The following is a 57,671-nucleotide window of genomic DNA, read 5'->3' as shown; positions in this document are numbered from 1 at the left end:
GGACGAGCAGGCGCGGGTCGGGCAGCAGGGCCATCGCGAACCGCAGCCGCTGCTGCTCACCCCCGGAGCACCTGCCGACGCGCCGGTCGGCGATGTCGGAGATCCCGGCCCGCTGCAGGACGACGTCGACGGGTTGGGTGCGGGCGAACAACGACGCGGTGACCTCGACGGTCTCGCGCACCGATAGGTCCTTGAGCAGCCCACCGCTCTGCATGACGGCGGACACCCAGCCGCGGGCGACGGCTTCCCGCGGGGGGACGCCGTAGACGCTGGCGGTCCCGGTGCTGGGCTGGGACAGGCCGAGCAGGACGTCGATCGTCGAGGTCTTGCCAGCCCCGTTCGGGCCGAGGAAAGCCACGACCTCACCGGGGCGCACGACGAGGTCGAGACCGTCGACGGCGGTGACCGCGCCGAAGCGCTTGGTGAGGCCGGTGACGGCGATGGCGGCCGGGCTCGTGCTCAGCGTGAGCGTCGCGTCAGGTGCTGTGCTCTCCATGAGGAGGAGCCTCACGGGTCGGGGACCTCGGCGCCTCGGCCTCGCGTCACCCCGGACCCATGACGGATGTCACCTCGTGACGACGCGCTCCCGCGACCACCAGAAGACGAGGAGTCCGGCCGCGAGTCCCCAGAACGCCGACCCCACTCCGGCGAAGGTGACTCCCGAGGCGACGACGGCGAACGTGAGGCCCGCCGTCACCCGGTGCCTCGGGTCGCTCAACGCGGAGGTCAGTCCCCCGGCGAAGGAGGAGAGCAGGGCGAGCCCGGCGACGGCCTCGACGAGGACCGGGTCACCGTTGCCGACGAACTCGGCGATCGGGGTCGCGAGCAGCCCGAGCACCAGGTACCCGCCTCCCCCGGCCACGGCGGCGACCCAGCGCCGGCGCGGATCCGCGGACGCGCCCGGCCCCGCGATGATCCCGGCGGCGAGCGCCGAGAGGTTCACCGCGTGCCCGCCGAAGAACGCCGCGACGGCACTGCCCACCCCGGACCCGACGAGCACGCGGGCGACGGGGACGTCGCGGTAGCCCAAGGTGTCGAGGATCGCGAAACCCGGGACGTTCTGCCCGGCCATCGTCACGACGTAGAGCGGGACCCCGAGCGAGACGATGACGAAGGGGTCGAAGGCGGGGACCACCGCCAGCAGCCGCGGCGCCCACTCGAGCGCGATCCCACCCTCCAGCAGCCACGCCGTGCCGAGGAGTCCGACGACCATCGCGGCGGGCACCGCCCACGCCGTGGCGTAGCGACGCAGCACCAGCCACACGACCACGACGGCCAGCGCGGCCACGGGTTCGCGGCGCACCGCGGTGACCGGGGCCAGGCACAACGGCAGCAGCACCCCGGCCAGCAGCGCCCCCGAGACCGGGGTGGGAACCCGCCGGACGAGGTTCGCCAGCCACGGCCAGGCGCCGGTGACCACGAGCAGCAGCGCGCAGAGGAGGAACGCCCCGACGGCCGCGGCGAAGGAACCGGTGCGTCCCTGCGCGGCGACGATCAACGCGGCCCCGGGCGTCGACCAGACGAACGACAGCGGCTGCCCGGTGCGCCAGGACAGGAGGCAGGCGAGGAGCCCCTGGGCGAGGCAGAGGGCGAGCAGACCGGACGCCGCCTGCGCGGGCGAGGCTCCGGCGGCGGTCAGCCCCGCGAGCACCAGGACGAAGGAGCTCGCGAACCCGGTCAGCGCGGCGACGACGCCCGCGACGACCGGACGGGCGAGTTCGGGACGGGGCAGCTCGTGACGGGGTTCGCCGGACGGAGAGCGGATCAGGCCACCTCGTCGACCCGCGCGGGGACCGCGGCGACGCACGGGGAGGGGCCGGCGACCCACGACTCCCCCGCGGTCCCGGCGGCGAGGCGCGCCGCGTAGAGGTCGACCTTCGCGGCGATGACGTCGCGGGCGGAGGCGAGTTCCGCCAGCTGCTCCTCGACGCGGTGCTGGTGGGCGGCGAGCAGGCCGAGACGTTCGGCCTCGTTGCCCTCGCCGGCCCGGACGAGTTCCGCGTAGCGGCGGACGTCGGGCACGGGCATCCCCGTGCCCCGCAGCCGCGCGCACATCCGCAGCCACTCGACCTCGAGCGCCGAGTAGCGGCGTCGACCACCGGGGTCGCGCCGGACGGGTCCGACGAGGAGCCCTTCGCGTTCGTAGAAGCGCAGCGCGTCGACGCCGATCCCCGTCAGCTCACTGACCTCACCGATCCCGAAGCTGGAGTCCACGCGGCAAGCCTAGACGGACGGCCGGAACCCCCAGGGGTTCCGGCCGTCCGCCCGTGGTTCAGGCGCCGATGAGGCGCGCCCCCAGCCACTGGGTGACCTGGGTCAGCCCGACGCGTTCCTGCGCCATCGTGTCGCGTTCGCGGATGGTCACCGCCTCGTCCTCGAGGGTGTCGAAGTCGACGGTGATGCAGTACGGCGTGCCGACCTCGTCGTGACGGCGGTAACGACGGCCGATGGCGCCGGCGTCGTCGAACTCGACGTTCCAGTTCCGGCGCAGCTCGGCCGCGAGGTCACGCGCCTTCGGCGAGAGGGACTCGTTGCGCGACAACGGGAACACCGCGGCCTTGACCGGGGCGAGGCGGTGGTCCAGGCGCAGCACGGTGCGCTTGTCGACGCCGCCCTTGGTGTTCGGGGCCTCGTCCTCGGTGTAGGCGTCGACGAGGAACGCCATGAGCGAACGGGTCAGGCCCGCTGCGGGCTCGATGACGTAGGGGACCCAGCGTTCGCCCTTGGTCTGGTCGAAGTAGGACAGGTCGACGCCGGACTCCCGGGCGTGCGTCGTCAGGTCGTAGTCGGTGCGGTTGGCGACGCCCTCGAGCTCGCCCCACTCCGACCCCTGGAACCCGAACCGGTACTCGATGTCGACCGTCCGCTTGGAGTAGTGCGACAGCTTCTCCTGCGGGTGCTCGAAGAACCGGAGGTTGCCGGCGTCGATGCCCAGGCCCGTGTACCAGGACATGCGCTCGTCGAGCCAGTACTGGTGCCACTGCTCGTCGGTGCCGGGTTCGACGAAGAACTCCATCTCCATCTGCTCGAACTCACGCGTCCGGAAGATGAAGTTGCCGGGGGTGATCTCGTTGCGGAAACTCTTGCCGATCTGGCCGATGCCGAACGGCGGCTTCTTGCGCGCGGAGCCCATGACGTTGGCGAAGTTCACGAAGATGCCCTGGGCGGTCTCGGGGCGCAGGTAGTGCATCCCCTCCTCGTTGTCGACCGCACCGAGGTAGGTCTTCATGAGGCCGGAGAAGTCGCGGGGTTCGGTCCACTGCCCGCGCACGCCCGTCTCCGGGTCCGGCACGTCGGCGAGGCCGTTGACCGGGGGGTGACCGTGCTTGGCCTCGTAGGCCTCGAGCAGGTGGTCGGCCCGGTAGCGCTTGTGGGTCTGCAGCGACTCCACCAGCGGGTCGCTGAAGACCTCGACGTGACCGGAGGCCTCCCACACGCGCCGCGGCAGGATCACGGAGGAGTCCAGGCCGACGACGTCGTCGCGGGAGGAGACCATCTGACGCCACCACTGGCGCTTGATGTTCTCCTTCAGCTCGACCCCGAGGGGGCCGTAGTCCCAGGCCGAGCGGGTACCGCCGTAGATCTCACCCGAGGGGAAGACGAAACCTCGGCGCTTGGCGAGGTTGATGACGGCGTCGAGGCGAGGGGTGGGCGAGGCCACGCGGGATCTCCTGTCCGGCTGGGTGTCGGCGGTCGAGCGCCACCCCGCGGGCGGGGCAGGCGTCCTCGCAGAGGTTACGCGCTGAGCGATCCCGCCTGCTCGCTGCCCGACGCCGCTCGGCCCAGTGCACGCGAGCACGTAGGGTGACCTGACCCGCCTGTCGAGAACGGCTCGCAGGACGAACGGAAGGAGACGAGCCAGTCGTGTCGATCCCGGCCCGCCGGTCCACGAAGCAGCGTTCGGCCGTCTCCGCGGTCCTCGACGAGGCCGACGCCTTCCTCTCCGCCCAGGACCTGCACGCCAAGCTGCGGGCCCGGGGCGAGAACGTCGGCCTGGCCACGGTCTACCGCGCGCTGCAGGTCCTCGCCGAGGACGGTGACGTGGACGTGCTGCGCACCGACGACGGCGCCGAGGCCGTCTACCGCCGCTGCTCCACCGGGCACCACCACCACCTGGTCTGCCGTCGCTGCGGGGCCACCGTCGAGGTCGAGGGGCCGGCCGTCGAGGCCTGGGCCAAGCGGGTCGGCGCCGACCACGGCTTCACCGCCGTCCAGCACGTCGTCGAGGTCTTCGGCGTGTGCGCGGGGTGCAGCGAGCTCGTCCGAGCACCGCAGGACGCTCTTCGCGGAACCTCCACGGACCCCTCCGACGCGGCCCACGGGGAGCCGCGTGCTGAGCACGAGCAGTGACGACCGGTAACGTCACAGGCCGACCACCGTCTTCGAGACAAACGGGAGAGACCGTGAACCGCTCCGAACTCGTCACCGCCGTCGCCCAGCGCGCAGGCCTGACGCAGTCCGACACCGACACCATGCTCAACGCCCTGGGCGACGTCCTCGTCGAGGCCGTCGGCAAGGGCGAGGTCGTCAAGCTCCCGGGCCTGATGACCGTCGAGCGCGTGGAACGCGCCGCCCGCACGGGCCGCAACCCGCGCACCGGCGAGACCATGGAGATCGCCGCCTCCTTCGGCGCCAAGCTCACCGCCGGCTCCAAGCTCAAGGCCGCCGCCAACGGCAGCTGAGGTCGCGTCCGCACCGAGGACGCACCTGCGCCTCGCCTCCCCCGGTTTCGTCCCTGGCGACGGACACGCAAGACTGCCCCCGCCGCCCCCTCCGGGCGGTGGACGGCAAGTCAGGACGTGCACCCGGAGTCAGCGTCGACCCGAGCACCGGCAGGGAGGCGAGGCGAGGCGATGAGCACCACGCACGACGAGACCAGTGGAGTGGACGACCAGGTACGGAGCACGTCCCAGGACGGGCTGACCGTCGACGGCGTCTCCTCCCACGAAGGTCACGCGGCCCTGCGGGCCTCCGTCCGACGGCTCGGGGAACTCCTGGGCGCCTCGCTCACCCGGCACGAGGGTCAGGACCTCCTCGACCTGGTCGAGCAGGTGCGCGCCCTGGCCCGCGAGGCCGACGACGGCGCGGAGCTGGCCCGGCTGCTCTCCGGGGTGGACGACGCGACCGCCATCGTGCTGGCCCGTGCCTTCACCGCCTACTTCCAGCTCGCGAACGCCTCCGAGCAGCTGCACCGCGGCCTGGAGCTGTCCAAGCAGTCCGGTGGCGGCCTCGACGCCACCCTCGCCCGGCTCGGCGAGGCCCTGGCCGCCGGTGACCTCGACCCGGCCACCGCCCAGCAGATCCTCGGTCGCCTCCAGCTGCGCCCGGTCTTCACCGCGCACCCCACCGAGTCCAGCCGTCGCTCGGTGCTCGACCTGCTGCTGCGGATCACCACCATCGTCGAGGCCTCCGAGGACCCGACGCAGCGCCCCGTCGACGCCCAGCGCGGCCAGCGCCGCCTCGCCGAACTCGTCGACGAGCTGTGGCAGACGGACGAGCTGCGCGTCCTGCGCCCCCGACCGGCCGACGAGGCCCGCTCGGCGCTGCACTACCTGCGCAACCTGACCTCCACGGTCCTGCCGGACCTGCTCGAGGACCTCTCGGTCGGGCTCGCCGAGCTCGGCCTGGACCTGCCGCTGGACGCCCAGCCGCTGCGCTTCGGCAACTGGGTCGGCGGGGACCGCGACGGCAACCCGAACGTGACCCCCGAGGTCACCGCCGAGGTCCTGGGGATGCAGCACGACGCGGCCCTGGACGTCCTCAGCGCCGCCACCCGCGACCTCATGACCCAGCTCGCGGCCTCGACCCAGATCGTCGGGTTCTCCGAGGAACTGCTCGCCTCCCTCGAGGCCGACGCCGCCGCGCTGCCCGACGTGCACGCCTCCCGCATCCACCTCAACGGCGAGGAGCCCTACCGCTTCAAGCTGTCCTACGTCCTGGCCCGCCTCGAGGGGACCCGGGCGCGGCTGCACACCGGCAACGACCACGTCCCCGGCCGCGACTACGCGTCGGTGGCCGAGTTCACCGCCGACATCGTGATGATCTCGGAGTCGTTGCGCGCCAACGAAGGTCACCTCGTCGCCGACGGCGCCGTGGCCCGGCTGCTGCGCGTCACCCGCGCGGTGGGCTTCGGCCTGGCGACCCTGGACGTGCGCGAGGACGCGGGCAAGCACCACGAGGCGCTCGGCGCGATCTACGACCGCCTCGGTGAACTCATCACGCCCTACGCCGACCTCGACCGCACCGCCCGCACCAAGCTCCTCTCCAAGGAGATGACGGGCCACCGCCCGCTCATCGGCGCCGCGGTCCGCACCCTCACGGGGACCCCCGAGAAGGTCGTACGGCTGTTCTCGACCATCCGCGACTCCCTCGACCGCTACGGCGACGAGACGATCGAGACCTACATCGTCTCGATGACCAAGGGCATCGACGACCTCTTCGCCGTCGTCGTCCTGGCCCGTGAGGTCGGCCTCGTCGACCTGGCCGAGACGCCGGGTGCCAACGACGTGGCGCGCATCGGGTTCGCCCCGCTCTTCGAGACCGTCACCGAGCTCGAGAACGCCGAGGAACTCCTCGAGGGTCTGCTCTCCGACGCCTCCTACCGTCGTGTCGTGGCGGCCCGGGGGAACGTGCAGGAGATCATGCTCGGCTACTCCGACTCCTCCAAGGACGCCGGGATCGCGGCCTCGCGCTGGCAGATCCACCGCGCCCAGCGCGCGCTGCGCGACGTCGCCGCCCGCTACGGGGTGACCCTGCGCCTCTTCCACGGCCGCGGCGGGTCGGTCGGGCGCGGCGGCGGTCCCACCGGCGAGGCGATCCTGGCCCAGCCCTACGGCACCCTCGACGGTCCGATCAAGGTCACCGAGCAGGGCGAGGTGATCTCCGACAAGTACGTCCAGCCGCGCCTGGCCCGCCACAACCTCGAGGTCGCGCTGTCCGCCGCGCTCGAGGCGTCCACGTTGCACCGCACGCCGTTGCAGCCGGACACCGTCCTGGACGACTGGGACGTGACGATGGGCATCGTCGCCGCAAAGGGCCAGGAGGCCTACCGCCGCCTCATCGGCGACCCCGGTCTCGTGCCGTTCTTCCTCACCGCCACCCCGGTCGAGGAGCTCGGGAACCTCAACATGGGTTCGCGTCCCTCCCGTCGCCCCGGTGGGACGGGGGGGCTCGAGGACCTGCGCGCGATCCCGTGGGTGTTCGGCTGGACCCAGACCCGCATCAACGTGCCCGGCTGGTTCGGGGTGGGTTCGGGTCTCAAGGCGGCCCGCGAGGCCGGGCGCAGCGACGACCTCAAGGCCATGGCGGCCGACTGGAGCTTCTTCCGCAGCTTCATCTCCAACGTGCAGATGACCCTGGCGAAGACCGACCTGGGCATCGCCCGGCACTACGTCGACGAGCTCGTCTCGCCCGACCAGCGCGCGACGTTCGACGTGATCCGCGCCGAGCACGCGACGACGCTGGAGGAGATCCTGCTGCTGACCGAGCAGGACGAACTCCTGCAGTCCGCGCCCGTGCTCAAGCGGACCCTGGAACTGCGCGACGCCTACCTCGCGCCGCTGCACGCCCTGCAGGTGTCCCTGCTCGCCCGCTCGCGGGCCAGCGGTGACGACGTCGACCCCGCCCTGCGCCGCGCCCTGCTGCTGACCATCAACGGCATCGCCGCGGGGATGCGCAACACCGGCTGACCCGTTGGGGATCGTTGCCTCCCCGGTGTCGTCCAGTGACACCGGGGAGGCAACGATCCCTCAGGCGGTGGGCGTGTCCCGGGCCGCGCCGTAGCGCCGGTCCCGTTCGGCGTAGGTCTCGATGGCCGCCCACAACGACCGCCGGTCCACGTCGGGCCAGAGCACGTCGGAGAACACCATCTCGGCGTAGGTGGACTGCCACGGCAGGAACCCCGAGGTCCGCTGCTCCCCCGAGGAACGCCAGAACAGGTCCACGTCGGGCATGTCCGGTTCGTCGAGGTAGCGGGCGATCGTCTTCTCGTCGATCCGGTCCGGGTTCAGCCTCCCGGCCGCGACCTCCTGGGCGATGGCCCGGGTCGCGTCGACGATCTCCGCGCGGCCGCCGTAGTTCACGCACATCGTCAACGTGCAGACGGTGTTGTCCCGGGTCATCTCCTGGGCCGTCTCGAGCTCGGTGATCACGCTGCGCCACAGGCGGGGACGACGCCCCGCCCAGCGCACCCGCACCCCCCAGGAGTTCATGACGTCGCGCCGGCGACGGATGACGTCGCGGTTGAACCCCATGAGGAACTTCACCTCGTCGGGACTGCGCTTCCAGTTCTCGGTCGAGAACGCGTAGGCCGACACGTGGGTCACCCCCACCTCGATGGCCCCGGCGACGACGTCGAGCAGGGACGCCTCGCCCATCTTGTGGCCCTCGACGCGGGACAGACCCCGGGCGTTCGCCCAGCGGCCGTTGCCGTCCATGACGATCGCGACGTGCTTCGGGACGAGGTCGGCGGGCAACGTCGGCGGCCGCGCGCCGGAGGGGTGGGGCGGGGGCGCGACCACCACGCGGTTCACGGGAGGCGGGGCTGAGCGTCGACGTCCTGGCACGGTCCCCAGGGTGCCAGGTGAGACCATGGGACGTGCCCTCCCCCACAGTTCCTCCCCGCACCGCGCTCGTCCGGCACGGGGAGACCGACTGGAACCGGGACGGCCGGCTGCAGGGACGCACCGACATCCCGCTGAACGACACCGGCCGCGCCCAGGCGCTGGCGCTCGCCGACCAGCTGGCCGGTCAGGGATGGACGGCCATCACGTCCTCGCCGCTCTCCCGGGCCCGCGAGACCGCCCAGATCATCGCCGACCACCTCGGCCTGGAGCTGCTGCCCGCCCACGACGACCTCGTGGAGCGCAACTTCGGCGAGGCCGAGGGCGGCGACCTCGAGGAGCTCACCGCCCGCTTCCCGAACGGTGAGCGCCCCGGTCAGGAGACCTGGGACGACGTCTGCGCCCGGGGCGCGGCGGCCCTGCGCCGCCTGCGCGCCGAGCACGGCGACGCGCCGCTCGTCGTGGTCGCGCACGGGACGTTCCTGCGCGCCACCGTGAACGGCCTGATGGGCCTCGCACTGCCGCGGATGGCCAACGCGACGTCGGTGGTCGTCGAGGGTTTCGACGACGACTGGCGCCTGACCCGGGAACCTCAGAAGGCGTAGTCCCAGAACTCCCGCAGGAACGTCGGGGGGACGGGCGAGTCCATCGCGGTCTGGGTCAGCAGGATCCCGGTCGTCCCGCGAGCGGGGACGACGTGGGCGCTCGTCCCCGACCCGCCGACCCACCCGTAGCGGCCGGTGACCGGGTGCACGGACCCGCCGAAACCCCACCCCTCACCCTCGAGGAACACCTCCCCCTCGAGGCGTTGGGCGTCGATCAGGTGGTCGGTGGTCATGGCCCGCACCGCGTCCGGCGACAGCAGCCGGGGGGCCAGCAGTTCGTGGGCGAACCGCGACCAGTCGTCCAGCGTCCCGACCAACCCGCCGGCGCCGGAGAGGAAGCGCGGCGGGCTGCTCCACCTCCCGTCGGAGGCGTCGAAGAGGTCCAGGCCGTCCGCGCCCAGCCGGTAGGCCGCGGGAAGTCGGTCGGGTGCGGCCGAGAACGCGGTGTCGCGCATCCCCAGGGGTCCGAACAGGCGCGTCCGCAGCACCTCGCCGAGATCGGCTCCCCCGACCCGCGCGAGCAGGATCCCGAGCAGGTCGAAGCTGGTGTTGTAGAGCCAGCCCTCGCCGGGTTGGTGGCGCAACGGCAGCGCGGCGAGCGCGGTGAGCCACTCCTGCGGAGCCGGCGGGAGGGAGATCTCCAGCCCCGGCTGCAGCGGGAACAGCGACTGCACCCACTCCCCCTCGAACGAGGAGGGAAAACCCCAACCGCAGCGCGACGTCAGCAGGTCCTCCACGCTCTGGGGGCGTTGCAGTGCAACGGTGTCGTCGAGGTCCGCATCAGGGGTCCGGAGCACCCGGACGCCGCGCAGTTCCGGTAGCCACCGCTCGATCGGGTCGTCGAGGCGCAGGGCGCCGTCGTCGACGAAGGTCATCGTGGCCGCCGCGACGAGGGGTTTGGTGATCGAGGCGTAGCGGAACGGGGTGTCGCGGGTGAGGAGGCGCCCGGTCGCGAGATCGGCGACCCCGGCCACGGCGACCTCGCGACGACCGTCACGTTCGACGAGGGCGACCGCGCCGGCGACGGTTCCCGAGCGGACGAAGGACTCCAGCAGTTCCTGCAGCACGACGGGGTGACCTGCGCCGAGCCCGGAACTCATCGCGGGACCAGCGGTTCCCGTTCCACGTGCCGCAACGAGCGGATCCCGCGCTCCAGGTGCCACTGCAGGAAGGCCGCGACGAGACCGCTGCCCTCGCGGCGGCAGCGCTCCTCCACGGCGTCGGCGATCTCCCACTCCCCGCTGAGCAGCGCCGCGAGGAGCGTGAGGGTCCGCGGGTCGGGCGCGGCGGAACCCGGCGGGCGGCAGGAGGAGCAGACGGCCCCGCCGGCGGAGATGTTGAACGCCGCGTGCGGGCCGGGTGCTCCGCACCTCGCGCAGTCGGTGAAGCTCGCGGCGTAGCCGGCGATGGCCAGCGAGCGCAGCAGGAACGCGTCGAGGACGAGCGAGGAGTCGTGCTCGCGGCGGGAGAGCGAACGCAGCGCCCCGACGAGCAGCAGGTACTGCTGGGTCGCGACCTCCCGTTCCACCTCGGTGAACCGCTCGGCGGTCTCCAGCATCGCCGAGCCGACGGTGTAGAGGCCGTAGTCGGTGGCGAGGTTCTGCCCGTAGGGGGCCAGGACGTCGACCTGGGTGACGGTGTCGAGGGTGCGGCCGTGGTGGAGCTGGACGTCGATGCAGGTGAAGGGTTCCAGGCGCGCGCCGAACTTCGACGACGTGCGCCGCACCCCCTTGGCGACGGCCCGCACCCGGCCGTGGTGGCGGGTCAGCAGCGAGAGGATCCTGTCGGCCTCACCGAGCTTGGTGGCGCGCAGGACGACGGCCTCGTCGCGGTAGGTCTTCGCCCCGCCGATGCTCGATCCCCGCGCCCCCGCCACACCCCCACTCTAGGCGCCCCCACCCGGAGGGGTCAGGCGGTGACGAGGCGGTCGCGCCCGGCGCGCTTGGCGACGTCGCAGGCGGCGTCCGCGCCGGCGAGGGCCTCGGCGGCCGAGGCCGGCCCGGCCAACCCCACCGACGCGGTGACCCGCAGCCCGAGGGAGATCTCCAGCCAGGGTTCCTTGCGCACGACCTCGAGGAGGCGCTCGGCGGTCGGTTCGGCGTTCCGGTTCCCCGGGACCAGGACGACGAACTCGTCACCCCCGAACCGGACGACGATGTCGTCGTCGGAGACGTTGCGCTGCAGGAGGTCGGCGATGCGCTGCAGGACGGCGTCGCCGGCGTCGTGGCCGTGCTCGTCGTTGACGGCGCGGAAACGGTCGACGTCGAGCAGGACGGCGCTGAAGCGCTGGTCGGGGCGCTCCAGGACCTGCTGCAGCCGGCGGCGGTTGCCGAGACCCGTCATCGGGTCGACGAGGGCGGCACGACCGATGCGCTCGTGCTGCTCGGCCATCTCGCGCTGCTGGATGCGGTCCTGCAGGGCCTCGAACCGGCTCTCCCGGTCCTCCCACAGCCGCGACAGCGAGATCTGCGCGAGGAGCTCGAGGGCGTCCGCGGCCTCGCTGCGTCCGTCGCGCAGGACGGCGTTGCGCGCCCGGACGGCGAGCGCCGTGAGGCCCCAGACGTCGAGCTGGGTGGAGGAGGAGACGCGCTGGACGGCGGCGAGGAGTTCGGCGGCCTCGGTCTGGTCGCCGGCGTCGGCGCGCGCCTGGGCCATGGCGATGCGGGCGATCTGGGTCTCGGCGAGTTCCTCGCGCAGCCGGAACGCGGCCATCGCGGGCCGCAGCCGACCCTGGGCCAGGTCGGTCTGCCCGGTGCGCTGCAGGACGAAGGCCTCGATGGCCTCGGCGCGGGCGAGCATCTCGGGGTAGCCGACGTCGTGGGCGAGCGCGCGCATGCGGGCGGCGCGGGCGAGGGCGACGGTGTAGTGCGGCCAGGCTTCCGGGGCGCGGCCGGCGACCTCGAGCATGGCGCCCCACGCGACCTGGAGGACGGCGGCTTCCTGGGCGACGTTGAGCTGGACCCGGGCGGGCGGGAAGGTGAGGGCGAGCATCTGGACCATGAGCTCGTCGGCGGGTTCGAAGAGCGCGAGGGCGTTGAGCGCGAGCGCGACCGACATCGTGGCCGAGAGGTGGTCGTAGGTGCGGATCGGCTGGGCGGAGACGATCAGCTGGCCCTCGGCGAGGTGGTCCATCGCGAGGGCGGTCATGCCGAGGTCGACGCGGGACTCGGCGAGCAGGGCGAGGGCCTTGGCGCGCCAGACGGGTTCGGCGTCGGTGCCGAGGCGGCGCAGCAGGTGGCCGGCCTCTTCGCTGGCCTCGGCGGCGCGGCCGAGCTGGTGCAGCGCGACCCCGCAGATGAACTGCAGGTAGCGGGCGGTGCGCTCGTCGCCGGCGAGTTCGGTGAAGAGGAGGCCTTCGCGGCTGGCGGCGATGGCGGCTTCGCCGTAGCCGTCGAGGTAGAGGCGGTGCGCGGACTCCGCGAGGGCGTCGAAGGGTCCGAACGGACTGACGACCTCGAGCTCGTTGCCCACCGCGCCCCCTTCGATCACACCGCCACGATCACACGTGGTGACAGATCTTACCGGGTGCGATCGCGGAGCGTGGCCGAATCTTCTAGATGCACGTTCAACCACCTCGCCCCGTGATCTTGCGCGGGACACCGCACGAGATCACGGGGCGAGAGGGGCTGGGCGTCAGCGCAGAGCGCGGTTCACCGCGGAGACGACGGCCTTCAGCGACGCGGTCGTGATGTTGTGGTCCACGCCCACACCCCACAGGACGCGCCCGTCGACGGCGCACTCGACGTAGGCCGCGGCCTGTGCGTCGCCACCGGCCGAGAGCGCGTGCTCCGCGTAGTCGAGGACGCGGACGTCGACGCCCTGCTCCCCCAGCGCCGCGCAGAACGCCGCGATGGGGCCGTTGCCGGTGCCCTGGACGGTGGTGACCACCCCGCCGTCGTAGAGGTCGACCTCCAGGGTGTCCGCCCCGTCGACCACGCTCACGGAGCGGGTGCCGCGCAACGCGAACCGACCCCAGTCGGGGGTGCCGGTCTTCGAGGGCAGGTACTCGTCGGAGAACACGTCGAAGATCTGCTTCGAGGAGACCTCGCCGCCCTGGGCGTCGGTGTGCTCCTGGATGACGCGGCTGAACTCGATCTGCAGCCGGCGCGGCAGGTCGAGCTGGTGCTCGGCCTTCAGCAGGTAGGCCACGCCCCCCTTGCCCGACTGGGAGTTGACCCGGATGACGGCCTCGTAGGAACGCCCGACGTCCTTGGGGTCGATCGGCAGGTAGGGAACGGCCCAGGGGATCTCGTCGACGGTCTTCCCGACGGCCGCCGCGTCGCGCTCCATCGCCTCCAGCCCCTTCTTGATGGCGTCCTGGTGGGAGCCGGAGAAGGCCGTGAAGACGAGGTCGCCGCCGTAGGGCACGCGCTCGCCGACGGGGAGCTGGTTGCAGTGCTCGACGGTGCGGCGGACGTGGTCGATGTCGGAGAAGTCGATCTGCGGGTCGATCCCCTGGCTGAAGAGGTTCAGGCCCAGGGTCACCAGGTCGACGTTGCCGGTGCGTTCGCCGTTGCCGAACAGGCAGCCCTCGATGCGGTCCGCACCGGCCAGGTAGCCCAGTTCGGCTGCGGCGACACCGGTTCCGCGGTCGTTGTGCGGGTGCAGCGACAGCAGGACGTTCTCGCGGTGGGCGAGGTGGCGCGACATCCACTCGATGGAGTCGGCGTAGACGTTCGGCGTCGTCATCTCGACGGTGGCGGGCAGGTTGACGATCACCTGGCGCTCGGGGGTCGGTTCGAAGACCTCGATGACGGCGTTGCAGATGCGGGCGGCGAACTCGAGTTCGGTGCCCGTGTAGGACTCCGGGGAGTACTCGTAGTAGACCGTCGTGTCCGGGATCGTCTCCTCGAACTTCCGGCACAGTCGCGCACCCTGCAGGGCCAGGTCGACGATGCCGTCCTCGTCGCTGCCGAAGACGACGCGGCGCTGCAGCACCGAGGTGGAGTTGTACAGGTGGACGATCGCCTGCTTCGCCCCGCGCAGGGACTCGTAGGTGCGTTCGATGAGGTGCTCGCGGGCCTGGGTCAGGACCTGGATGCGCACGTCGTCAGGGATGAGGTCGTTCTCGATCAGCGTGCGGACGAAGTCGAAGTCCGTCTGGCTCGCCGACGGGAAGCCCACCTCGATGTCCTTGTAGCCCATCTCGACGAGCAGCGTGAACATCCGCAGCTTGCGCTCGGCGTTCATGGGGTCGATCAGGGCCTGGTTGCCGTCGCGCAGGTCCACCGCGCACCAGCGCGGAGCCTTCTCGATGCGCCTGGTCGGCCAGGTGCGGTCCGGCAGTTCCACGGTGATCTGCTCGTGGAAGGGAACGTACTTGCCGAACGGCATCGGGCTGGGGTTCTGGGTGTTCTGCACTTCTGCTCCTCATGGGCGGCTCTGGTGGGGCGGCCGGCACGCACGACGAGGTCCCGCGACGGGGAGACCGGCCTAGCTGGCCCCGGCGCGGCGACGAAGGAGGAGGTTCTCCAGACGAGCCACACCGACACCGTACCCCCACGGACCCCGTAGCGCTCAAGGCCCTGACCCACCTGACGACGGGAGTCCGTGAGGACGCGCTCCACCCGCTGGCTCACCGCACCTCCCACGCGTCGATCGAGTTCGCGTTCCAGGACCTGCGTCGTGAGCGCGAAGACGGCCGAGCCGGTCGAACCTCCGAAGGAGCGGACTGCTCGAGGTCGTCGAGGAGTCGGACCGCCTCGTCGCGGCCCCAGCGGTAGGGACGTCGGTGGACAGGGACGCTGAACGCGCAACCGCTGAAGAAGATCTTCTGCAGCGACCGCTCGTGGGCGGCCGGTTCCTGCGCCACCTCTCGTCCTCACGCTCCCTCTGCGAGTTGTTCCTGAGCGACCTCCGCTGGTGGTTCGGCCCTCGACGGGTCCCCAGCGACGGGTGGCGAACAGCTGGGCTCTCAGTCCCAGCCGAGCGCCGCCCGGATCTGGGCGAGCGTGACACCCAGGACGTCGCTCAGCCCGACGTCGTGGCCCTCTGATGTCAGCACCCGCACGCCTCGGTCGTGGGGCGCGATGACCCACACCTCGCGCACCCCCCGCGCGAAGTAGAACGGCACCTTCTGCCACGTCTCGTCGCCCGGGGACTCCAACTCCACGACGATCTCCACGGAGGGCACGTAGAGGTCCGCGTCGTCGACGGGCGATGCGGTCCAGCCCATGTCGGGAATGCGGTAGTCGTTGGCGTCGCCGAGGTTGAACTCGCCCGTCGGGTTGACTCCCCTCGCTCGCGCCACCTCGTGCAGCTCGGCACTGAGCTTGTGCGCGAGCTTGCCGTGATTGCTCCGTGCGTGCGGAACCACGTGGTAGACCCCGTCCCAGACCTCGTCGCGCCCGTCCTGGCCGAGTCGTCGACGCTCGTCCAGCCACTCGTCGAGACCACCGTCGTTCACGACGTGGCGCACCCGCGTCTCAGTGGTCATCCCGCCCCCCGGGTCGTGCTCGCCCTGCCCATTGACTCGTACTCGACAGGATGCCACGACCACAGATCCCTGCATCGAACACGTGCTAGGTCATTGTCCGCAGATGTGGACGTGTGGCACGATGGCGTCACCTCCTGCCGATGACGAAGGACGGACATGCCCAGCCGCAGCACCACGAGCCGGATCACCCGGGTCGAGATCACCCCGGTCGCCTTCCGCGACCTCCCCCTGCTCAACAACGTCGGCGTGCACGAACCCTTCGCCCTGCGCAGCGTCATCGAGGTCGAGACCGAGGACGGGTTCCACGGTCTCGGCGAGAGCTACGGCGACGCGGCCCACCTCGACCGCCTCCGCGCGGCCGCGGTCCGGCTCCGGGGTCTCGACGTCTTCGACCTGAACGCGCTGCAACGCGCGGTCGTGGACTCCCTCAGCGAGGACACCACCACCGGTGGGCACGGCACGGGTCTGCAGATCACCACCTCCAACACCGCCGACCGCGTCGTCGCCGCGTTCGAGGTCGCCGCCCTCGACGTGCAGGGCAAGCTCACCGGCCGCCCCGTCAGCGACCTCCTCGGCGGGAGGGTCCGCGACGAGGTCGCCTACAGCGCCTACGCGTTCTACAAGTGGGCCGCCCACCCCGGCCAGGAGGACGACGACTGGGGCGCGGCGCTGGACCCCGCCGGTGTCGTCGCCCAGGTCCGCCGCATGGTCGACGAGTTCGGGTTCACCGCGATCAAGCTGAAGGGCGGGGTCTTCCCGCCGGACGAGGAGGTCGAGGCGATCCGGGCGCTGCGCGCGGAGTTCCCCGACCTGCCGCTGCGCCTGGACCCCAACGGCGCCTGGACCCCCGAGACCTCGGTCCGGGTCGCCGAGCAGCTCGACGGGGTTCTCGAGTACCTCGAGGATCCGACCCCCGGACTCGAGGGCATGGCGAGCGTCGCGGCGAAGCTGCAGGGGCGGATGCCGTTGGCCACCAACATGTGCGTCGTCGCCTTCGGACACCTGCCCCCGGCGGTCGCGCAGGACGCCGTCCAGGTCGTCCTCTCCGACCACCACTTCTGGGGCGGACTGCGCCGCTCGCAGGACCTGGCCCGGATCTGCGAGGTGTTCGGGATGGGGTTGTCGATGCACTCCAACTCCCACCTCGGGATCAGCCTCGCCGCGATGACCCACCTCGCCGCCGCGACCCCGAACCTCGACTACGCGTGCGACACGCACTGGCCGTGGAAACGGCCCGAGGACGACGTCGTCCTCCCCGGGGTGCTCACCTTCGCGGGCGGCGCGGTGAAGGTGCCGACCACCCCGGGCCTCGGGGTGGAACTCGACCGGGACGCGCTCGCCCGGCTGCACGAGCAGTACCTGGCGTGCGGCATCCGCAACCGCGACGACACGACGTACATGCGCACCGTCGACCCGGGTTTCAGCCCGAACACCGCCCGTTGGTGAACCCCACCCCCCGAACCGGAGATCCCGTGACCCAGCCCAGCGACCTCGCCCCCACCGACCTCCGCACCGCCCTCGGCTCCGGTCTCCTCTCGTTCCCGGTCACCCACACCCACGCCGACCTCAGCTTCGACGAAGCCGGCTACCGCGACCACGTCGCCCACCTCAGCGGGTTCGGCGCGTCCGGGCTGTTCGCGGCGGGCGGCACGGGCGAGTTCCCGGCGCTGACGATCGCCGAGGTCCTGCAGGTCGTCTCCGCCACGGTCGAGGCCAACGAGCACCGCAGCCCCGTCGTCGGCCCGGTCGGGTACGGCACGTCCACCGCGGTCGAGATGACCCGGGCCGTCGAGGCGGCCGGTGCGGACGGCGTGTTCGTCCTGCCGCCCTACCTCAACGAACTCACCCAGCAGGGGCTGTACCAGCACGTCGCCGCGATCTGCCGCGCGACGTCCCTGGGCGTCGTCGTGTACCACCGGGCCAACGCGAGGTTCACGGCGGCGACGGTGAACCGGCTGGTCGAGGAGTTCCCGAACTTCATCGGGTTCAAGGACGGCATCTGCGACATCGACCTGATGGCGACGTTGTACGCCACCCACGGCGACCGCCTCGTCTACGTCGGCGGGCTGCCCACGGCCGAGACCTACGCCCTGCCCTACCTGGAACTCGGGGCCACCACGTACTCGTCGGCCATCTTCAACTTCGCCCCGCAGTGGGCGCTGGACTTCCACGGTCGGGTCACCGCCCGGGACCGCGACGGTGTCTACGACCGCCTGCGGGAGTTCGTCATCCCCTACCTCGACATCCGCAACCGGACCAACGGGTACGCGGTCTCGATCGTGAAGGCCGGGATGACCGCCGTCGGCCGGCCGGCCGGTCCCGTGCGCCCGCCGCTGGTCGACCTCACCGCGGGCGAACTGGCCGAGCTGAGCGACCTGGTCAAGAGGGTGGTCTGACGTGGTGGAGCTGACCGGCGACCTCGTCCTGCCGGCGACGGAACCGGACTCGTGAGCGACGTCCCCGTCGTCGTCGACGTCCGGGTCGTCCCGGTCGCCGGCCACGACGACATGCTGCTCAACCTCTCCGGTGCCCACGCCCCGTTCTTCACCCGCAACGTCGTCGTCCTCACCGACTCCGACGGCCGGACCGGCGTCGGTGAGGTTCCCGGCGGGGAGGCGATCCGCACCACGCTCGTCGAGGCCGGCCGTCTCGTCGTGGGGCGACCGATCGCACGGCACCGCCAGACGCTGGCCGAGGTGCAGCGCACCTTCGCCGGCCGCGACGCCGCCGGACGCGGCCTGCAGACGTTCGACCTGCGCACCACCGTGCACGTCGTCACGGCGTTCGAGGCGGCGCTGCTGGACCTGCTCGGGAGGTTCCTGGAGGTCCCCGTCGCCGACCTCCTCGGCGAGGGTCGCCAGCGCGACCGGGTCCAGGCCCTGGGGTACCTGTTCTTCGTCGGCGACCGCACCACGACCGACCTCGCCTACCGGGAGGAACCGGACGCACCCGACGACTGGTCGCGACTGCGGCACGAACCCGCGCTGGACGCCGCGGCCGTCGTGCGCCTCGCCGAGGCGGCGCAGGCGAGGTACGGGTTCGCGGACTTCAAGCTCAAGGGCGGCGTCCTGCCCGGCGAGCAGGAGGTCGAGGTCGTCACCGCGCTCGCGAAGCGCTTCCCCGACGCCCGGATCACCCTGGACCCCAACGGCGGGTGGTCGCTGGCCGACGCGATCCGCCACGGCCGCGACCTGCGCGACGTCCTCGCCTACGCCGAGGACCCGTGCGGGGCCGAGGGCGGGTACTCCGGCCGGGAGGTGCTGGCCGAGTTCAAGCGGGCGACAGGGATGCGGACGGCGACGAACATGGTCGCCACCGACTGGCGTCAGCTCGGGCACGCGGTCCGCGCCGGCGCCGTCGACATCCCGCTCGCCGACCCGCACTTCTGGACGATGGCGGGTTCCGTCCGGGTCGCCCAGCTGTGCGAGGCCTGGGGTCTGACCTGGGGTTCGCACTCCAACAACCACTTCGACGTCTCGCTGGCGATGTTCACCCACGTCGCGGCCGCCGCGCCGGGTGACGTCACGGCCATCGACACGCACTGGATCTGGCAGGACGGCCAGCGCCTCACGAAGGAACCGTTCCCGATCCGCGACGGTTTCCTGAACGTCCCCACCACCCCCGGGCTCGGAGTCGAACTCGACGAGGAACGACTGGCGGCGGCGCACGAGCTGTACCAGCGCGAGGGTCTCGGAGCCCGCGACGACGCGATCGCCATGCAGTTCCTGCACCCCGGCTGGACGTTCGACCCGAAGCGTCCCGCGCTCGAGCGCTGACCACCCGAGGGGTGCAGGCGTAGGGTCGGGACCGTGAAGTGGGATCCCAGTCAGTACGCCCGGTTCGCCACCCCGCGCTCCCGGGCGTTCGTCGACCTGGTCGCGCAGATCCAGGCGAAGGCGCCGCGTGAGGTCGTCGACGTCGGCTGCGGGGCGGGGAACCTCACGGCCACCCTGGCCAAGCGGTGGCCGGGGGCCCGGGTGCGGGGTTTCGACTCCTCCCCGGACATGATCGCGAAGGCCCCGACCCACGCGGGCGTGGAGTTCGGCGTCGCGAGCGCCCAGGACTTCGACGCCACCGGCGTCGACGTCGTGGTCTCCAACGCGGTCCTGCAGTGGGTTCCCGAGCACCGAGAGCTGCTGCGGTCGTGGGCGTCCCAGCTGGCCCCCGGCGGGTGGCTCGCCTTCCAGGTCCCGTCGAACTTCGACGCTCCCTCGCACCGCCTCATGCGTGAACTCGCCGAGTCCCCGCCGTGGCGCCACCGGCTGGCGGGGGTGCTGCGCGGCACCGAGTCCGTGGCGACGCCCCAGGAGTACCTCGACCTGCTCGCGGGGGCCGGGCTCCTCGCCGAGGTGTGGCAGACGGAGTACCAGCACGTCCTCCCCGGCCCGGACCCGGTGCTGGAGTGGGTGCGCGGCACGGGGTTGCGCCCGGTCCTGCAGGCCCTCGACGCCGAGAGCGCCGTGGAGTTCGAGCGCGAGTACGCGGCGCTGCTGCGCGAGGCGTACCCGGCCCGCGACTACGGGACGCCGTTCCCGTTCCTGCGCACGTTCGCGGTCTCCACCGTCCCGGCCTGATCCACCTCCAGCAGTTCCAGCAGTTGCGGGGCCGGCGACGACCCCGGGGACGTGACGACGGAGACGATCCACTCCGGGGTGTCTGCGGGCATCGCCGCCACCGAGAGCCGGGTCGCCTCGGGTTTCGCGGCCACGTGGCGCGGCACGATCGCGACGCCGAGGCCCCGGCCCACGAGGTCGAGCAGCGCGTGCACGTCGCCGACGCTGAACCCCACCCGCCGGTGCACCCCGTGGGTGGCGCAGGCGGCGTCGGTGATCGGCCGCACCCCCCAGGAGGGGACGAAGTCGATGAACGGCGACGCCTCCAGCTCGTTCCAGTCCACGCTCGTCCTCCCGGCCAGCGGGTGCTCCGGCGGGGTGAGGAGCACCAGGGGTTCGCGGCCGAGCTCGGTGGCCGGCAGGGCACCGAGGTGCTCGGTGGTCGCGACGAAGACCAGGTCCAGCTCACCCTCGCGCAGCCGGGCGAGGAGGTCGTGGGACCCGGCCTGCTCGAAGTGGATCTCCACCTGGGGGAAGCGGCGGTGGAAGCGCTCGAGCAGGGTGGAGACGTCGACGACGCCGAGGCACTGCTCGGCCCCGACCCGCAGCGTGCCCGACAGCGCCCGGGTCGCCTGCACGACCGCGTCACGGGCCGCCACGGCCTGGGCCAGCATCGTGCGGGCGAAGGGCAGGAGGGCGAGGCCCGCGTCGGTGGGTTCCACGACGCGGGGCGTGCGGTCGAACAGCGTGGTGCCGAGCTCGTCCTCCAACGTGCGGATCGCGGCGGAGAGCCCCGACTGCGAGACGCCGCTGAGCGCCGCGGCGCGGGTGAACTGCCGCTCGTCGGCGAGGGCGACGACGTACTGCATCTGCCGGAGGTCCATGCCATGAATCCTACTTCTGCGAACGAGAAGGAGCAGATGTTGGACTTCTGACCGATCGGTTCCTAGGGTCGCAGACGTGAAGCAGCGCAGCCTCGGACGCCCCGGATCCCCCACCACCCGTCACGTCTCCGCCATCGGACTCGGCGGGATGCCCCTCTCCATCGAAGGTCGTCCCGACGACGACCGTGCGATCGCCACCGTCCACGCCGCCCTCGAGGCGGGCGTGACGCTCATCGACACCGCCGACGCGTACCACCGCGACGCCGACGAGGTCGGTCACAACGAGTCGCTCATCGCCCGCGCCCTGCGTGCCTACGGCTCCCCCACCGACGACGTCGTCGTGGCCACCAAGGGCGGGCACCTGCGCCCCGGCGACGGGTCCTGGACCAAGAACGGTGACCCCGCCTACCTCAAGGAGGCCGCCAAGGCCTCCGCGAAGCGCCTCGGCGTGGAGGCCATCGGCCTCTACCAGTTCCACCGTCCCGACCCCGACGTCCCCTTCGCCGACTCCATCGGCGCGCTCGTGGAACTCCTCGACGAGGGCGTCATCGTCCGCGCGGGCATCTCCAACGCCGACGTCGCCCAGATCGACGAGGCCGACCGACTCCTCGGTGGGCGCCTCACCTCGGTGCAGAACCAGTTCTCCCCCGCGTTCCGCTCCAGCCAGGGCGAGCTCGAGCACTGCGCCTCGCTCGGCGTCTCGTTCCTGCCGTGGTCGCCGCTGGGCGGCATCTCCAGCGCCGCCGACCTCGGGTCCAACCACGCGGTGTTCGCCGAGGTCGCGCAGGCCCACGGGGTCAGCCCCCAGCAGGTCACGCTGGCCTGGGAACTGGCGCTGGCCGACGTGGTCCTGCCGATCCCGGGCTCCTCCCGCCCGGCCAGCATCCAGGACTCCCTGGCCGCGGCCGACCTCGAGCTGAGCGCCGACGAGATCACCCGCCTCTCCGAAGGAGCCCGTTCGTGAAGACCCTCCCCCTGGGTGGAACCGACCTGCAGGTGCCCAACGTCGTCCTCGGCCTGATGCGCATCGCCGAGATGGACGACGAGGCGATCCGCACCCTCATCGCGACCGGTCGTGAGGTCGGCATCACGATGCTCGACCACGCCGACGTCTACGGCGGCTCGATGCACAAGTGCGAGGAGCGGTTCGCCGAGGCGGTGACCCTCAGCTCCTCCGAGCGCGAGAACACCATCATCCAGACCAAGGCCGGGATCGTCCCCGACGGCCCGTACTTCGACTTCTCCTACGAGCACATCATCGCGTCGGTGACGGGTTCGCTGAAGGCGCTGAACACGGACTACATCGACGTCCTGCTGCTGCACCGGCCCGACGCCCTCGTCGAACCCGAGCAGGTCGCCAAGGCGTTCGACGAACTGCACGCCGCAGGCAAGGTCCGCGCGTTCGGGGTCTCCAACCAGAACCCCGGCCAGATGGACCTGCTGCGCAAGCATGTCACGCAGCCCCTGGTCGCGAACCAGTTGCAGCTCTCGATCACGCACGCCCCGCTCATCGCCCAGGGCGTCGCCTCGAACATGCAGGGCCTCGACCAGTCGATCTCGCGCGACAGCGGAACGCTCGACTACTGCCGCCTGCACGACATCACCGTGCAGGCCTGGTCGCCGTTCCAGGCCGGGTTCTTCGACGGGGTCTTCCTCGACAACCCGAAGTACCCGGAACTGAACGCCGTCCTGGACCGCCTGGCCAAGCAGTACGACGTTCCCACCATCGCGATCGCCACCGCCTGGATCACCCGGCACCCGGCGAACATGCAGGTCGTCCTCGGCACGACCAACCCCGAACGGGTGCGGGCCGCGGCCCAGGGTTCGGACCTCGCGCTGACCCGGGCGGAGTGGTACGAACTGTTCCGCGCCGCGGGCTACCGGGTCCCCTGAGGTCCCTGAGCACCCTCCCCCCAACTCGGCACCGCCGCCCCCGCCCCCCGGGCGGCGGTGCCGTCGCACGCCCCGCGAACGACCCGAGGAGACACCGTGGAACACACCCACCTGGGCCCGACCGGCCTCACCGTGAGCCGGATCGTCCTCGGCTGCATGAGCTTCGGCGACGGCAACGAGCAGCAGACCTGGACCCTGGACGCCGAGGGCGCCGAGCCGATCTTCCGCGAGGCCGTCGAACTCGGCATCACGTTCTGGGACACCGCCAACGTCTACGGCCGCGGCAGTTCCGAACGCGTCACCGGTGAGGCGATCCGGAGGTACACCCGCCGCGAGGACGTCGTCCTGGCGACCAAGCTGTTCGGGGAGATGGGTCCCGGCCCCGGGCAGTCCGGCCTCTCGCGCCGGGCCGTCCTGGAACAGGTCGACGCGTCCCTGCAGCGCCTCGGAACCGACTGGATCGACCTCTACCAGATCCACCGCTTCGACCCCGCCACCCCGGTGGAGGAGACGATGGAGGCCCTGCACGACGTCGTGAAGGCCGGCAAGGTCCGCTACCTCGGCGCCTCGAGCATGTGGGCCTGGCAGTTCGCGAAGCTGCAGAGCGCCGCCGACCTCGGCGGGTGGACGCGCTTCGTCTCCATGCAGAACCAGTACAGCCTCGCCCAGCGCGAGGAGGAGCGGGAGATGTTCCCCCTCCTGGCCGACCAGGGGGTCGGTTCCATCCCCTGGGGACCGCTGCAGGCGGGGAAGATGGCCCGGCCGTGGAGCGAGCAGAGCACCGCACGCGCCGGGGACGAACCGCAGACCGACCCCAAGGGCAACCCCGTCCGCCTCGAGACCGACAAGGGCATCGTCGACGCGATCGAGCGGATCGCCGGCGAGCGGGGCGTGTCGATGGCGCAGGTCGCGCTGGCCTGGGTGCTGCGCAACCCGGTCGTGGACGCGCCGATCGTCGGGGCGACCAAGGTGCACCACCTCCGCGATGCGGTCGCCGCCCTCGACGTCGACCTCACCGACGACGAGGTAACCGCGCTCGAGGAGCACTACGTCCCGCGCCAGCCCACGTTCTTCTGAGCGGTCCCCGGACGACGAACGGCCCGCCACCCCCTCGGGGTGGCGGGCCGTTCGTGTCTCAGCGCTGGACCTGGCGGGCCTCGCGGACCAGGCGCTCGGCGTCGGAGGCGGTCAGGAAACCCGCACGCTGGAGGTCGCGGACGTCGTCCCGCACCTGCCGCACGTCGCGGAACCCCGCTGCTCAGAGGGTCAGCGAACCCCCGACGGGCAACTGCACCGCGCCGGTGACGCCCCGGCGTGCGGCCTCGGCGACGAAGCGGCGACCGGGTTCCACGAACCGGTCGCCCATGGTCGCGCCCAGCGCGACGGGGTGCAGCGTCCCCCAGTGCACGGGGATCGAGGTTCCCGGCCGGACCCGCGCGACGAGGTCCGCGGCCTGCTGCGGGTCGAGGTGGTGCGGGCCGAGGGTGTGACCCCAGCCCCCCACCGGGACGAAGGCGACGTCGGGGGAACGTCCTCCCGCGGCGAGCACCGCGTCGGACTCCTCGAACTCGCCGGTGTCGCCGACGGCCCACAGCAGCAGGTCGTCCGGGTCGCGCTCCGGGAAGGTCCCCGGGATCCGCACGAGGTGCTCCACGGCCACGGCCTCCGGGGCCCGGCTGAACCGGGCTCCCGTCCGGTGGCCGGTGTGGTGGGCGGGCAACGCGCTCACCTCCACGGCACCGGAGGCGAACGGGAGTGCCACCGTGGCCCCGACGGCGACCTCGAGCACCCGGGTCGCGGGGACCCGGAGCTTCCAGCGCACCCAGTCCGAGGAACCCGGCGGGGTCACGAGCACCGCCGGCCGCAGCCGTCGCAGCGAGGGCAGGTCCAGGTGGTCGTGGTGGAGGTGGGAGACCAGGGCCAGGTCGCACCCGGCCGACGCCCACGGCGCGGGCGTCGGGGGACGCCGCCGCAGGTGCCCCAACCCCGGACGCAGCACGGGGTCGGTGACGATGCGCAGGTTCCCGGCGGAACGGGTGACGTCCACCGTCACCGTCGAGTGCCCCAGCCACCGCAACGACGCGCTCACAGGTCGACCTCCTTCATCCAGCGGACCAGTTGTTCGTGGATCGTCGCCGCCCCGACGATCGGTGCCTCCCCCGGCACGGACCGGTCGCGCAGGTCCTCGGCGACCTTCCACTCCGCGGGGTGCACCAGCACCGCCTCCGTCTGCCACCCACCGAGTCCGCCGTGCGAGCCGACCTGTTCCTCGAAGGCGTGGACCTCACCGGAGACGGGGTCCACCGTGGAGTGCACGAAGAGCGCGGGAGCGGTGGCGAAGCGCATCATCCGCAGCAGTTCCCCGGCGGCGCGCGGGCCGAACGGGAGCAGCGGGTCGACCCCCTCCACCCGCCCGGAGCCGAGGTGGTGCTCACCCTCGGGCCCGACGACGACGACCTCCTCGTAGCGACGGCCGACGACGAAACCCACCCCGCGGGTCTCCACCAGACCCGGCACGAGCGCGGGCCAGCGACGGCCCACCTCGTCCAGGTCCAGGCGCCCCTGCGGTGCGTCGGGCATCGAGAGCAGGGCGGTGCAACCGGCGGTCGCGACGACGACGGAGTCGCGTCCCGAGGCGACGACCTCCTCGTGCCGGTTGCTGACCAGTTCGGCCCGGGTCGACGTCGCGAAGTCGCGGACCAGGACGTCGACACGGCCCCGCATCTCCTCCCCGGCGGCCGTGGTGACGACGGGGTGGGTGGGGCCCTCGCGGTCCATCAGGTCGTAGACGAGGTCGCGCAGGTGCCGCCCGGAGACCTGCTCGAACGTCGGCCCCTGCGCCTGACCGTGGTCGGAGACGATGACGACGCGGTAGTCGCGGGGCGCGGCCGCGGCCACGTCCGCCAGCGTCTGCAGCACCCGGTCGATCCCGGCGAGGGCGTCCAGCGATTCCGCCCGGGCCACGCCGGCGTGGTGGGCGACCTCGTCGTAGTCGAGGAAGTCGACGAACACCACCGAGCGCCCGGCGGAGAGTTCCTGCGCCACCAGGACGACGTTGAGGTCACGCAGCAGGGTGTTCGTCACCGCGCGCAGCAGGACGTACCAGCCGCGCCGCGGGATGCGCGGTTCGACGCGGCGGACCCGCTGCTGCCAGCCCTGGTAGAGCTCCTTGACGATCTCCCCGACCGTCAGCAGCAGGCTGCGCAGCACCACGAACGGACGGGCGACGTAGCGCAGGTAGGGGCGCCCCGATCCCCCCGCCCGCGAGGTGGAGACGACGAGGTGCGCGTGGCCGGCCTCGCCGGAGAACACGTTGCCGATGCTGGCCCCGTCGCGGGCCAGCAGCCCGGTGCGCCCGGCGGCGTGCGCCGCGGCCCGGACCCGTCCCTCGATGATCGCGGCGTCCGCCGGGCGGTTCGAGACCAGCACCCGGCGCAGTTCCGGGTCCCACCAGCGGAAGGCCGGGACGTCCTCGGTGCTGCCGTGCAGGAACCCCGCCTGGCTGGCCGGGGTCGTGGACGGCAGCGCCGCGCGCCAGCCCTCCGCCAGGTGACTGCCCTCGCGCAGCCAGCGCGCGATCGTGGTCAGCGTTCCCGAGTGCAACCCGAACTGCAGCAACGGCATCGAGAGACCGTCGACCTGCACGACGAGCAACCCCGGCGGGCACGCCTCCCCCGGCGGACGCGGCCGGTGGCGCAGCAGTTCCCGCACCACCCACCGGCTGTCGTTGGCCCCGATGACCCAGCGGGCGACGACGGCCACCAGTCCGGTCCAGAAGTAGACCAGCCACAGCGCGTTCAGGTCGCGCAGGTCGAGACCCGGTACCGCCGTCAGCGCCGTGTGCAGCAGCAGCAGCTGCACGGAGACCCCGATGAGGACGGTCGGCATCGGCCCGAGGAAGGCGACCAGCGGGCCGAGCAACGGGCGGACGACCAGGTCACCGACCGCGAGGACCGCGGCGGAGGCGAGCAGCCAGAACGGCGAGGACACCTCCACCCCGGCGACCAGGTGCGCACTGATCCACAGCGCGAACGCCGTGGGCAGCAACGACAGCAGCAGGTCCCGGGTGTCGCGGGCGGTGAAGGCGAACCAGGTGCGCACCGAAGGCGCTCAGAACCCGAGGCGCTGCAACTGCTTGGGGTCGCGCTGCCAGTCCTTCGCGATCTTCACGCGCAGGTCGAGGTGGACGCGGGTCCCGAGCAGGGCCTCGATCGAGCGACGAGCCCTCGTCCCGACGTCCTTCAACCGCGCGCCGCCCTTGCCGATGATGATCCCCTTCTGGGAATCGCGTTCGACGTAGAGCCACACGAAGATCTGCAGCACGCCGTTCTCGCCCTCGGTCATCTCCTCGACGACGACCGCGAGGGAGTGCGGGAGTTCGTCGCGGACCCCCTCCAGGGCGGCCTCGCGGACGAGTTCGGCGACCATGACTGACTCGGGTTCGTCGGTGAGTTCCCCGTCCGGGTACAACCGCGGCCCGACGGGCAGGTGCCCGAGCAGGACGTCGGCGACGGTGTCGACCTGCTCGCCGGTCTTGGCCGACCCGGGAACGACGTCGGCGAAACCCCCGAGCACCTGCTCGCCCAGCGAGACCAGCGCCAGCAGCTGTTCGGCCACCTGCTGCTTGGAGGCCTTGTCCGTCTTGGTGACCAGGCCGATCTTCGTGGAGCGCGGGATCCTGCCCAGGGCCTCGGCGATGAACTTGTCCCCGGGGCCGATCTTCTCGTCGGCGGGGATGCAGATCGCGACGATGTCGACCTCGGCGAGGGTCTCGTGGACCCGGTCGTTCAGCCGCTGCCCGAGCAGGGTGCGGGGCCGGTGCAGACCCGGGGTGTCGACGAGGACGAGCTGGGCGTTCGGGCGGTGCACGATGCCCCGCACGGTGTGGCGGGTGGTCTGCGGTCGCGACGACGTGATCGCGACCTTCTGCCCGACGAGGGCGTTGGTCAGGGTCGACTTGCCGGCGTTGGGTCGCCCGACGAGGCAGGCGAACCCGGACCGGTGGGGGGTGGTCTCTTCAGTCATTCTGGTGCCCTCCGGCGTGGTCGTCGACGAGTTCGGACTCTGCGTCCTCGGGGTGTTCGGGCAGGCGGTGCACGAGCACCGTCCGCACCTGGTTGCGGCGGCCGACGCGCCCGTCGGCCTCCAGCCGCAACCCGTGGACCTCGCCCACGGCGCCGGGGACGAGGACCTCCCCGAGGGTCTTGGCGAGGAGCCCGCCGACGGTGTCGACGTCCTCGTCCTCGATCTCCTTCTCGAACAGGTCGCCCAGTTCCTCCACGTGCAACCGGCTGGAGACCCGGAAACCCCCGTCGGGCAACGGTTCGACCTCGGGGGCCTCGCGGTCGTACTCGTCGGCGATGTCGCCGACGATCTCCTCGATCACGTCCTCGATCGTCACGAGACCGGCCGTCCCGCCGTACTCGTCGACGACGATCGCGACGTGCGTGGTGTCGCGCTGCATCTGCTTGAGCAGGTCGTCGACCGGCAGGCTGTCGGGGACGAACACCGTCTGGCGGACGACGCTCTCGACCCGCTCGGCGCGGGCGGCGTCGGGGTCGGCGTGGAAGCGGCGGGCGACGTCCTTGAGGTAGACGACGCCCAGGACGTCGTCGGAGTCGTCGCCCACGACGGGCATCCGGGAGAAGCCCGAGCGCAGGAACAGGGCCTCGACCTCGTAGAGCCCGGTGCCGCGACGGGCCGACACGATGTCGGTGCGCGGCACCATGACCTCGCGGACGAGGGTGTCGCCGAACTCGAAGACGGAGTGGATCATCCGGTGCTCACCGGCCTCGATGACCGAGGTCTCCCCGGCCAGCTCGACGATCTCGCGCAGCTCGGCCTCGGAACCGAACGGCCCGTGCCGCAGTCCGCGCCCGGGCGTGACGGCGTTGCCGACGGCGACCAGCGCCCGGGCCACCGGCCCCAGGACGGTGTTCAGGCGGACCAGCACGGGCGCGGCGCGCAGGGCCACGGACTCGGAGTGGAGCCGCCCGAGGGTTCGCGGGCCGACGCCGACGAGAACGAAGTCCAGCGCCGACATCCCGAGACCGGCCAGCAGCAGGACGAGCCACCAGGAACCGGTCCAGCTCGCCACCGCGACGGTCACGCAGACCGCGGCAAGGGTCTCGCAGACGACGCGCAGCAGCGTGGCGACGGTGAGCACCGAGGCCGCGGACTCCAGGACCCGGCCCAGTTCCGGGGCGCCCCGGCGCCCGTCGGCCTCGAGGTCGCGGGCCCGGCGTCGCGACGTGCCGGCGATCGCCGACTCGGCCGCGGCGACGAGTCCGCCGGCGAAGAGGAGCGCGAGCGCCAGGAGCAGGAGCGGGACGGCCGGCGCACCCACCGCTCAGCCCCCCGACGGCAGCGCGCGGTGGCCGACGGTGGGGGTCGGGTCGCCGGGGCGACCGATGCGGGCCAGGAACCCCAGCACCAGGCGCCGCTGGAGCGTGAACATCTCGCGCTCCTCGTCGGCTTCGGCGTGGTCGTAGCCGAGCAGGTGCAGGATGCCGTGGGTCACGAGCAGCAGGACCTCGTCGGCCGTGGCGTGACCGGAGGCCTTCGCCTGCGCGGCAGCCACTTCCGGGCACACGACGACGTCGCCGAGCAGACCCGGCTCGGAGGTGCGGCCCTCGCGGCCGGGACGGAGCTGGTCCATGGGGAACGACATCACGTCGGTGGGGCCGGGTTCGTCCATCCACTGCACGTGCAGCCGGGACATGGCCTCGGTGTCGATCATCAGGACCGACAGTTCCGCCAGCGGGTGGACCCGCATCTCTTCCAGCACGTAGCGCGCCAGGTGGGAGACCTCGACGGTGTCGACGCCGCGGCCCTCCGCGAACGAGCTCTCGTCGACGACCTCGATGCTCATCGGCTGCGGCCCCCGTGGCCGCGGGCAGGACGGGTGTCGTCGTAGCGCTCGTAGGCGTCGACGATCTCCGAGACCAGGCGGTGGCGGACGACGTCGGTGGAGGTCAGCCGCGAGAAGTGCACGTCGTCGATGTCCTCGAGGATGTCCTGGACGACGCGCAGCCCCGAGTCCGTCCCGCTGGGCAGGTCGACCTGGGTCACGTCGCCGGTGACGACGATCTTCGAGCCGAACCCGAGACGGGTCAGGAACATCTTCATCTGCTCGGCGGAGGTGTTCTGCGCCTCGTCGAGGATGATGAACGCGTCGTTGAGGGTGCGCCCGCGCATGTACGCCAGCGGCGCGACCTCGATCGTCCCCGCCGCCATCAGCCGCGGGATCGAGTCGGGGTCGAGCATGTCGTGCAGCGCGTCGTAGAGCGGACGCAGGTAGGGGTCGATCTTGTCGGTCAGGGTGCCGGGCAGGAACCCGAGCCGCTCCCCCGCCTCGACGGCCGGGCGGGTCAGCACGATCCGGTTGACCTGCTTCGCTTGCAGCGCCTGCACGGCCTTCGCCATCGCGAGGTACGTCTTGCCGGTACCGGCCGGGCCGATGCCGAAGACGATGGTGTTCTCGTCGATGGCGTCGACGTAGCGCTTCTGGCCGACCGTCTTCGGCCGGATCGTGCGACCCCGGCTGGAGAGGATGTTGAGGGTCAGGACGTCGGCGGGACGGTCGTTGCCGGTGCCGTTGGCCTGGGCCCGCAGCATGGAAACGGAGCGTTCGACGGCGTCCGGGGACAGCGGCTGACCCGCGCGCAGGACGGCGGTCATCTGGTCCACGAGGCGCTCGACGAGGGCGACCTCACCGGCGGCGCCGGAGACGGTGATCTCGTTGCCGCGGACCAGGACGTCGGCCTTCGGGAAGGCCCGTTCGAGGACCCGCAACAGCTCGTCGCGGGCGCCGAGCAGGGAGACCATCGCGACCTCGGGCGGCACGACGATGACGTGACGGGTCACGGCCGAGGTCTGGGCCGAGGGTTCGGGGGTGCGGTCGGTGCTGGCCATGATCGCCCTGTGGGGCAGTTCGCCTCCGTGCTGAGGGGTGCGCTGTCGTCCCCGATCCTAACGAGCCCTCGCCCGGAGGGCCTCCGCGTTCCCCGTGTCCGCCTCCGGCGGGGTGGACACGCGTCCCGGCGCCACTACCGTCGGCGGGGTGAGCCTCCCCACCCGACCCGCGCGCATCGCCCTCACGGGGGGAGGTTTCCGCGCCGGTCTGCACCTGGACCTGGTGGCGCGGCTGCCGGAGCACTTCGAGGTGGTGGGAGTCCTCGTCCGCAGCGACGCCGCCGCGGCGAGGGCCACCGCACGGGGGCTCCCCGTCCACCGCGACCTCGACGGGCTGCTGGGCGCCGCCCCGGACCTCGTCGTCGTCTCGGTGGCCGCCGCGGCCGCCCCGGGGCTGGTGGTGGAGCTGCTGGAGCGGGGCGCCGCGGTGCTGACGGAGACCCCGCCGGCCGCCGACCTCGGCGGGTTGCGGTCGTTCTGGGACGCGACCGGGCCGGACGCCCGGGTGCAGGTGGCGGAGCAGTACCTGCTGTCCCCGCACAACGCGGCCCGCCTCGAGCTGGTCCGGCAGGGCTCGCTGGGGATCCCGACCTCGGTCCAGGTGTCCTCCACCCAGCTGCACCACGCCACCTCGGTGGTCCGCGGGTTCCTGGGTCTCGGCGCGGAGCCCGTCCGGGTCGTGGCGAGCGCCACGACGGCCCCCCTGGCCGACCCGATCACCCGCGCCGGCTGGACCGGGGACGCCGCACCGCGCCCCCAGGTCACCACGATCGCCACGTTCGACTTCGGGGACGGCCGCAGCGCGCTCTACGACTTCACCGAGACCCAGACCCGCAACCCGCTGCGCCACCGGCGGCTCGTGGTGCGGGGCAGCCTCGGGGAGCTGGTCGACGACCGCCTCGTCCGCCTCGCGGACGCGACCACGGTGCTGACGTCCTCGATCGAACGCCGCCAGACCGGGCACCACCAGGACGTCCAGGGCTTCGACCTCGACGTCCTCTCCGCGGACGGAGAGGTCCTGTTCCGCAACCCCTACGTCGGGGCGCGCCTCTCCGACGAGGAGATCGCGGTCGCCACGCTGCTGGAGCGCGCGGGCACCTGGGCCCGCGGCGAGGGGCCCGGACCCTACCCGCTGGCCGAGGCCGCCCAGGACCAGCTGCTGTCGCTGGCCATCGCCGAGGCGCTGGCCACGGGTGGGCCCGTGCGGACGGCGGGCGAGGCGTGGGCCGGCGCGCTCGGTCGCTGATGCCCGACGGTGATCAGGCGGGCGAGCGGCGGGTGCTCCCCCGGACCATGTCGTCGGCGATCCGGGCGGCTCCGGCGAGGACCGTCAGGACCGGGTTCACCCCGCCGTTGGTGACGTGCAGGGACGCGTCGACGACGCGGAGGTTCCGGTAGCCCCAGACCCGCCCGAACGGGTCGGTCACCGAACGCGCGGGGTCCGTTCCCGTCCGGGCGGTCCCCGCCTGGTGCTGACCGCCGCTCGGCCCGGGACCCGGCGGCGGACGGCGCGCCACCCGCGACGCGCCGGAGGCCGACAGCCAGTCCGCGGCCCGGGCCGAGAGGAACTCCTGGGCCCGCCGGTCCTCGTCGTGGATCCCGCCCGAGAAGCGCGACCCCCGCGACGCGACCGGCGGTCCCGGGCAGGACGCGGTCCACCCGCGCGCCGAGCACGACGTCGCAGTTCCCGCTCGCCACCGCCCACGGCACGGCCGTGTTGTGCGTCCCCGTCTTGGCGTCGACGGGGCAGGCGAAACCCACGCACTGCGCGCACCGGGCACAGGCCGCCCGGCCGCCGAACTCCTGGGTGTTCACCAGCAGCGGGACGGCCGTCGTGCTCAGGCCGAGGGTCGCGGCCCCCGCCGCGAGCAGCCGTTCCTGGACCCCGCCCGGCAGCGGCGGCATGGGGTACGGCCGGCGTCGGGGCCCCGCCGCGGTGTCCCCCTCGGCCCGCCCGCTGACGCCGAGGGTCCACTCGATCTCGTCGTAGTAGGGCTCGAGGTCGGCGTAGCCGATGGGCCAGTCCGCCAGTGCGCTGCCGTCGGGAACCCCGTACCGGGTGGCCATCCGGAAGTCGTCGGGGGCGAACCGCCAGGCCTGCGCCCCGTAGACCCGGGTGCCGCCGCCCACGAGCATCGCGTTGGCGTTCCACCCGCCGTCCCCCGGCCGCAGCACCCGACCGGCCAGCGTGCGCGGGTCCTCAGCACCGCGCGGTCCGGTCAACGGGTCCAGACCGGTCGCCGCCCGCGGGTTGCGCAGGTGGTCCCGCGAGAGTTCCACGGTGCCCGGCCAGTCGCCTCGTTCGACGAGCAGCACCCGACGCCCGGACTCCGCGAGCTTCCACGCCGCGACCCCACCGCCGGCGCCCGAACCGACGACCACCACGTCGTAGCGGTCCCCGACCTCGCCCGGGGTGCGGAAACCCGCGGCGACGTCGTCGACCCCGGCGGTCGGCGTGGTCCGGCCGGGGTGCCACCGCAGGTCCGGCCAGGTCGAGGGGTTCGCGAGGTGGACGTCGGCGACGAGGTCGACGAACCGGCGGAACTCCGCGTCCTCGACCTCGGGGAACCCCGCACCGACCCGGGCGAGCACGTCCCCGACCCGGCCCGCCCAGTCCGGGCGGTCGACGGTCAGGACGGTCGAGAGGTCGTCGGCGACCCGCGCCGCCACCTCCTCCTCGACCGCGAGGACGTCGCGCAGGACGGCCCGCAGGACCGCCCCGTCCGCGGGGGACCCGGGTCCGGCCACGTCGCTGCCCACCACACCGGGAACCCTAGGGTGCGACGATGCCCCGGTGAACCCCGTCCGCCCCCGCACCGCGGTCCTGGGCTCCGGGGAGGTCGCGTGGGACGCCGCGGTCGTCCCGGCCGACGACGCGGGACTGCGGGGTGAGGGGTGCTTCGAGACGATCCTGGTCCACGGTGGCCGGCCCGCGCACGTGGTGCGGCTCGAGGAGCACCTGGACCGCTTCGAACGGTCGGCCGCCGCCCTCGACACCCCCTTCGACCGGGCCGGGTGGGCCGCCCTGAGCGCGGCCCTCGTGGAGGAGGTACCGGACGGCGCCGAGGCGGTGCTGCGTCTCTCCCTGTCCCGCAGCGGGTCGGGGTTGGCGACGGTCCGGCCCCTGCCCGCGTCCGTGCTGGCGGGACGCGACGGGGTGCACGTCGTCACCCTGGCCCGGGCGACGGTGACGGTGGCCGACGCGCCGTGGTTGCTCGGCGCGGCGAAGACCTCCTCCTACGCGGTGAACGGGGCCGCGCTGCGCGAGGCGGCCCGCCGCGGCGCCGACGACGCGCTGTTCGTGGACGCGCAGGGATTCCTGCTGGAGGGGCCGACGGCGAACCTCCTCTGGCACGTCGACGGGGCGTGGCACACCCCGGTGCCGGCCGGGCGCGGGGTTCTCCCGGGAACCACCCTGGCCGCGGTCGGACCCGCCCGCGAGGTGCTGCGCCGCCCGGAGGAACTCCTCCGCGCCGACGGGGTGTGGCTGCTCTCGAGCCTGCGGGGCGCGGCGGCGGTCCTCAGCGTCGACGGGACCCCGTTGCCGGGCGACGCCGACCTCACCCGGCGCCTGCAGCAGGTCGCGCTGGAACGCCCACCCCTTCACTGAGAGTTCTCCCGCCCTGCACAGCGATGTCACCTGGACCCGACAGCCTTCGCCGGGTGTCGATCCCTTCCTCCCCCTTCTCACGCCGTTCGCTCCTCGCCGCCGGTGGTACCGGCCTGCTCGTCCCCGGGCTGATGCGTTCCGGGATGCCGAGCATCACCCACGGCGTCCAGTCCGGTGACGTCACCTCGAACACCGCGACGATCTGGACCCGCGCCGACCGCACCGCCCGGATGTTCGTCCAGGTCTCCCCCACGGGTTCCTTCGGCGCGGACTGCCGCACCTACCGCGGACCGCTGCTCACCGCGACGAGCGACTTCACCGGGCGCCTCGACGTCACCGGGCTGCCGTCCGCCGCCGACGTCCCCTACCGGGTGGTCCTCGGCGAACCCGACGCCCACCGCCCGGACGGGGACTCGCTCGAGGGTTTCCTGCGCACCGCCCCCACGACGGGTGACCACCGGCGCATCCGCTTCCTCTGGAGCGGTGACCAGGCCGGTCAGGGCTGGGGCCGCAACCCCGACCTCGGGGGATTCCCCATCTACCGGTCGATGGCCGAACGCGACGCCGACTTCTTCCTGCACTCCGGGGACACCATCTACGCCGACGGCGTCATCTCCGGCGACGTGACCCTCCCGGACGGCCGGGTCTACCGCAACGTCGTCACCGAGGCGAAGTCGCACGTGGCGCAGACCCTCGACGACTTCCGCGGGGCGTTCCGGTACAACCTGGAGGACCAGGCGTACCGGGACTTCTTCGCCAAGGTCCCGCAGGTGAACCAGTGGGACGACCACGAGGTGCACAACAACTGGTTCCCGCACGAGATCCTCGACGACCCCGCATACACCGAGAAGCGCGTGGACGTGCTGTGGGCGCGCGGCGAGCAGGCCTGGCGCGAGTACGTCCCGATCTCGCAGCGCCGGGACGGGAAGGTCTACTCCCAGTTCTCCTTCGGCCCGCTGCTGGACGTGTTCGTCCTCGACATGCGGACCTACCGCGATGCGAACCCGTGGGGTTGGGCCGGGGGCGGGGTCCGTCCCGACGGCGGGATCCTGGGGACGGAGCAGGCGCAGTGGCTGGTGGAGGCGATGGCCGCCTCGACCGCGCGGTGGAAGGTCGTCCAGGCCGACATGCCGATCGGGCTCGTCGTCCCCGACGCCGCGTCGAACGGGATCGAGGCGATCGCGCAGGGCGACCCGGGGGTCCCGCGCGGGCGGGAACAGCAGATCGCCTGGATCCTGCGCGAGCTGAAGAACCGCGGGGTCCGCAACCACGTCTGGCTCACCGCGGACGTGCACTACACCGCCGCCCACCACTACGACCCCTCGCGCGCGGCGTTCACGGAGTTCGACGACTTCTGGGAGTTCGTGTCCGGGCCGCTGCACGCGGGTTCCTTCGGCCCCAGCGAGCTGGACGCGACGTTCGGGCCGGAGGTCGTGTTCCAGTCGGTGCCGCCGCACGCGAACACCTCACCGATGGAGGGTTCGCAGTTCTTCGGTGAGGTCGAGATCGACCCGGACACCGAGGGGCTCACGGTGACCCTGCGGGACATCGCGGGGGCGGCGCTCTGGAGCCGGACGTTGCCGCCCCGGGGTTGAGCGAGTGGAGCGTTCCGCGGCTCGCGCAGGCCTCAGAGCCGCGGAACGCTCCAGTCCGTGTCGGTCGTGAGCGCGCTCAGCGGGGCCCGCAGCTTCAGCAGCACCTCGGCGACCTCGGCGTCCGGGTCGGAGTCGAGCACGATCGCGCCGCCCGCCCCGACCCGCCACTCCCCGCCGACGAGGACGGCGGTGCGGATGACCACGGCGAGGTCGGCCGCCCCGGTGGTGGAGAACCAACCGATCGTCCCGGAGTAGATCCCGCGGGCCCGTTGTTCCAGGGCGTCGATGATCTCCGTCGTCCGGAGCTTCGGGGCACCCGTCATCGAGCCGGGCGGGAAGCAGCTGCGCAGGCAGTCCACCGCCGAGACCTCCGGGCGCAACCGCCCCCGCACGGTGGTGACGAGCTGGTGCACGGTGGGCAGCGTCTCGACGCTCATGAGGTCGGGCACCGTGACGCTGCCAGGGGTGCAGACCCGGCCGAGGTCGTTGCGGAGCAGGTCGACGACCATGAGGTTCTCCGCCCGGGTCTTCGGGTCGGCCTGCAGTGCAGCGGGATCGGTGTCGAGGGCCGCGGTGCCCTTGATGGGCCGGGTCTCGACCGCTCCGGAACTGCCGATGCGCAGGAACCGTTCCGGCGAACTCCCCGCCACCACGACGTCACCGCGGCGCAGGTACGCGGCGTAGGGCGCCGGGTTGGCGCGCCGCAACCGGCGGTAGGCCTCGAACGGGCGACCCTGCGCGGGGACGCGGGCCTGCGTGGTCAGGCAGATCTCGTAGCTCTCCCCCGCCCGCAACTGCCGCTGAGCGGCGAGCACGTTCTGCCGGTACTCCGCGGGCGCGGTGTCCAGGGTCACCGGGAGGTTCTGCGCCGCAACCGGTTCCGGTAGCAGTGGGAGGTCGGCGAGCGTCGCGGCGGTCTCCTCGATCCACCGTGGTTGCGCACCGTCCAGCGACAACGCGACCACCCAGGTCGCGTCCTCGTCGTGGTCGACGGCGACGAAGCGGTCGCAGAAGGTCCAGGAGCAGGCCGGGGTCGCGTCCCGTCGCGCGGTCGGGAACCCGCACTCGTCACGCGCCTCGTACCCCGCCCACCCGACGAAACCCCCGGCGAACTCGAACGGCACCGCCTCCGCGCCGGCCACGGTGCGTTCGCGCAGCGTCGCCGCCAGGGCGTCGAGGGAGTCCACGACGGTCCCGTCCCCGGTCCCCAGGAAGGAGAACCGCCCGGACCCCGCGCCGCGCGCCGCGGAGTCCAGCCAGAACGCGGCGTCGGACCCGGCGAAGAGGTGGGCGAAGGCCCGTTCCGCGTCGACGGCGGGCCCGGTCCGCCGGGCGTGCAGCCGGTAGCGCGGACGCGGCGTCCAGCGTTCGCACCACCGCACGAAGTTCTCGACGATCCGCGCCCCCGTGGTGCTCGCGACCGACTCGGGGTGGAACTGCACCCCGACCAGCGGGCGGGTCCGGTGCCGCAACGCCATGAGGACCCCGTCGGACCCCCAGGCCAGGGCCTCCAGGGTCTCCGGCAGCGGTTCCGCGACCCGGAAGGAGTGGTACCGGGTCGCGGCGAAGCCGTCGGGCAGCCCGGCGAGCACCCCCGTCCCGTCGTGCCGGACCCGGTCGACGAAACCGTGCCGCGGCTGCGGAGCGAGGTCGACCACGGCCCCCTCGGCGAGGGCGATCCCCTGCATCCCCAGGCACACCCCCAGGACGGGGACCTGCGCGCGGGCGAGCACGTCGGCCGCGAGCCCGAAGTCCCGCGCGTTGCCCGGGTGCCCCGGACCGGGCGAGACGACGATCCCCGCGAACCCCTCGAGGTCCAGCTCGCCGGGCGCGACGTCGTCGTCGCTCACCACGACCGGGTCGGTCCCGGTGGCGACCGCCAGCAGCTGGACCAGGTTGTGGGTGTAGGAGTCGTGGTTGTCCACGACGAGCCAGCGCACCGGCGAAGGGTGTCACACCACCCCCGCCCGCGGGGACCCGCGGCGACGCGCCCGGGAACCCGGTCGTCCGGTCCGGGGCGACCGTGCGGCCGACCCCGGCGCACCAGGAACTGCGCGGTCCCCGCGAGCGGGAGCCGGTCAGGTCCGTCGCGCCGCTGGGCGTCTCGTCCGCTCGCGCACTCGTCCCGGCGATGCCCTCAGGTGACCGGTCGCAGGTGCGCGGCGAGGAAGCCGACCGCACTGCGTGTCAGCGTCCGCCGCGACTCCGCGCGGCGGTAGTCGTGCCCCTCGCCGGCGAGCTCGAGGTAGTCCACCTGCCGGTCCAGTCCGCGCAGGGCGGCCACGATCTGGCGCGCCTCGCCGATCGGGACGTTGGTGTCCAGTTCCCCGTGCACGACGAGCAGGGGCACGTCGATGGCGTCGGCGCGACGCAGCGGGGAGAGCTCCTCCAGCAGGACCCGGTCGTGTTCGGGGTGGCCGTACTTGCTGACCGCCGCCGCCCCGATCCAGGGTTCGGTGTCGCGGTAGAACGTCGTCAGGTCGCTCATCCCGCAGATGTCGATGCCGGCGGCGAACACCCCCGGCGAGAAGGCCAACGAGGCGAGGGTGAGGTACCCGCCGTAGGAACGACCCGTGACGGCGATCCGGTCCGCGTCGGCGAACCCCCTGGCCACCAGGTGCTCGGCCGTCGCGAGGACGTCGGCGAAGGCGTCGTGGCGCTTCTCGACGTCGTCGGCGTGCACGAACTCTCGACCGAAACCCGAGGAACCCCGCACGTTGGGAGCGAACACCGTGATGCCGGCGGCGACGAGGGTCTGGACCATCGCGTTGAAGGTGGGACGTTCCTGCGCCTCCGGACCACCGTGCAGGCTCAGGGCCGCCGCCCCGGACGGGTTCGGGGCCTCGTACAGCCAGCCGGTCAGCGTCAGCCCGTCGTGCGCCGCGTAGGTCTCCAACGTGGGCACGACGAGGTCGCGGACGGGGAGTTCCGGTGAGTGCGTGATCCTCGTCCACTCCCCCGTCGCGGTGTCCAGGTGCCAGAGTTCGCGCGGGCGCGAGGGCCCTTCGACGCCGAGGACGACGCTGCGCCCGTCCCGGGAGAGGACCGGGTCGGTCGCGACCAGACCCGGCAGGCCGTGCAGCCGGGTCCGTTCCCGCGTCGTGGTGTCGAAGAGTTCCAGCTCGCTGGCCCCGGCGACGTTCCACACCAGCAGCAGCAGCGTCCCCGCGTCGTCGCCGTCGACGAACTCGAGTTCCGCGTCGTCGCGGGCGGCGAGCGTCTGCGCCTCCCCGCGGTAGCCGTTGGGCCCGAAGGGCATCCCGATCAGCTGGCGCCGCGGCAACCCCACGTCGGAGGCGAGGTAGACGTAGACCGGACCGGTGTCACCGGCGGGGGCCGGACGCAGCAGGGCCACGTCGGTGGAGCCGGTGGCCCCGTGCGGGAGCAACGGCTGGTGATCGTCGATGAGCCGGTCGACGACCACGCAGAACTGCTGGCCGCGTTCACCGTCGACGACGACGAGGAAGCGTTCCTCCTGCGAGACGTCGAGGACGTGGACGAGGTCACCCTCGGCCAGCGGGTCCAGCCGGCCGGTCGCCGGGTCGCCGAGGTAGCAGCGCGAGGGTCTGCCCCCGACGGGCGGGAACGTCACCACGACCCGGTGGCCGCTGCGGGTCCAGGGGCCGAGCTCGGCGTGCTCGTGGGCGTCCCCCGCGATCCGGCGGGCGTCGCTGCCGTCGGGGCGCACCACCCACACCTCGGTCCGCACGCCCCCACCGACGGCCACCGAGCACGCGAGCCAGCGACTGTCGGCGGCCCACGACACCGACACGACGGGGTCGGGTGAGAGGCGGACGTGACGCGCCGCGGGCATCTCCCCGTCCAGGACGACGTCCTGGATCCACAGCTGCGGGATCCCGGAACGGTCGGAGACGAACGCCACCTGGCGGGCGTCGGGGGTCATCGTGGGTCGCCAGCTGCCCCAGGCGGCGACGAGTTCGTCGCCCAGCGCGAGGGCGTCCTCCAGCGGGGAGGCGGACGGCGGATCCTGCTCGAGGGTTCGGTGCTCCACACCCCCATGCTGCACCCACGGCCCCCGGCGCGGGGGAACGGGAGGCGCACCGGGACCCCGAGCCGATCCGCTCACCCCACGTCGTGGTGCTGCAACCACATCTCCAGCAACGCCAGCTGCCACAGCACGTTGGACCCCAGCGGGGTGCGGTCGACGTTGGGGTCGGCGAGCAACCGGTCGACGACCTCGGGCCGGAACAACCCGCGCCGCTTCGCCGCGGGGTCGGTGAGGGCGTCGCGGACCCGCTGGAGGTAGGGGCCCTCGAGCTGACGGATCGCCGGGACCGGGAAGTACCCCTTCGTGCGGTCGATGACGGCGTCGGGGACCAACCCGCGCGCGGCCCGCTTGAGGACCCCCTTCCCGCCGTCGGCGAGTTTCAGTTCCGGGGGGATCCGGCCGGCGAACTCGACGAGTTCGTGGTCCAGGAACGGGACGCGCGCCTCGAGGCCGTGCGCCATCGTCATGTTGTCGACGCGCTTCACCGGGTCGTCGACGAGCATGACGGTCGTGTCGTTGCGCAGCGCCGCGTCGAGCGAGGTCTCCGCGCCCGGACGGCCGAACGCCTCGGTGATGAAGTTCCCCGGGGTGTCCGAGCCCGGCAGCCACTCCGGGGCCAGCACGTCGGCGAGGCCGGCGTAGCGACGGTCGAAGAACACCTGTGCGTAGGCCTCGACGGCGTCGGCCCGGGGAACCCCCGCCAGGGGTGGGTACCAGCTGTACCCGCCGAGCACCTCGTCGGCGCCCTGGCCGGACTGGACGACCTTGACCGACTTCGAGACCTCCTGCGACAGCAGCAGGAAGGCCACGCAGTCGTGGCTGACCATGGGTTCGCTCATGGCGTCCACGGCCGCGTCGATCCCCGGCAGCAGCCGGGAGGAGTCGACGTGGATGCGGTGGTGGTCGGTCCCGAACTCCTTCGCGACCAGCGAGGAGTACTCGTACTCGTCGCCCGACTCCCCGCCGGCGGAGTCGAACCCGATGCTGAACGTCGCCAGGTCGCGCTGACCCGCCGCGTCGAGCAGGGCCACGACGAGGCTGGAGTCGAGACCACCCGAGAGGAGGACCCCGACGGGGACGTCGGCGACCATCCGGCGTTCCACCGCGACGCGCAGCTTCTCCAGCAGGCCCTGTTCCCAGTCCCGTGCGCTCCAGCCGGCGAACTCCTGCGAGCGGGTGAACTCCGGCTCCCAGTAGGTCGTGTCGGTGGACCTGCCGTCGCGCTCGACCACGCGGACGGTCGCGGGCGGGAGCTTGCGCACCCCCGCCAGGATCGTGCGGGGGGCGGGGACGACGGAGTGGAAGGTCAGGTACTGGGCGAGCGCCTCGCGGTCGATGCTGGTGTCGACACCGCCACCGGCGAGCAGGGCCTGGACGGTGGAGGCGAACCGGACCCGGTCGGCCCGGGTGTCGACGTAGAGGGGTTTGATCCCGAGCCGGTCGCGGGCCAGCACCAACCGGCCGCTCTCGTGTTCCACCAGGGCGATCGCGAACATCCCGAGCAGGTGCTCGACGAAACGGGTTCCCCACTGCGCGTAGGCCTTCTCGACGACCTCGGTGTCGGAGGTGGAGAAGAACCGGTGCCCGGCGGCCTGCAGCTCGGCCCGCAGTTCCCGGTAGTTGTAGATGCAGCCGTTGAAGACCACGGTGATGGCCGTGGCGTTGTCGACCATCGGCTGCGCACCCGCGGGCGAGAGGTCGATGATGGAGAGCCGTCGGTGGCCCAGCGCGACGGGACCCCGGGCCCAGATCCCGTCCCCGTCCGGTCCCCGGTGCACCAGGCAACCGGTCATCCGGGCCAGCGCCGCGACGTCGGCGCTCGCCCCGTCGAACCTGACCTCACCGGCGAGTCCGCACACGGGTCTCCCCCTCCTGGTCGTCGTCGCCGCGCAGGATCCAGGTGTCCTTGGCGCCGCCGCCGCGCGAGGAGTTCACGACGAGGCTGCCCTCGGGCGCGACCCGGGTGAGCGCCACGTCCGCGAGGTGGCACTCCTCCTCGCCCGTCCCCGTGACGTAGACGAACGCCCGCAGGTCCACGCGTCGCGGTTGCAGCGTCGCGCTCTCCGCGTTCCAGCTCGGCACCGAGGACAACTGCACGACCTCCTGCGCGACCCAGTTCGGCGGTTCCGCAGCGATCTCCTGGCGTCGGGCCGCGACCTCCGCCGCGCTCGCGTAGGGCCCGATCAGCACGCCCTCCCCGCCGTAGCCGTCGACGGGTTTCGTCACGAGTTCCCCCACGCGTTCCAGCACGGCCCGACGTTCGACCTCGTCGCTGAGGCGGTAGGTGGGCACCGACTCCAGCAGCGGGCGTTCCTCGAGGTAGTAGTTGATGAACTCCGGCACCGAGCGGTACATCGCCTTGTCGTCGGCGATGCCGTTGCCCGGCGCGTTGGCCAGCACGACCCCGCCCGCGACGGCGACGTCGAAGACCTCCTGGCCGATCCGGCGCCCGGCGTGGTCGCAGAGGTCCAGCAGTTCCCCGTCGAGGCGGAGGTAGACGGCCCCGACGAGGTCCCCCGTCCCCCGGTGCACGACGCGGCCGCGCTGCACGTCGAGGTCGTCGGCGCCGACCAGCAGCAACCCGGCCCCGTCGGCGAGCTTGCGGTGCTCGAACCAGGCGGCGCTGGCCGGGCCGCTCGAGAGCAGCACCGGGCGCATCCCGGGACGCGAGCGCGACAGCAACGTCGAGCGCAGGCGTTCGAAGGCGGTGGCCGGGTCCAGCATCGCCGGTGGCCGCGGCATGTCGGGCACGACCGCGTCCACCAGCGCCCGGGCCGCGATCCCGTAGGCGACGCCGCTGGGGTTGCGGACGTTGTCCTCCAGGACCCGCCAGCCGCCGTACTCGTTGCGGATGAGGTCGAAACCCATGACGGGCGCGCGCACCACGTCGTCGGGCAACCGCGTCGCCTGCGACTCCCACCCCGGGGCACCGACGACGGCGTCGCGGGTCAGGACCCCGTCGTGCAGGATCCGCTGGGCGCCGTAGACGTCGCGCAGGAAGCACTCGATCGCCCGGGCCCGCTGCACGAGACCGCGCCGCACCTGCTGCCACTCGTGGGGCAGGATCACGCGCGGCACGAGGTCGACGTGGAAGGGCTTCTCCACGAGGCCCTCCGGACCGCTCACCACGTAGGCGAGGTGGCGCTCACGCGCCCAGGCGTCCCGTTCGGCCTCGGCCGCGGCGACACCGGCCGGGCCCAGGGTGCGGACGTGCTCGATGACCTCGCGGTAGGCGGGGCGCGGCTGGGCGCTGACGCCCACGGCCTCGTCCCCGGCGCGGGTGCGGTAGCGCCGCAGGGCGGCCGTCGCCGGGGCCTCCCCCGCGGCCGATCCGTGCGTCTCCTCCACGACGAGACGCACGACGTCGTCCAGTTCGCCCCGTTCGACGAACGCCGCGCGCTGGCGGTCGGCGGAGTTCCCGCGGGCGAGCGTCGCCTCGGTGAGCTCCGCCACCTCGTCCCAGTCGCCCAGTTCCTCCAGCTGCGGACGCAGCCGCCCCAGCAGCGTGCGGACGGCTTCCGGGGCCGGCAGCGGACGCGGGTGGTCGTTGCCGTCGAGGAGGTCGCCGGAGAGACCACCGCGGGCGGCCTGCCAGATCCCGGCCCGGTAGAGCGGCGACGGGGCCTGCGGCCGCGGGCGCCCGGCCTCGATGTCCAGCTCGGCGGCGCGCACGCTGGCGCGGAACAACCCGGCGATGAGCACGGCGTCGTCGACGAGCGGGCAGGCGTCGCAGACGCGGAGTTCCAGGGTGGGCGCGTGCGAGCTGGGCCGGACGTCGAAGTAGGCCATCTTGCGGTCGGCGATGACTCCCGAGGCGATGAGGTCGTCGAGGAGTTCGTCGTACTCCGCGGCCGACTCCAGGGCACCGGTGGTCCCGGCGCTGGGCCAGCGTTGCCAGATCGTGGTGCGGATGCTCGCGTAGCCGGTGTTCTGGCCGTTCCAGAACGGCGAGCTGGCCGAGAGGGCCAGCAGGACGGGGAGGGTCGGGGCGATCCGCTGCATGATCTCGACGGCCAGGTCCCGGTCGGCGATCCCGACGTGGATCTGGGTGCCGCAGATGAGCTGCTCGTCCACCAGGAGTCGGTACTGCTCCTGCATGCGCCCGTAGCGTCCGGTCGCGGTGAGCTCGAAGTCGGTGAACGTCGAACGAGGTGCCGTGCCGACGGCGGCGACCCCGAGCCCGTCGCGACTGGCGGCCTCGACCAGCCCCTTGCGCAACCGCAGGAGTTCCTCGCGCAGTTCCGTCAGGGTCGACACCACGTCGGTGTTGGTCTCCACCGTGGTGCGTTGCAGTTCGGCGGAGTAGGAGGCGCTGTCCAGCCGGGACAGCACCTGGGGAGCGCGCGCCGACAGTTGCCAGCTCTCCAGGTCGATCAGGTGGAGTTCCTCTTCCGCCCCGAGAGTCATCTCCGCGCCCATTCCCACAAGCTAGACCCCATCGCGGTTCGTGCCGCCGGAGACGGGCCGCGAAACAAGACCTTTACGTGGAGACCGTCATTTGTGACACTCAGTAGTCAGTCGATCGCTGAGGGCAGTCATGCCACGATGTCACCGTGGACTTCCCCACCCTGCTCGACGAGCTCTACGCGGTGCCGCCCGGCGAGTTCACCGCGACCCGGGACCGCTGGGCCCGTGAGGCCCGCGACGACGGGGACCGCGAACTGGCCGGTCGGATCGCCGGCCTGAAGAAGCCCCCCGTCCCCGCGTGGGCCGTGAACCTGCTCGTCCGCGAACGCCGCGACGAGGTCGAGCAGCTGCTGGAGCTCGGGGCCGCGATGCGGGAGGCGACGGCCTCGCTCGCCGGGCCGGAACTGCGTGAGCTCGGGGTGCAGCAGCACCAGGTCCTGGACGCGATGCGCGTCCAGGCCGGGCGACTCACCCTCGCCGCCGGCGTGCGTCTCAGCCTCGACGTGGGCGAGAAGGTCGTCGCCACCCTCCGCGCCGGCATGAGCGACCCCGCGGCCGCGGACGCCGTCCGCTCCGGGACGCTGGTCCGCCCGCTGGAGGCGACGGGTTTCGGCGAGGTCGACCTCGACGGGGCGAGCGCCGCGGACTCCCCCGTCCGCCCGGCCCCCGCGGCGAAGAAGACCCACGCCCGCCGCTCGGTGCCGAAGGACGAGCTGAAGGCGCGGCGGGAGGAGAGGGCGGCCCAGGAGGCGGAACGCGAGCGGGCCGAGGCCGAACGTCGCGAACGCGAGCGGCGCGAGCTCGAGGAGGCCGTCGACGCGGCCCGCGAGGAGCTGGCGGAGGCCCGCGACGACGCCGGCACCGCCGCGGCGGAACTCGGCTCGGCCCGGCGTCGCAGCGAGGACCTCGCCCGTCGGCAGGAGGACCTGCAGGCCAAGCTCGCCGCGGTCACCGAGCAGCTCGAGGCCGCCACCGGCACCCTGCGCTCGGCCGAACGCGGTGCCCACGGCGCCGACGAGCGCGTCACCCGCGCCCAGCGCGAACTCACTCACCTCGAGGCCCGCCTCCCCGCCGATCCCTGATCCTGCGGGGACTCCCGGCCAGATCACGGGTAGGGGATGGGTCAGGACTGGTCGGTGGGACAGACCCAGGCGGTGCGGCCCGCCAGGGTCCGGCTCCGGACGGGCGTCCCGCACCGGCGACAGGTCTCGCGCTCGCCGGTCGGGTCGGGCAGGTCGAGCGCCCGAGCGCTGGAGGCCGACCCGACCGCTCTGCGCACCGCGGCCGGACCCTAGTACCGCTGAGCGGATCCGGTGAACCCTCGGGTTTCCGGGAACAGCAGGTCCAGGAACCTCTGCGCCGTCGGGCGCGGGGCGTGGTTGGCGAGCCCCGGACGTTCGTTGGCCTCGATGACGACGTGGTCGGGCCCGGAGACGTCGGGAACGAGGAGGTCGATACCCGTCACCGGGATCCCGATCGCCCGGCTCGCCGACATCGCGGCCTCGACCAGGTCGGGGTGCAGGTCGTCGGTGACGTCGTCGATGGTCCCCCCGGTGTGCAGGTTCGCGGTGCGCCGCACCTCCAACCGCTCACCTCGGGGCAGGACGTCGTCCATCGCGTACCCGGCGTCGGCCACGACGTTCTCGGTGGTCTCGTCCAGGGGGATGCTCGACTCGCCGTGGGTGGCGGCCTCACGACGGCGACCCTGCCTCGCCACGAGCGTGCGGATGTCGTCGGTCCCGTTGCCCCTGACGGCAGCGGGCCGACGGATCGCCGCAGCGACGACCGCGTGGTCGATGACGACGATGCGCAGGTCCTGCCCGCGGACGAGTTCCTCCACGAGGACGTCCGGGCAGTGCGACGCGGCCTCGGCGACGGCACGGCGCAGTTCCTCGCCACCCGCGACACCGACGGTGATGCCCTTGCCCTGCTCACCCCGGGCGGGTTTCACCACGACCGGGCCGGTGGCGACGACGAGTTCCTCGCAGGCGGCCAGCCCCTCATCGTCCTGCAACGGGTCCGCGCCGAGTTCGACGGCCCGGGGGACCCGGACCCCACGGGCGGCGAGGAGTCGACGGGTGACCCGCTTGTCGTCGCAGCGCGACATCGCGACGGCGCTGGTGAGTTCGGAGAGGGATTCCCGGGTCAGCAGCGACCGGCCCGCGCAGGTCAGCCGCATCTCCCCGCTCGGGCCGTCGGTCACCTCGACCCGTACCCCGCGACGCAACGCCTCGTCGGCGATGATCCGCGCGTAGGGGTTCAGGCCCGACAATCCCTCGGGCTGCGGCGAGAACAGCGGCCGGTTGATCGGGTTCTTGCGCTTCACCACCACCGGCGGGGCGGGCCGGAAACCCAGTCTGCGGTAGAGGGCGATGGCCCCCTCGTTGTCGTGGATGACCGAGAGGTCCAGCACCGCCCGGCCCCGCGCCACGTAACGCTCGGCCAGCACCCGGACCAGCGCCTCCCCCACCCCGCGCGGCGCGGCCTGCGGATCGGCGGCCAGGCACCAGAGGCTGGTACCCCCGTCGGGATCACCGAACGCCAGGACGTGGTCGACCCCGGTGACGGTCCCGACGATCTCGTGGGTCCGGGTGTCCTCGGCCACGAGGTAGGTGAACGTGCGGGTCCGGTGATTGGCCCACATGACGTCCGCGTCGGAGGTCACCATCCCGCAGGTCGCGTAGATCCGGTTGACCTCTTCGAGTTCCGCGCGGTCGCGGACCATCCGGACGAACACGTCCGGGTTCCGGTCCCGCGGGGCGCGGTAGCGGTTCAGCGGTAGCCGGAACGTGATCGAGGGGTCCAGGAACAGTTCGTGGGGCGCGAGACCGACCAGCACCTGGGGGTCCCGCACGTACATCGCGATGTCGCGTTCACCGTTCTCCTCGGCGCGCAGGGCGTCGACCACGTCGCGCTGGTCGACGAACGTCTGCCCGAACACCAACCGACCCCAGCCCATGTCCAGGACGACGTCGGCGGCCATCGCGGCGGTGAACCACCTGGGCGGCCGCTGCCAGTTCCGGCTGGAGATGGCCGGCACGTCCAGCGAGCGGTGCCGCAACCCGGCCACCGCGGAACGTCGTCTCGTCGTGGTCATCACTCGTCCCCCGATCAGGCGATACCGTGCTGCTGCAACCACATCTCGAGCAGACCGAGCTGCCAGAGCTTGTTCCCCCGCAGCGGGGTGAGTTCGGAGTTCGGGTCGCCGAGCAGCCCGTCGACGTAGCCGGAGCGGAACAGCGCCCGGTCCCGGGCGGCCCGGCTGGTGAGCGCGTCCTTCACCAGCCCGAGCACCTCGCCCTCGAGGTGGGTGATCGCCGGGACGGGGAAGTACCCCTTCGGCCGGTCGATGACCTCGCGCGGGATCACCCGGTACCCGACCTTCTTGAGGATCCCCTTGCCGCCGCCGGCGAGTTGCAGTTCCGGCGGGATCGCGGCGGCGAGTTCGACGAGTTCGTGGTCGAGGAAAGGGACGCGCGCCTCCAGGCCCCACGCCATCGTGGTGTTGTCGACGCGCTTCACCGGGTCGTCGACCAGCATGACCTCGGTGTCCAGGCGCAGCGCGGCGTCGACGGCCGTGTCCGCCCCGGGCCGGGCGAAGTGCTGTTCCAGGAACTCGCGCGACACGTCGGTGGAGGTGAGCCACTGCGGGTTCAGGACCCGCGCCACCCCGGCGTGGTCGCGGTCGAAGAACGCCGTCGCGTAGGCGTCGACCCCCTGGGCCGGGGTGAGTCCGGACAGCGGTGGGTACCAGTGGTAGCCGCCGAACACCTCGTCGGCCCCCTGACCGGACTGCACGACCTTGGTGGTCTGCGAGACCTGCTGCGAGAGCAGGTCGAAGGCGACGACGTCGTGGCTCACCATGGGTTCGCTCATGGCGTCGACCGCGTGCCCGAGCGCCCCGACGAGTTCGGCGCCGGACACCCGGATGCGGTGGTGGTTCGTCGCGAACCGCTGCGCGATCGCGTCGGAGTACTCGAACTCGTCCCCGTCGCGACCGCCCACGGACTCGAAGCCGATGGAGTAGGTGGCGAGGTCGGTCTGGCCCTGTTCGGCGAGCAGCGCGGTGATGAGGCTGGAGTCGAGACCGCCGGAGAGCAGGACGCCGACGGGGACGTCGGCGACGGTCCGCCGCGCCACCGCGGTGCGCAACGACGCGAGGACCGCGTCCTCCCAGTCCTGCTCGGAGAAGGAGGCGTACTCCTCGCGTCGCACGTGGTCGGGGGCCCAGTACCGGTGCTCCCGACTCCGACCGTCGGCCTCGATCACCCGGACGGTGGCCGGCGGGAGCTTCCGCACACCCTGCAGGACGGTGTGCGGCGCGGGGACGACGGCGTGCCAGGAGAGGTAGTGGTGCAGGGCGACGGGGTCGATCGTGGTGTCCACGTCACCGGCCGCGAGCAGCGCCGGCAACGAGGAGGCGAACCGCAGCCGCCCCGGGGTCTCGGCCAGGTAGAGCGGTTTGACGCCGAGCCGGTCGCGCAGGAGGACGACCCGGCCGGAGTCGCGTTCGTGGACGACGACGGCGAACATCCCGACGAGGTGGTCGACGACGTCGACGCCCCAGCGGTGGTACCCCTTGACGATGACCTCGGTGTCCGAGGTCGAGGTGAAGCGGTACCCGTACCCGATGAGTTCCTCGCGCAGCTGCGGGTAGTTGTAGATGCAGCCGTTGAAGACGGCGGCGAGACCGAGGTCGGGATCCTGCATCGGCTGGGCGCCGCAGGCAGAGAGGTCGATGATCGAGAGCCGGCGGTGCCCGAAGGCGACCCGCCCCTGGGCCCAGACGCCTTCACCGTCCGGGCCACGGGCCGCCATGGCCTGCGACATCCGCTGGACGGCCGCGACGTCCGCCGCCCGCCCGTCGAACCTGACTTCACCGCAGAGACCGCACATGACCGTCCATCCAACCCTCGGATCAGCCGGGGGGCCAGGTGAAGTCGCGGCCGCCGAGGACGTGGCCGTGCACGTGGAAGACCGACTGCCCCACCGCCGTCCCCGTGTTGAAGACCAGCCGGTACTCCCCGCCGCAGCGCTCGTCGGCGATCTGCTGGGCCACCGCCACGAGGCGGGCGAGGGTCTGCGGGGCCGCCGCGGCGAGCTCCGCGACGTTCTCGAAGCGCTCCCGCGGGATCACCAGGACGTGGACGGGAGCCTGCGGGGCAACGTCCTCGAAGGCGACGACGAGGTCGTCGGAGTGGACGATCGTCGCCGGGACCTCCCCCGCCACGATCTTGAGGAACAGGTCGTCGGGGGCGCGCTGCACGCGGGAGACCTCGGCCATGCCCCGCACGTTACCGGGCCGTCTCCGTGGGGGATCGTTGCCTCCCCGGTCCCACCAGACGTCACCGGGGAGGCAACGATCCCACCCGGCGGACGCGGCGTGCCCCCGACGAGTCCGCAAAAGATCTCCGGTTGGATGTCAACCGTGACCCTGCGTGACTCGTCTGTGCACTGTGATGGTGACGAAGGAGCGGGTGGTCGTGGTTGACGACCCGCGCTCGTGGACGGCCGACGAGGCGGTCAGTGCGCTCTACGCGGCGCACTGGCGGCGCTTCGTCGGGCTCGCGGCGTCCCTGATGGGCGAGACCGCGAGCGCCGAGGAGGTCGTCGCGGAGGCGTTCGTGACGTTGCACGGGCGCTGGAACCGGCTCGCGGACAAGGGGTCGGCGGTCGCCTACCTGCGCACGAGCGTCGTGAACGGGGCCCGTGACGTCGTGCGGCACCGGGTCGTCACCGACCGCAAGCGTCCCCTGCCGGACCCGGAGCCGGCGGGTCCGGAGGAGCAGGCCGTGCGGGCCGCGGAGCACCGGATGGTGCTCGGCGCGCTGGACGGGTTGCCGACCCGGCAACGGGAGGTCCTGGTGCTGCGGTACCAGGGCGAGATGTCCGAGGAGGACATCGCGGCCGCGCTCGGCATCAGCCGGGGCGCGGTCAAGACCCACGCGCACCGCGGGTTGTCCGCGTTGCGCACGGCCATGTCGAGCGAGGAGCAGCAGTGAACGAGGAGACCCCGCTGGGTCCGCTGCCGGATCCCGCCGGCCACGACGAACTCAGCCCCACCGCCAGGCAGCTGCAGGACGCCCTCGCCGCCCGTGCGGCCGGGGTGCAGCCGACCGACCGTCTCGAGGAGATCCACATGACCAGCCGAGCCAACCGTCGTCGTTCCCGCACCCGTGGCGGGCTGGTGGCGGCGGGGGTCGCGGCCGTCGTCGTCGTCGGTGGCGGCGCCTTCGCGCTGACCCAGCGCGGGGACGACAACGTGACGACGGTGGCCAGCACGGCGTCCTCGTCGACCTCGCCGTCCTCGTCGACCCCCTCCACCTCGTCGAGCACGCCGGCGGCGGACTCGACCCCGATGTCCTCGCAGCCCACCGGCTCGGGGGGCACCTCGGCGGCCACGTCGCTCACCTCGGCCCCGGCGACCTCCACGGCGGGCGGGACGGGGGGCACGCTGCCCACCGGTGCGACGTCGGTGCCGGTGTACTGGCTGGGCGGGCAGCCGGCGAAGCTGTACCGCGAGTACGTGAAGGCCGGGTCGGGCGCGAACGACGCGACGAACGCGTTGCGCGCCATGCTGTCCGGCTCCCCCACCGACCCGGACTACTCGAGCCCCTGGTCGAAGGACGCGACCGCGACGGTGAGCGAGTCGGGCGGCAAGCTCGTGGTGGACGTGGCGGCCTCCGCGGCGTCGGGCTCCACCGGTGACGCGACCCTGGCGTTGCAGCAGCTCGTCTACACGGTCACGGCGGCGGCGGGTGACGACCAGCCGGTCGAGCTGCGGGTCGGCGGCAAGGCGGGGCAGTCGGTGTTCGGGACGAGCGTCCCGGCGTCGCTGTCGCGGGCGCCGCAGGCCGACGTGCAGGCCCCGGCGTGGATCACCTCGGTGTCCCCGAGCGCCGGTTCGGTCACGGTGAAGGGGGTCGGGACAGGTTTCGAGGGGACGCTGCTCTACACGCTGACGAACGCCGCGGGCGCGGAGGTCGCTCGGGACTCCGTGCAGGCCGGCGCGAACGGCACCTTCGCGGAGTTCTCGTTCACGGCGGCGGTGCCGGCGGGGACCTACACCCTGTCGGTGTTCGCCCCCGACGAGTCCGACGGCGAGGGCTCGGGCCCCGTCGGCGACACGAAGACCGTCACCATCCCCTGACCCTCCTCCCGTTCCGTGATCTTGCTGGGTCTCCCAGCAAGATCACGGTGCGGGTCAGCGACCGGAGAAGCGGCCGCGCAGCTTGGAGAAGACGCCCTGGTGGGCGGGGCCGAGCTTGCCGGCCGGCCGGACCTCGCCACGCAGTTCGGCCAGGCGGCGGATCAGCTCCTCCTGCTCGTCGTCGAGGTCGCGGGGCGTCGTGACCTCCAGGGTGACGAGCAGGTCGCCGCGGCCCTGGGACCGCAGGTGCTCGGCGCCCTTCTGCCTGAGGGTGACGACCTCGCCGCCCTGGGTGCCGGGGCGGACCTCGACCTCCTCGTCACCGTCGAGGGTCTCCAGCGGGATGCTCGCGCCGAGCGCGGCCGCGGTCATCGGCACGTGCAGGGTGCAGAGGAGGTCGTCGCCGTTGCGGGTGAAGACCGGGTGCGGGCGTTCGTGGATCTCGACGTAGAGGTCACCGGGGGGACCGCCGGCGGTGCCGACCTCGCCCTGCGAGGCGAGCTGGATGCGGGTGCCCGTGTCGACGCCACCGGGGATGCGGATGGTCAGCGGGCGGCGGGCGCGGATGCGGCCCTCACCGGAGCACTCCAGGCACGGCGAGGGCAGCACGGTGCCGAAGCCGCGACAGGTGGGGCAGGGCGCGCTGGTCATGACCTGGCCGAGCAGCGAGCGGACGACGCGCTGCACCGAGCCCTGGCCGTGGCAGATGTCGCAGGTCTGGGGGCTGGTCCCCGGCTGGCAGCAGGAGCCCTGGCACGTGGTGCACAGCACGGCGGTGTCGACCTGGATGGAGCGTTCGCCGCCGAACGCCGCCTCGGCGAGGTCGACGTCGACGCGGATGAGCGCGTCCTGGCCGCGTTGGGTGCGGCTGGCGGGAGCTCCCGCCCGACCGCCCCCGCCGCCCTGGCCGAAGAACGCGTCCATGATGTCGGAGAAGCCGAACCCCTGGCCGAAGCCGGCTCCGCCGCCGCCGGGCATGGACCCGCCGCGGTCGTAGGAGGCGCGCTTGTCGGGGTTGGAGAGCGTCTCGTAGGCCTGCGAGACCTCCTTGAACTGCTCCCCCGCGTCGGGGTTCACGTCCGGGTGGAGCTTGCGCGCGAGCTTGCGGTAGGCGCGCTTGATCTCCTCCGCCGAGGCGTCGCGGGAGACGCCGAGGACGTCGTAGTAGTCGCTCACGAGGTCGTGGTTCTCCTGTCGGTCTTCATCACGGGGCCGAGCTTCACTGGGACAGGATGCGTGAGACGTAGCGTGACACCGCACGCACCGCTGCCATCGTCGTCGGGTAGTCCATGCGGGTCGGCCCGAGCACGCCGAGGCGGGCGACGACGGTGTCCGGGCCCGTGCCGTAACCACTGCCGTAGCCGCTGGTCACGACGGAGGTGCCGTCGAGACCGAGGTGCAGGTTCTCGGCGCCGATCCGCACGGTGAGACCGCCGCGGTCGGCGTCCTCGGTCAGCTCCTGGACGAGGCGCAGGAGGACGACGTGCTCCTCGAGGGCCTCCAGGACGCTGCCGAGGGAGGTGCTGAGGTCGGCGCCGGACTTCACGAGGTTCGCGGTCCCGGCGATGACGACGCGTTCCTCCAGCCCCGCGGTGAGGCAGTCGCCCAGGGCGACGGCGACCTCCGCGGCGACGGCGAGGTCGCCGGGCGGGGTCTGCTGGACGAGGTCGGTGAGGTCGTCGCGGGCGTCGCGCAGCCGTTTGCCGACGACCCCGGCGTTGACGCGAGTGCGCAGGGCGGCGAGCTGGAGGCCGAGGGACTCCGGGTCGGCGGCGGAGCGGACGTCGAGGACGCGCTGCTCGACGCGACCGGAGTCGGTGATGAGCACCAGCAGCGCGCTGCGCCCGCCGACGGGGACGAGCTCGACGTGGCGGACGGCGGCGCGCGAGAGCGAGGGGTACTGCACGACGGCGGCCTGGCGGGTGATCTGCGCCAGCAGCCGGACGGTGCGGTCGACGATGTCGTCGACGTCGTCGGCCCCTTCGAGGAAGGTCTGGATCGCCCGCTTCTCGGCCGGCGTCATGGGTTTCACGTTGGCGAGGCGGTCGACGAAGAGGCGGTAGCCCTTGTCCGTGGGGATGCGTCCGGCGCTGGTGTGGGGCTGGGTGATGTACCCCTCCTCCTCCAGCACGGCCATGTCGTTGCGGATGGTGGCCGGGGAGACGCCGAGCTGGTGACGCTCGACGAGCATCTTGGAGCCGACGGGTTCGTGGCTGGACACGTAGTCCTCGACGATGGCGCGGAGCACCGCGAGCCTGCGGTCGTCGCTCATCCCGTCCCCTCTCCCCACTGGCACTCGTGTCGTTCGAGTGCCAAGTCTAGGCCGTCACCGCACGGCCGCGCCTCCCCCGTCAGCCACACGCGTCTGGTTAGCGTTCCGCGCGTGACCCGTTACGAAGACCGGTACGGCGGCGACGTGCTGTCCTCCGACCCGCACGCCCGCACGAACCCGAAGCCCACGCACCGCGACGAACCCGCCGTGCACGGCCTGGTCGTGGAGGACGTGGAGACCGGCTGGGTCGGGGCCGTCGTCCGGGTGGAGAAGAGCGGTGGTGTCCACGTCGTCGTCCTCGAGGACGGTCGCGGGCGCACCCGGACCTTCCCGCTGGGCCCGGGGTTCTGGGTCGAGGGGCAGCCCGTGCGCCTCGTCGCCCCGAAGGCCGCGGCCCCCGTGCGGGACACCCGCACGGCCAGCGGTTCGGTGGCCGTGGCCGGGGTGGGCGCGCGGACGGCGCGCGCCTCGCGGATCCTCGTCGAGGGCCGGCACGACGCCGAGCTGGTCGAGAAGGTGTGGGGCGACGACCTGCGGATCGAGGGGGTCGTCGTCGAGATGCTCGACGGGGTCGACGACCTCGACGCCGCGATCCGCTCCTTCGCCCCGCAGCGCGGTCGGCGGATCGGGGTCCTGGTCGACCACCTGGTGCCGGGGTCGAAGGAGTCCCGGATCGTGGCGCAGGTGTCGAAGAGCCCGCACGTGCTGGTGCTGGGTCACCCCTTCATCGACGTCTGGCAGTCGGTGCGCCCGGAACGCCTGGGGTGGCAGCGGTGGCCGACGATCCCGCGCGGGCAGGACTGGAAGCACGGGATCCTCGCCGAGCTCGGCTGGCCGCACGCCACCCAGGCCGACGTCGCGCACGGCTGGAAGCGGATCCTCGGCACCGTCCGCAGCTTCGCCGACCTGGAGCCCGCGCTGCTCGGGCGGGTGGAGGAACTGGTGGACTTCGTGACGGCCGACCTGGACGACCGCTGAACGACGCGCCAGGATCGGAGGGTGAGCAACCCCCAGCACCCGCCGCCCCAGCAACCGCCGATGTACTCCCCCGCGCCGATGACGCCCGCGGACGAACGGATGTGGGGGATGTTCGGCCACCTCTCCGCGATCGCGGCGTCCCTGATCGGACTGCCCTTCCTCGGGCCGCTGATCGTCTTCCTGGTCTACAAGGACCGCAACGGGTTCGTCCGCGGGCACAGCGCCGAGGCGCTGAACATGACGATCTCGGTGATCGTCTACGAGATCGTCCTGTCGATCGTCTGCGGGCTCATCACCGCGGTGACCCTGGGGTTCGGCTCGCCGATCTTCGTCCTGCTCGGGGTACCGGGGATCGTGTTCCTGGTGTTCGCGATCCTCGCGGCCGTCGCGGCGAACAGCGGCCGGGTCTACCGCTACCCGCTGATCTTCCGCCTGGTGCGCTGACCCCTCCCGGTGCGCCGGGCGGGGTTCAGGCGATGGCGCGCAGGTCCGCGGTCCGGGCCTCGAGGTCGCCGGCGAGGGGGATGACCGACACGGTGGTCACCCCGGCGGCGGCGTAGTCCGCCAGCCGGTTCCGCACGTGCTGCGCGGAACCCACCAGGCAGGTCGCGTCCAGGAACCCCGCGGGGACGGCGGCGGCGGCCTCCCGGTGCCGTCCGGCCAGGAAGTGCTCCTGGACCTCGTCGACGGCGTCGGAGAAGCCGAGGCGGCGACCGAGGTCGGCGTAGAAGTTCTTCTCGCGCGACCCCATGCCCCCCAGGTACAGGGCGACGTAGCGACGGACGGGGAGTTCGGCCCGGGTCCGCTCCTCCCCCGTCGCGTCGGTGAGCAGCAGCGCGACGCTGGCCGTGACCTCGAAACCCTCGGCGGGCCGGGGGCGCAGGGCGAACCCGGAGCGCAACTGGTCGAACTGCGTGGAGGAACCCTCCGGCACGAGGAACAGCGGCAACCACCCGTCGGCGATCTCGCCGGCGAGGGCGACGTTGCGCGGGCCGACGGCGGCGAGGTGGATCGGGAGGTCGGGGCGGGGCGGGGGTTGCATGAGCTTCAGCGGGATCCCCGGGCCGCCGGGCAGCGGCAGCGTGAGGTGTTCCCCGGCGTACTCGGAGGTCTGACGCGCGAGCAACCGCCGCACGACGTCGACGTACTCGCGGGTGCGCCCCAAGGGTTTCGCGAACGGCTGGCCGTACCACCCCTCGGCCACCTGCGGACCCGAGACGCCGAGCCCCAGGCGGAACCGGCCCCCGGAGATCCCGTCGAGGGTCGAGGCGCTCATCGCGGTCATCGCGGGGGTGCGGGCCGGGATCTGCAGGACGGCCGAGCCGAGCCCGATCCGCGACGTCCCCGCGGCCAGCCAGCCCAGGACGCTGACCGCGTCGGTGCCGTAGGCCTCGGCGACCCAGGCCGAGGCGTAGCCGGCCTCCTCCGCCGCTCGCGCCAGCGACAGCGCCTGCGCCGCGGCGGGGCCGATCTCACCGGTGAGGTAGCCGAGGCTCAGTCCGAGGTCCACCCGCCCGACCCTAGACCTCGGTGCAGGACCGGCAGGGCCCGGTCAGGGCGCGGTCGGGTCACGCAGGTACCGCGCCGAGCACGAGTCCGGCGAGCAGGGCGAAGTCCTGCGGGTCCAGGGGCACGAGGCCACGACGCAACCGGTACCCCCAGTTCGCGGACGCGGTCAGCACCAGCCGGTCCCGGACCTCCTCGAGCGCGACCGGCTGCACGGGTTCGTAGTCGACGAGACGACGGAACGGCCGGAAGGAGCTCCCGGGCGCCATGACCTGCTCCGCCTGGAAGGTCTCGTCGTCCGCGACGACACCGAGCGCGGTGAACGCCCGGAGCGGGACCCTGCCGCCCATCTCCTCGGTCGGGGAGTAGTAGACGAAACCGTCACCGCGCCGGAACCGGTCCAGCCCGGAACGCTTGCCGTGCTGGACCTGCGCGAAACCCTGGCGGACACCGATCCGCACGTGGGCGGCACTGGCGACGCCGAGCCAGGCGCGTTCTGGGAGCTTCTCCATGCCGGGCAGTCTCACCGGAGAAGGTGACATCTCCTGTCAGGTTCAGGCCAGGAGCCGACGCACGACCGCGTCGGCCAGCAACCGGCCGCGGCGGGTCAGCGCGACCCGGCCGCCGGGGGCCGGCTCGAGGAGGCCGTCGAGGAGCAGCTGGGCGGTCTCCGTCCGCACCCCCCACCAGGCGGGGTCGAAACCCTCGGACAGCCGGGACCGCAGCAGCACGTCCTCGACGCGGCGGTCCTCGGCGGCCAGGACCTCGCGGGCGTGGGCCGGGGACTCCCCGGCGCCGATGCGGCCGGCGTAGGCCGTGGGGTGCTTGACGTTCCACCACCGCACGCCCCCGACGTGGCTGTGCGCTCCGGGGCCGATCCCCCACCAGTCGCCGCCGCGCCAGTAGGCGAGGTTGTGCCGGCAGGCGAAGCGGGGCTCACGCGCCCAGTTGCTGACCTCGTACCAGGAGAAGCCTGCGGCCGCGAGGGTGTCGTCGACGATCTCGTACTTGTCGGCCTCGTCGTCGTCGGAGGGTTCCGGGACCTCGCCGCGGCGCATCTGCCCGGCGAGCTTCGTCCCCTGCTCGACGATGAGGGCGTAGGCCGAGACGTGGTCGGGTTCGCAGGACAGCGCCGCGTCGAGGCTGACGCGCAGGTCGTCCAGCGACTCCCCCGGCGTGCCGTAGATGAGGTCGAGGCTGACCTCCAGCCCCGCCTCCCGGGCCCAGCGCACGGCGAGCGGCACGCGGGCCGGGTCGTGGGTCCGTTCCAGCACGGCGAGGACGTGCGGGACGGCGGA

The 57,671-nt window shown here is 72.6% G+C and carries 51 protein-coding genes and 1 pseudogene (2 of these 52 running past the window's edge); 19 read left to right on the top strand and 33 right to left on the bottom strand.

Translation table 11 applies throughout. The features are described from left to right. The 4 genes from OG218_RS22750 to OG218_RS22735 form a co-directional block, all read right to left on the bottom strand. Nucleotides 1–496 carry the 5' portion of an ABC transporter ATP-binding protein gene (locus OG218_RS22750; RefSeq protein WP_328295499.1) on the bottom strand. It extends 446 nt beyond the left edge of the window, so 496 of the gene's 942 nt are visible here — the first part of the coding sequence; the start codon lies at nucleotides 494–496; its stop codon lies off the left edge, out of view. 69 nt (nucleotides 497–565) lie between these two features. Further along, nucleotides 566–1,828, bottom strand: a complete 1,263-nt coding sequence (locus OG218_RS22745; RefSeq protein WP_328295498.1) for a benzoate/H(+) symporter BenE family transporter — start codon at nucleotides 1,826–1,828, stop codon at nucleotides 566–568. Beyond that, a complete protein-coding gene (locus OG218_RS22740; protein ID WP_328295497.1) occupies nucleotides 1,765–2,214 on the bottom strand; it encodes a MerR family transcriptional regulator in 450 nt (149 codons plus the stop codon). Before OG218_RS22740 ends, OG218_RS22745 begins: the two co-directional genes overlap by 64 nt. A gap of 58 nt (nucleotides 2,215–2,272) precedes the next feature. After that, the gene (locus tag OG218_RS22735; protein WP_328295496.1) at nucleotides 2,273–3,661 is read right to left on the bottom strand and encodes a glycine--tRNA ligase; all 1,389 of its coding nucleotides are present in this window, start codon (nucleotides 3,659–3,661) and stop codon (nucleotides 2,273–2,275) included. Nucleotides 3,662–3,864: 203 nt separating this feature from the next. Here OG218_RS22735 and OG218_RS22730 point away from each other — a divergent pair, with 203 nt between their 5' ends. The 3 genes from OG218_RS22730 to ppc all read left to right on the top strand — a co-directional run bounded on the left by OG218_RS22730 (nucleotide 3,865) and on the right by ppc (nucleotide 7,688). Beyond that, complete coding sequence (locus OG218_RS22730; protein WP_328295495.1) at nucleotides 3,865–4,350, top strand: Fur family transcriptional regulator; 486 nt, start codon at nucleotides 3,865–3,867, stop codon at nucleotides 4,348–4,350. Between the two features lie 53 nt (nucleotides 4,351–4,403). Continuing rightward, on the top strand, nucleotides 4,404–4,682 hold the full coding sequence (locus OG218_RS22725) for an HU family DNA-binding protein (RefSeq protein ID WP_328295494.1): 279 nt from the start codon (nucleotides 4,404–4,406) through the stop codon (nucleotides 4,680–4,682). A 171-nt stretch (nucleotides 4,683–4,853) separates the two neighbouring features. After that, the gene (gene ppc / locus OG218_RS22720; protein ID WP_328295493.1) at nucleotides 4,854–7,688 is read left to right on the top strand and encodes a phosphoenolpyruvate carboxylase; all 2,835 of its coding nucleotides are present in this window, start codon (nucleotides 4,854–4,856) and stop codon (nucleotides 7,686–7,688) included. Nucleotides 7,689–7,748: 60 nt separating this feature from the next. Here the strand turns inward: ppc and OG218_RS22715 are convergent, their stop codons facing one another. Next, complete coding sequence (locus OG218_RS22715; protein WP_380162154.1) at nucleotides 7,749–8,519, bottom strand: isoprenyl transferase; 771 nt, start codon at nucleotides 8,517–8,519, stop codon at nucleotides 7,749–7,751. Between the two features lie 77 nt (nucleotides 8,520–8,596). On the opposite strand from OG218_RS22715, the gene OG218_RS22710 reads away from it, so the two are divergent. Then, nucleotides 8,597–9,166 carry a histidine phosphatase family protein gene (locus tag OG218_RS22710; RefSeq protein ID WP_328295491.1) on the top strand — a complete coding sequence of 190 codons (570 nt, stop codon included), beginning with the start codon at nucleotides 8,597–8,599 and terminating at the stop codon, nucleotides 9,164–9,166. Here OG218_RS22710 and OG218_RS22705 read toward each other — a convergent pair. The 6 genes from OG218_RS22705 to OG218_RS22680 all read right to left on the bottom strand — a co-directional run bounded on the left by OG218_RS22705 (nucleotide 9,154) and on the right by OG218_RS22680 (nucleotide 15,602). Next, on the bottom strand, nucleotides 9,154–10,266 hold the full coding sequence (locus tag OG218_RS22705; protein WP_328295490.1) for a serine hydrolase domain-containing protein: 1,113 nt from the start codon (nucleotides 10,264–10,266) through the stop codon (nucleotides 9,154–9,156). The genes OG218_RS22710 and OG218_RS22705 overlap by 13 nt on opposite strands. Then, nucleotides 10,263–11,042 (bottom strand): DNA repair protein RecO, encoded by a 780-nt coding sequence (gene recO / locus OG218_RS22700; RefSeq protein ID WP_328295489.1) that lies wholly within the window; start codon nucleotides 11,040–11,042, stop codon nucleotides 10,263–10,265. The genes OG218_RS22705 and recO overlap by 4 nt, the downstream gene beginning before the upstream one ends. A 32-nt stretch (nucleotides 11,043–11,074) precedes the next feature. Then, entirely contained in the window at nucleotides 11,075–12,655 is a 1,581-nt protein-coding gene (locus OG218_RS22695; protein ID WP_328295488.1) for a GGDEF domain-containing protein, read from the bottom strand. A gap of 144 nt (nucleotides 12,656–12,799) precedes the next feature. Next, on the bottom strand, nucleotides 12,800–14,500 hold the full coding sequence (gene leuA / locus OG218_RS22690) for a 2-isopropylmalate synthase (RefSeq protein ID WP_442906546.1): 1,701 nt from the start codon (nucleotides 14,498–14,500) through the stop codon (nucleotides 12,800–12,802). 241 nt (nucleotides 14,501–14,741) lie between these two features. After that, on the bottom strand, nucleotides 14,742–14,978 hold the full coding sequence (locus tag OG218_RS22685) for a hypothetical protein (protein ID WP_328295486.1): 237 nt from the start codon (nucleotides 14,976–14,978) through the stop codon (nucleotides 14,742–14,744). 102 nt (nucleotides 14,979–15,080) lie between these two features. Then, a complete protein-coding gene (locus OG218_RS22680; RefSeq protein WP_328295485.1) occupies nucleotides 15,081–15,602 on the bottom strand; it encodes a Uma2 family endonuclease in 522 nt (173 codons plus the stop codon). 156 nt (nucleotides 15,603–15,758) lie between these two features. Here OG218_RS22680 and OG218_RS22675 point away from each other — a divergent pair, with 156 nt between their 5' ends. From OG218_RS22675 to OG218_RS22660, 4 genes are all read left to right on the top strand, one after another. Next, complete coding sequence (locus tag OG218_RS22675; protein ID WP_328295484.1) at nucleotides 15,759–17,048, top strand: glucarate dehydratase family protein; 1,290 nt, start codon at nucleotides 15,759–15,761, stop codon at nucleotides 17,046–17,048. 26 nt (nucleotides 17,049–17,074) lie between these two features. Then, nucleotides 17,075–17,998: a 5-dehydro-4-deoxyglucarate dehydratase gene (gene kdgD, locus OG218_RS22670; RefSeq protein ID WP_328295483.1), complete on the top strand. Its 924-nt coding sequence runs from the start codon at nucleotides 17,075–17,077 to the stop codon at nucleotides 17,996–17,998. A gap of 111 nt (nucleotides 17,999–18,109) precedes the next feature. Next, nucleotides 18,110–19,378 (top strand): enolase C-terminal domain-like protein, encoded by a 1,269-nt coding sequence (locus tag OG218_RS22665; RefSeq protein WP_442906545.1) that lies wholly within the window; start codon nucleotides 18,110–18,112, stop codon nucleotides 19,376–19,378. A gap of 33 nt (nucleotides 19,379–19,411) precedes the next feature. Continuing rightward, nucleotides 19,412–20,176: a trans-aconitate 2-methyltransferase gene (locus OG218_RS22660; RefSeq protein WP_328295481.1), complete on the top strand. Its 765-nt coding sequence runs from the start codon at nucleotides 19,412–19,414 to the stop codon at nucleotides 20,174–20,176. Here OG218_RS22660 and OG218_RS22655 read toward each other — a convergent pair. Next, on the bottom strand, nucleotides 20,119–21,039 hold the full coding sequence (locus tag OG218_RS22655; protein WP_328295480.1) for a LysR family transcriptional regulator: 921 nt from the start codon (nucleotides 21,037–21,039) through the stop codon (nucleotides 20,119–20,121). The genes OG218_RS22660 and OG218_RS22655 overlap by 58 nt on opposite strands. Nucleotides 21,040–21,115: 76 nt before the next feature. On the opposite strand from OG218_RS22655, the gene OG218_RS22650 reads away from it, so the two are divergent. The 3 genes from OG218_RS22650 to OG218_RS22640 all read left to right on the top strand — a co-directional run bounded on the left by OG218_RS22650 (nucleotide 21,116) and on the right by OG218_RS22640 (nucleotide 24,009). Continuing rightward, a complete protein-coding gene (locus OG218_RS22650) occupies nucleotides 21,116–22,003 on the top strand; it encodes an aldo/keto reductase (RefSeq protein ID WP_328295479.1) in 888 nt (295 codons plus the stop codon). Further along, complete coding sequence (locus OG218_RS22645; protein ID WP_328295478.1) at nucleotides 22,000–22,932, top strand: aldo/keto reductase; 933 nt, start codon at nucleotides 22,000–22,002, stop codon at nucleotides 22,930–22,932. Before OG218_RS22650 ends, OG218_RS22645 begins: the two co-directional genes overlap by 4 nt. Before the next feature lie 96 nt (nucleotides 22,933–23,028). Then, the gene (locus OG218_RS22640; RefSeq protein WP_328295477.1) at nucleotides 23,029–24,009 is read left to right on the top strand and encodes an aldo/keto reductase; all 981 of its coding nucleotides are present in this window, start codon (nucleotides 23,029–23,031) and stop codon (nucleotides 24,007–24,009) included. A 181-nt stretch (nucleotides 24,010–24,190) separates the two neighbouring features. Here OG218_RS22640 and OG218_RS22635 read toward each other — a convergent pair whose 3' ends face one another. The 6 genes from OG218_RS22635 to OG218_RS22610 are packed head-to-tail and all read right to left on the bottom strand — an operon-like array spanning nucleotide 24,191 to nucleotide 30,846. After that, nucleotides 24,191–25,021 (bottom strand): MBL fold metallo-hydrolase, encoded by an 831-nt coding sequence (locus OG218_RS22635; RefSeq protein ID WP_328295476.1) that lies wholly within the window; start codon nucleotides 25,019–25,021, stop codon nucleotides 24,191–24,193. After that, a complete protein-coding gene (locus tag OG218_RS22630; protein WP_328295475.1) occupies nucleotides 25,018–27,033 on the bottom strand; it encodes a phage holin family protein in 2,016 nt (671 codons plus the stop codon). Before OG218_RS22630 ends, OG218_RS22635 begins: the two co-directional genes overlap by 4 nt. Before the next feature lie 9 nt (nucleotides 27,034–27,042). Continuing rightward, nucleotides 27,043–27,957, bottom strand: a complete 915-nt coding sequence (era, locus tag OG218_RS22625) for a GTPase Era (RefSeq protein WP_328295474.1) — start codon at nucleotides 27,955–27,957, stop codon at nucleotides 27,043–27,045. Next, a complete protein-coding gene (locus OG218_RS22620) occupies nucleotides 27,950–29,278 on the bottom strand; it encodes a hemolysin family protein (protein WP_328295473.1) in 1,329 nt (442 codons plus the stop codon). Before OG218_RS22620 ends, era begins: the two co-directional genes overlap by 8 nt. A 3-nt stretch (nucleotides 29,279–29,281) precedes the next feature. Then, nucleotides 29,282–29,803, bottom strand: a complete 522-nt coding sequence (gene ybeY / locus OG218_RS22615; RefSeq protein ID WP_328295472.1) for an rRNA maturation RNase YbeY — start codon at nucleotides 29,801–29,803, stop codon at nucleotides 29,282–29,284. Further along, nucleotides 29,800–30,846: a PhoH family protein gene (locus OG218_RS22610; protein WP_328295471.1), complete on the bottom strand. Its 1,047-nt coding sequence runs from the start codon at nucleotides 30,844–30,846 to the stop codon at nucleotides 29,800–29,802. Before OG218_RS22610 ends, ybeY begins: the two co-directional genes overlap by 4 nt. 148 nt (nucleotides 30,847–30,994) lie before the next feature. On the opposite strand from OG218_RS22610, the gene OG218_RS26730 reads away from it, so the two are divergent. Further along, complete coding sequence (locus OG218_RS26730) at nucleotides 30,995–32,092, top strand: Gfo/Idh/MocA family oxidoreductase (RefSeq protein ID WP_442906423.1); 1,098 nt, start codon at nucleotides 30,995–30,997, stop codon at nucleotides 32,090–32,092. Nucleotides 32,093–32,105: 13 nt separating this feature from the next. Here the strand turns inward: OG218_RS26730 and OG218_RS26725 are convergent, their stop codons facing one another. Both OG218_RS26725 and OG218_RS26720 read right to left on the bottom strand, forming a co-directional pair. Then, entirely contained in the window at nucleotides 32,106–32,627 is a 522-nt protein-coding gene (locus OG218_RS26725; protein WP_442906544.1) for a GMC oxidoreductase, read from the bottom strand. Then, nucleotides 32,512–33,228, bottom strand: a pseudogene (locus OG218_RS26720) (NAD(P)-binding protein); the annotation flags it as partial. The gene OG218_RS26725 and the pseudogene OG218_RS26720, both read right to left, overlap by 116 nt. A gap of 412 nt (nucleotides 33,229–33,640) precedes the next feature. On the opposite strand from OG218_RS26720, the gene OG218_RS22595 reads away from it, so the two are divergent. After that, nucleotides 33,641–34,456 (top strand): aminotransferase class IV, encoded by an 816-nt coding sequence (locus OG218_RS22595; RefSeq protein WP_328295469.1) that lies wholly within the window; start codon nucleotides 33,641–33,643, stop codon nucleotides 34,454–34,456. Between the two features lie 23 nt (nucleotides 34,457–34,479). Next, nucleotides 34,480–36,051, top strand: coding sequence for an alkaline phosphatase D family protein (locus tag OG218_RS22590; protein WP_380157251.1), 1,572 nt, complete (start codon nucleotides 34,480–34,482; stop codon nucleotides 36,049–36,051). Between the two features lie 32 nt (nucleotides 36,052–36,083). On the opposite strand, the gene pabB is transcribed toward OG218_RS22590, so the two are convergent. From pabB to OG218_RS22570, 4 genes are all read right to left on the bottom strand, one after another. Then, nucleotides 36,084–37,991 (bottom strand): aminodeoxychorismate synthase component I, encoded by a 1,908-nt coding sequence (pabB, locus tag OG218_RS22585; RefSeq protein WP_328295467.1) that lies wholly within the window; start codon nucleotides 37,989–37,991, stop codon nucleotides 36,084–36,086. A gap of 197 nt (nucleotides 37,992–38,188) precedes the next feature. Beyond that, nucleotides 38,189–40,063, bottom strand: coding sequence for a S9 family peptidase (locus OG218_RS22580; protein WP_328295466.1), 1,875 nt, complete (start codon nucleotides 40,061–40,063; stop codon nucleotides 38,189–38,191). 71 nt (nucleotides 40,064–40,134) lie between these two features. Further along, nucleotides 40,135–41,919: an N-acetylglutaminylglutamine amidotransferase gene (locus tag OG218_RS22575; RefSeq protein WP_328295465.1), complete on the bottom strand. Its 1,785-nt coding sequence runs from the start codon at nucleotides 41,917–41,919 to the stop codon at nucleotides 40,135–40,137. Further along, nucleotides 41,900–44,479: a carboxylate--amine ligase/circularly permuted type 2 ATP-grasp protein gene (locus OG218_RS22570; protein WP_328295464.1), complete on the bottom strand. Its 2,580-nt coding sequence runs from the start codon at nucleotides 44,477–44,479 to the stop codon at nucleotides 41,900–41,902. Before OG218_RS22570 ends, OG218_RS22575 begins: the two co-directional genes overlap by 20 nt. A gap of 134 nt (nucleotides 44,480–44,613) precedes the next feature. Here OG218_RS22570 and OG218_RS22565 point away from each other — a divergent pair, with 134 nt between their 5' ends. Next, complete coding sequence (locus OG218_RS22565) at nucleotides 44,614–45,549, top strand: hypothetical protein (protein ID WP_328295463.1); 936 nt, start codon at nucleotides 44,614–44,616, stop codon at nucleotides 45,547–45,549. 41 nt (nucleotides 45,550–45,590) lie between these two features. Here the strand turns inward: OG218_RS22565 and OG218_RS22560 are convergent, their stop codons facing one another. The 4 genes from OG218_RS22560 to OG218_RS22545 are packed head-to-tail and all read right to left on the bottom strand — an operon-like array spanning nucleotide 45,591 to nucleotide 49,751. Further along, complete coding sequence (locus OG218_RS22560; RefSeq protein WP_328295462.1) at nucleotides 45,591–45,746, bottom strand: zinc finger domain-containing protein; 156 nt, start codon at nucleotides 45,744–45,746, stop codon at nucleotides 45,591–45,593. Nucleotides 45,747–45,758: 12 nt separating this feature from the next. Next, nucleotides 45,759–47,564 (bottom strand): N-acetylglutaminylglutamine synthetase, encoded by a 1,806-nt coding sequence (ngg, locus tag OG218_RS22555; protein WP_328295461.1) that lies wholly within the window; start codon nucleotides 47,562–47,564, stop codon nucleotides 45,759–45,761. Between the two features lie 14 nt (nucleotides 47,565–47,578). Continuing rightward, nucleotides 47,579–49,363, bottom strand: coding sequence for an N-acetylglutaminylglutamine amidotransferase (locus OG218_RS22550; protein ID WP_328295460.1), 1,785 nt, complete (start codon nucleotides 49,361–49,363; stop codon nucleotides 47,579–47,581). Nucleotides 49,364–49,385: 22 nt separating this feature from the next. After that, nucleotides 49,386–49,751, bottom strand: a complete 366-nt coding sequence (locus tag OG218_RS22545) for a histidine triad nucleotide-binding protein (protein WP_328295459.1) — start codon at nucleotides 49,749–49,751, stop codon at nucleotides 49,386–49,388. A 199-nt stretch (nucleotides 49,752–49,950) separates the two neighbouring features. On the opposite strand from OG218_RS22545, the gene OG218_RS22540 reads away from it, so the two are divergent. Together OG218_RS22540 and OG218_RS22535 are read left to right on the top strand one after the other, a co-directional pair. Then, complete coding sequence (locus OG218_RS22540; protein WP_328295458.1) at nucleotides 49,951–50,469, top strand: SigE family RNA polymerase sigma factor; 519 nt, start codon at nucleotides 49,951–49,953, stop codon at nucleotides 50,467–50,469. Further along, entirely contained in the window at nucleotides 50,466–51,617 is a 1,152-nt protein-coding gene (locus tag OG218_RS22535; protein WP_328295457.1) for a Gmad2 immunoglobulin-like domain-containing protein, read from the top strand. Before OG218_RS22540 ends, OG218_RS22535 begins: the two co-directional genes overlap by 4 nt. Before the next feature lie 54 nt (nucleotides 51,618–51,671). Here the strand turns inward: OG218_RS22535 and dnaJ are convergent, their stop codons facing one another. Both dnaJ and hrcA read right to left on the bottom strand, forming a co-directional pair. Continuing rightward, nucleotides 51,672–52,793: a molecular chaperone DnaJ gene (gene dnaJ / locus OG218_RS22530; protein WP_328295456.1), complete on the bottom strand. Its 1,122-nt coding sequence runs from the start codon at nucleotides 52,791–52,793 to the stop codon at nucleotides 51,672–51,674. A 43-nt stretch (nucleotides 52,794–52,836) separates the two neighbouring features. Next, nucleotides 52,837–53,889 carry a heat-inducible transcriptional repressor HrcA gene (gene hrcA, locus OG218_RS22525; RefSeq protein WP_328295455.1) on the bottom strand — a complete coding sequence of 351 codons (1,053 nt, stop codon included), beginning with the start codon at nucleotides 53,887–53,889 and terminating at the stop codon, nucleotides 52,837–52,839. 111 nt (nucleotides 53,890–54,000) lie between these two features. On the opposite strand from hrcA, the gene OG218_RS22520 reads away from it, so the two are divergent. Both OG218_RS22520 and OG218_RS22515 read left to right on the top strand, forming a co-directional pair. Then, nucleotides 54,001–54,867 carry a DUF3097 domain-containing protein gene (locus OG218_RS22520; RefSeq protein WP_328295454.1) on the top strand — a complete coding sequence of 289 codons (867 nt, stop codon included), beginning with the start codon at nucleotides 54,001–54,003 and terminating at the stop codon, nucleotides 54,865–54,867. 21 nt (nucleotides 54,868–54,888) lie between these two features. Next, nucleotides 54,889–55,311, top strand: coding sequence for a DUF4870 domain-containing protein (locus OG218_RS22515; protein WP_328295453.1), 423 nt, complete (start codon nucleotides 54,889–54,891; stop codon nucleotides 55,309–55,311). Nucleotides 55,312–55,336: 25 nt separating this feature from the next. On the opposite strand, the gene OG218_RS22510 is transcribed toward OG218_RS22515, so the two are convergent. The 3 genes in view from OG218_RS22510 to hemW are tightly spaced (at most 58 nt apart) and all read right to left on the bottom strand, a layout consistent with a single transcriptional unit that may run on beyond the window. After that, entirely contained in the window at nucleotides 55,337–56,377 is a 1,041-nt protein-coding gene (locus tag OG218_RS22510; protein ID WP_328295452.1) for an LLM class F420-dependent oxidoreductase, read from the bottom strand. Nucleotides 56,378–56,435: 58 nt separating this feature from the next. Beyond that, nucleotides 56,436–56,885: an EVE domain-containing protein gene (locus OG218_RS22505; protein WP_328295451.1), complete on the bottom strand. Its 450-nt coding sequence runs from the start codon at nucleotides 56,883–56,885 to the stop codon at nucleotides 56,436–56,438. A 42-nt stretch (nucleotides 56,886–56,927) separates the two neighbouring features. Next, nucleotides 56,928–57,671 carry the 3' portion of a radical SAM family heme chaperone HemW gene (gene hemW, locus OG218_RS22500; protein ID WP_328295450.1) on the bottom strand. Its footprint extends 462 nt past the window's final position, so the window shows 744 of its 1,206 coding nt (coding positions 463–1,206); the start codon falls outside the window, past its right edge — the gene reads right to left on this strand; it ends in the stop codon at nucleotides 56,928–56,930.

The sequence above is a fragment of the Kineococcus sp. NBC_00420 genome, assembly GCF_036021035.1.
In the GTDB taxonomy this organism is placed as follows: domain Bacteria; phylum Actinomycetota; class Actinomycetes; order Actinomycetales; family Kineococcaceae; genus Kineococcus.
The sequence above is the reverse complement of the archived record's forward strand: the minus strand, read 5'-3'. Positions and strand labels throughout refer to the sequence as shown.

Bases quoted from the DNA above. Each gene is read 5' to 3' on its own strand.
- era (WP_328295474.1), bottom strand. From the start codon at position 27,957: ATGACTGAAGAGACCACCCCCCACCGGTCCGGGTTCGCCTGCCTCGTC.
- OG218_RS22675 (WP_328295484.1), top strand. From the start codon at position 15,759: ATGCCCAGCCGCAGCACCACGAGCCGGATCACCCGGGTCGAGATCACC.
- ybeY (WP_328295472.1), bottom strand. From the start codon at position 29,803: ATGAGCATCGAGGTCGTCGACGAGAGCTCGTTCGCGGAGGGCCGCGGC.
- OG218_RS22545 (WP_328295459.1), bottom strand. From the start codon at position 49,751: ATGGCCGAGGTCTCCCGCGTGCAGCGCGCCCCCGACGACCTGTTCCTC.
- leuA (WP_442906546.1), bottom strand. From the start codon at position 14,500: ATGCCGTTCGGCAAGTACGTTCCCTTCCACGAGCAGATCACCGTGGAA.
- OG218_RS22705 (WP_328295490.1), bottom strand. From the start codon at position 10,266: ATGAGTTCCGGGCTCGGCGCAGGTCACCCCGTCGTGCTGCAGGAACTG.
- OG218_RS22665 (WP_442906545.1), top strand. From the start codon at position 18,110: ATGCTGCTCAACCTCTCCGGTGCCCACGCCCCGTTCTTCACCCGCAAC.
- OG218_RS22570 (WP_328295464.1), bottom strand. From the start codon at position 44,479: ATGGGCGCGGAGATGACTCTCGGGGCGGAAGAGGAACTCCACCTGATC.
- OG218_RS22590 (WP_380157251.1), top strand. From the start codon at position 34,480: ATGTCACCTGGACCCGACAGCCTTCGCCGGGTGTCGATCCCTTCCTCC.
- OG218_RS22680 (WP_328295485.1), bottom strand. From the start codon at position 15,602: ATGACCACTGAGACGCGGGTGCGCCACGTCGTGAACGACGGTGGTCTC.
- OG218_RS22550 (WP_328295460.1), bottom strand. From the start codon at position 49,363: ATGTGCGGTCTCTGCGGTGAAGTCAGGTTCGACGGGCGGGCGGCGGAC.
- ppc (WP_328295493.1), top strand. From the start codon at position 4,854: ATGAGCACCACGCACGACGAGACCAGTGGAGTGGACGACCAGGTACGG.
- OG218_RS22610 (WP_328295471.1), bottom strand. From the start codon at position 30,846: ATGGCCAGCACCGACCGCACCCCCGAACCCTCGGCCCAGACCTCGGCC.
- hrcA (WP_328295455.1), bottom strand. From the start codon at position 53,889: ATGAGCGACGACCGCAGGCTCGCGGTGCTCCGCGCCATCGTCGAGGAC.
- OG218_RS22505 (WP_328295451.1), bottom strand. From the start codon at position 56,885: ATGGAGAAGCTCCCAGAACGCGCCTGGCTCGGCGTCGCCAGTGCCGCC.
- ngg (WP_328295461.1), bottom strand. From the start codon at position 47,564: ATGACCACGACGAGACGACGTTCCGCGGTGGCCGGGTTGCGGCACCGC.
- OG218_RS22655 (WP_328295480.1), bottom strand. From the start codon at position 21,039: ATGGACCTCCGGCAGATGCAGTACGTCGTCGCCCTCGCCGACGAGCGG.